We start from the raw sequence: 57,671 nt of genomic DNA on the forward strand, positions 1-57,671 counted from the left end.
CCGCTCCTCACTCGTCCCTCGCTGCGGTGCCCACGCCCCTGTCCGCTCAGTGCCCCCCGTTCGCTCCCGCGGGGCGCTCCGCTCCTCACTCGTCCCTCGCTGCGGTGCCCACGCCCCTGTCCGCTCAGTGCCCCCCGTTCGCTCCCGCGGGGCGCTCCGCTCCTCACTCGTCCCTCGCTGCGGTGCCCACGCCCCTGTCCGCTCACTGGCCTGCCAGCCGCTGGAGGACGCCGAACACGCACGCGGTGTCCTGGGTGAGCCGGTCCTGGGCGATCGCGGCCTCGTAGAGCACGCGGGTGGCCGAGAACAGCGGCGTGGGGCTGGCGACGCCGTGCGCGAACTCGGCGATGAGCCCGTTGTCCTTCTGCATGGTGGCGACGGTGGCCGTGGCGGGCTCGTACCGGCCGGCGGCCATGAGCGGGCCGCGGACCTGCAGCATGCGCGAGCCGCCGGCGCCGTCCCCGACCGCGGTGAGGACCTGCTCCAGGTCCAGACCGGCGCGCTGGGCGAGCAGCAGCGCCTCCGCGGCGGCCGCGTTGTGCACCGCCACCAGCAGGTTGGCGACGAGCTTCATCGCGGTGCCCTGCCCGAAGGCGCCCAGGTCGTACTGGGCCCGGGTGAAGGCCTCGAGCACGGGTGTCGCCCGCCGCTTGGCCTCCTCCTCCCCGCTGAGGTAGGCGATCAGGTCGCCGTCGCGGGCCTGCTGGCCGGTGCCGCTCATCGGGCAGTCCAGCAGCGTGGCGCCGAAGGCCCGCGCGCGCTCGGCACCCGCGCGCTTGGTCTCCGGGGAGAGCGTGCTGGTCTCGACCACCACCAGGCCCGGGCTCGCGCCGGCCCCCAGCCCGTCGTCCCCGTCGAGGACGGCGAGCAGCGCGTCGGCGCTCGGCAGCGAGGTGACCACGATCCGCGCTCCGCGGGCCACCTCGGCCGGGCTGGCGCACGCCGTGCCCCCGCGCTGCTCGTGCTCGGCCCGGCGGCCCGGGTCGACGTCGAAGCCCGGCACCGGGTACCCGGCGGCGAGAACGTGGGTGCTCATCGCCGAGCCCATGACGCCCAGGCCGACGAACCCGACCGGTTCGCGGGTCACCGGGCGGTCCCGTCCCCCAGGAAGCCGGTCAGGGCCTCGACGAACTGGTCCCGCTGCTCCAGGACGCCGGCGTGCCGGGCCGGCGAGAGCCACACCAGCCGGGCATCGGGCAGCGTGGCGGCCAGCTCGCGGGCGGCCGCGGTGAACGGCGGGGCGTCGTCCTCCCCGCACACCAGCAGCGTGGGTGCGGTGATCCGGCCGACGACGCCGGTGAGGTCGACCTCCTCCAGCGCCGTGCAGGCGTAGGCGTAGCCCTGCGGGTCGGCGTCGGCGACGGTGCGCCGGACCCGTTCGACGACCGGCCCACCGGCCGCCAGCGTGTCCGCGGTGAACCACAGCGACAGCGTCGGGTCGACGAACGGCGCCATGCCCTGCTCGGGGGCGGCCGCCGCCCGGTCCCGCCACTGCTGCTTGAGCGGCGGCGGGTAGACCGACACGGCGTCGACCACCACGAGCCTGCGCACCAGCTCCGGGTGGCAGGCGGCCAGCCGCTGGGCGACCAGGCCGCCGAGGGAGACGCCGACGACGTCGGCGGGGACGGCGCCGGCCTCGGTGAGCAGCGCCGCCGCCTGGTCGGTGAGGTCCTCGATCGTGTAGGGCTGCGGGGGCACCGGCGTCGACCCGTGGCCGGGGAAGTCGTAGGTGAGCACCTCCGCTCCACCGAGCGCGGGGACGACGTCGTCCCAGAAGGACGCGTCGACCCCCAGCGGGTGCAGGAGGAGCACCGGCCGGCCCTCCCCCGTGCGGTGCAGCACCGGGGTGGGCAGCGTCGCGCCGGTCACCGGAGGGCTCCGTCGCTCGCGGCGCTCCGGTCGGGCAGCGTGGAGCCGCCGGGCACCGGGGTACGGGCCACGTTCATGACCATGGCCAGCGTCGTGTAGTAGCCGGCCGCGCCGACCACCTCGACCACCCCGGCGTCCCCGAGCTGCTCGAGCGCGCGGGCGTAGGTGTCGTCGCCGACCCGGCGGGTGCGGTGCAGCTCGTCGAGCAGGTCCCACACCGCTGCCGCGGCCGGGTCCATCCCCTCGGGCCGCCGTCCCTCGCCGAGGGCGTCGGCCACCGCCGGGTCGAGCCCGGCCTCCAGCGCCAGCGGGTGGTGGTAGCTCCACTCGAAGTCCTGGTCCCACCAGCGGGAGACGAACAGGATCGTCATCTCGAACAGCCGGCGGTCCAGCGGGCTGGACCAGCGCAGGTGCTCGCCGACCTTCTGCAGCCGGGTCATCAGCTCGGGGCTGCGCAGCAGCGGCGCGAACGGGCCGATGACCGCGCCGCGCGGGCCCGAGCTGATCTCGGCGACCGCGGCCCGCTGGGCGTCGGTCAGCTCGCCCTCCGGGGGCAGGGGCAGCCGGTCCTCCCCCATCGTCAGCGCCCCCCGTCGGCGGGGACGGGGCCGTCGTCGGCGCCCAGCGCGTCGTTGACCCGGGGCATGACCTCGGTCGCCATGAGCTCCATCGAGCGGCGGGCCAGGCCGGGGTCGACCCAGTCCAGGCCGGCGTAGACCAGCTCGCCGAACTCCCCGGTCTGCTCGCGCAGCGCCAGGATCTGGTCGGCCACCGAGTCCGGCGTCCCGCAGATCACCAGGTCGCGCAGGACGCCCTCGAGGGAGACCTCCTCGTCGGGTTGCTCGCGGGAGGTCTTGAACAGCGCGAGGCGGCCCAGCGACCGCATCTTGCCGAGCATCTTCCCGTAGTAGTAGCGGTACGGGCTGCCCGCGTCGGCCCGCCCGTAGGCCTCGGCCACGTCGGCGTCGTCCGCGACGAAGACCGTGCGGGCCACCCGCCAGTCCGCCGGCGACGCGGTGGCGCCGACCGACTCCCGGCCCTCGACGTAGTTCGGCCAGTGCGTGGCCACCCACTGCGGCAGCAGGAAGTTCGCCGACAGCGGGTGGAAGTCCTTGGCGCCCATGGCGATGACGCCCTTGGAGAACGGCGCGACGACGGTGCCGACGACCTCCGGCCGGGGCTGCTGCAGCGGCTTGCCGACGATCCCGACGCCGACGTCGCCGTCGTAGGTGTTCGCGGTGCTGACGGTGAACCGGTTGTCGGGGAAGTCGATGTCGTAGGGCGGCTCGCGCTCCCACAGCGCGGTGATGACGTCGATCGCCTCGGCGAAGATCTGGTTGCGGTCCTCCTTGAGCAGGCCCAGCAGCTCCGCGTCCGAGGGCAGCGCGCCGGGGCTGACGCCCAGGATGAACCGGCCACCGGAGAGGTGGTCGAACATCGCGCTGTTGACCGCGACCAGCGCGGGGTGCATGTGGGACAGGTTCGTCGTCCCGGTGGCCAGCCGGATCCGCTGCGTCTCCGGGATCAGCGTGGCCAGGAAGACCAGGCTGTTGGTGATGTTCTCGTGGCGGTCGGTGAGGTGCTCGCCGATGAACGCGTCGTGGAAGCCGAGCCGGTCGGCCAGGACGACCGCCTCGCGGTCCTCCTGGAGGGTCTCGGCCCAGGCCCGTCCCTGCGGGTGCATCGGCATGGCGAAGTAGCCCAGTCTCACGACGTCCTCCTCAGGGGTCGGCCGGTGGACGCCGCCCAGTCAAGGCCCCGGACCGGTCCCCGGGCAGTGTCGGGAGCCGACAAGTTGACCGCCGGGCGATGACGGCGGACGTGAGTCGGGACGGCGGGGTGACGGGCCCCGGCATCCCGACCGCGCCGGGGTGACGCGCTCCGCCATGTGCCGGGGACCGCCGCGCGGTTTCACTCGACCGCAGGTCCGCGCCCGCTCGGGGCGCGGCACGGCCCCCGAGGAGGGTCCCCCGTGAGCACTCCCGAGCCGGCAGCTCCCGCCCCGGTCGACGCCGGGACGTTCCGGCACGTCGTCGGCCACCTCGCCAGTGGCGTGACCCTGGTGACCACGCGCACCGCGGACGGCGCGTTCGGCATGACGGCGAGCTCGGTGACCTCCCTGTCGCTGGACCCGCCGATGATGCTCGCCTGCCTGAACACCTCCTCGGCGACCTGCGCCGCGGTCGCCGAGGCCGGCGCCTACGGCGTCAACGTGCTCGGGCAGGGCCAGGGGCACCTCGCCCAGCAGTTCGCGACGCCGACGGCGGACAAGTTCGCCGGGGTGCAGGTCGCCGAGGGCGTCACGGGGGTGCCCCTGCTGACCGAGGCACTGGCGCGCATCGAGTGCGAGGTGGTCGAGCAGGTCAACGCGGCGACCCACACGATCTTCCTCGGCCGGGTCCGCCAGGCCGAGGCCGACGAGGGCGCTCCGCTGACCTACTTCCGCGGCGGCTTCGGCCGCTTCGAGTTCGCCCGCGACGACGCCGTCTACCAGCGGGCCCGCCAGCAGGTGCTGGAGCGTCGCTACGCCGCCGACACCGTGCTGCTGCTGGACGACCTGGCCTACTCCCTGGACGTGGACAAGCCGGCGGCGTTCTACGCGCTCACCCGGCTGGCGGCCGAGGGCCTGGTGCGCCGCGACCCGGAGCGCGGCTACGTCGTCGTCCCGTTCACCACGCGGACCTCCGACGAGACCTTCGACGCCCGCTGCGCCATCGAGCTGGGGGTCATCGACATGGTCTGCGGACGGGTGCCCGAGGCGGAGCTGGCCGAGCTGCGCACCCGGTTCGAGGCCATGGCCGCGCTCCTGGTCGGCGAGCGGTTCGTCGACTTCGACGGCTACCTCGACGCGAACTACGCCTACCACGAGACGCTGGTGGCCCTGGCCCACAGCGCACCGCTGACCACGGCGTTCGCGCAGCTGCACATCAAGTCGGTGATGACCCGCAGCTTCGGCGCGACGCCGGTGACCTCGCAGAGCTTCATCGAGGCCCAGCGCGGGATCACCGAGGGCCTGGAGCGCGGCGACGCCGAGACGGCGCGGGCGGCGGTGTACCGCTACACCGACCTGGCCAAGCAACGGGTCCGGGAGATCCTCGAGCAGACCGGCGGGCGGCTCTGAGCCGCGCCGGTTCAGGCGGGCCCACCCGGCGCCGCACCCCGGGCGGCGACGGTCGCCCGGACGGTCTCGGCGTCCGCGCCGCCGGCCAGGAGGGTCCACAGCAGCAGGCGCGCCTTGCGCGCGTCGAGCCACCCGGCCCGCAGCACACCGCGGCCGAGCAGGTCCTGCTCGCTGCCGACGAACCCGTAGGTGCCCTCCAGCACCGGTCCTCCGCCGGTGCGGGTCGCCAGCACCACGGGGCAGCGCCGCACCACCGCGCCGACCACCTCCGCCGCGGCGGCCGACACGTGCCCGGCGCCGAACCCCGCGACGACGACCCCGTCCCACCCCGCCTCGGCGACGAGGGCGAGCAGGTGCCCCTCGTCCCCGAGGGAGGTCTCGAGCAGGGCCACCCGCGGGTCGCGCCCCCCGGCCGGTCGGGGCAGCACCGGCCAGCGCGCCGTCCGGCCCGCGAAGGTCACCGTGCCCTCGTGCACCCGGCCCACGGGCCCGAACGCCCCGGAGGTGAAGGCCTGCAGCGCGACGCTGTCGGTCTTGCGGACCCGGCTCGCGGCGTGCACCTCGTCGTTGAGCACGACGAGCACGCCCCGGTCGCGGGCGCCCGGGTCGGCCGCGACGCGGACGGCGGCGAGCAGGTTGGCCGGTCCGTCGGCTCCCGGCGACGACGGGTGCCGCATCGCACCGGTGACGACGACCGGTTCGGGACGGTCCCACAGCAGGTCGACCAGGTAGGCGGTCTCCTCGATCGTGTCGGTGCCCTGGACGAGGACGACGCCGGCGGCCCCCGCGGTCACCTGCGCGGCGGCCCAGTCCGCGGCGGCGAGGACGTCGGCCGGGGTGAGCCAGGCGCTCGGCACGGTCTGCAGGGTCGTGGCCGCGATGTCGGCGACCTCGCCCAGGCCCGGCACGCCGCGCAGCAGGTCGGCCGCGTCCAGCGCCGGCTGCACCCCGCCACCCCCCGCGGGCGCGGTCATCGTGATCGTGCCGCCGAGCGACCCCACGGCCACCCGCGGCCGGCCCACCTGCGTCCCCATGCCCCTGACCTCCCGTTCCCGGCCGCGAGCCCGGTCGGCACCCGGCCGGCCCACCGTAGGGCCCCACTCCCCCGAGAGGACCGTCCATGACCGACCTGGACCTGCTCGTCGCGGGCGGCACCGTCGTCACGCCCACCGGCCGCCGTCGCGCACACGTCGGTGTGCGGGACGGCGTCGTCGTGCACGTCGGCCCGCCGGTGGCCGACGGCGCGCCGACCGCCGCGCGCACGGTGGACGCCGCCGGCCTGGTCGTGCTGCCCGGCGGGATCGACACGCACGTGCACCTGATGGACCCCGGCAGCCCCGAGCGGGAGGACTTCCCCACCGGGACGGCAGCCGCCGCCGCGGCGGGGGTCACCACGATCGTCGAGCACACCCACGGGGCACCGGTGCGGACCGTCGACGACCTGCGCGACAAGACCGCGTACCTGCGGGAGCGCTCCGAGGTCGACTTCGGGCTGGCCGCGCACGCCTGGCCCGGCGCCGCGGGTGAGGTCGCCGCGCTGTGGGCGGCCGGGGTGACCTTCTTCAAGGTCTTCACCTGCACCACCCACGGCGTCCCCGGGCACGACCCGGCCCGGCTCAAGGAGCACCTGGAGGCGACCGCCCGGGCCGGCGCGGTGAGCCTGCTGCACTGCGAGGACGAGTCCCTGACCGAGGCCGCCGAGGCCCTGCTGCGGGCCGAGGGCCGCACCGACGGCGGGCTGGTCCCCGAGTGGCGCAACCGGGACGCCGAGCTCGTCGCCGCCGCCGTCGCGGCGCTGCTGGTCCGGCGGACCGGGGCCCGGGCGACGGTCGCCCACGTGAGCTCCCCGGAGGTCGCCGCGTACCTGTCGGCCGAGCGTGCCCGCGGGGCGGGCCTGGCCGTCGAGGGCTGCCCGCAGTACTTCCTGCTGCGCGAGGACGAGGTGCTCGACGCCGGCGCCCTGCGGAAGTTCACCCCGCCGGCCCGGGCGCGCACCGACGAGGACGAGGCCGAGATGTGGCGGCTGCTGCGGGCCGGCGTCCTCACGCACATGTCCAGCGACCACGCGCCCTCCACGCTGGAGCAGAAGCGCGCCGGTGACATCTGGAACGTGCACTTCGGCCTGCCGGGTCTGGACAGCACGATGCAGCTGCTCCTGGACGCCGTGGCCCGGGGCCACCTGGCCTACGAGGACGTCGCCCGGGTCTACGCCGAGCAGCCCGCCCGGACCTATGGCCTGTGGCCGCGGAAGGGGCGGGTCGCCCCGGGCGCCGACGCCGACCTGGTGCTCGTCGACCCCGGCGGCAGGCGGACGCTGCGCGACGCCGACGTGCTGTCCAAGGCGGGGTGGACGCCCTACGACGGGCGCGCGGTGCAGGGCCGGGTGGTGCAGACGTGGCTGCGCGGCGAGCTGGTCGCCGAGGAGGGCCGCCCGGTGCGCGCTCGCGGCGGGCGCTTCCTCCCCGGACCGGGGACCCGACCGGCACCCGCCTGAGGACACCCTTGCCCTGCCACGGGTCCGCGGCCTATCGTCGGACAACCCCGTATACAGGCAGCCGTGCTGCGCATACGACCGATCCTGGAGTGCCCGTGACCCTGTCCAACCCCGTCCCCGACGTCGTGGACCTGCCGGTCGCCTCGCTGCCGACCGGACTGCGCATCGGCGGGGAGCTCTCCCCCGGCGGCGCCGAGCCGATCGAGGTCCTCAACCCCGCCACCGGTGAGGTCATCGCCGCCGTGGCCGCCGCCGACGCCGAGGACGTCGACCGGGCCGTGCGGGTGGCCGACGAGACGTTCCGCTCCGGCGTGTGGAGCCGGATGCCCATCCACGACCGCGCCCGGGTCATGCACGCGTTCGCCGACGGCATCGAGGCCCGCATGGAGGACCTCTACAAGCTGGAGACGATGAACAACGGCCGGCCGATCACCGAGACCAAGGCGCAGATCACCCGCCTGTCGGAGTGGTATCGGTACAACGCCTCGCTCCTGCTGGCCGACCGGGACGCCGTCGTCCCGCTGCGCGGCGACTACCACGCGTACACCAGCCGCTTCCCGCTCGGCGTCGTCGGCATCCTGGCGCCGTTCAACCACCCGATGATGATCGCCTCGAAGAGCCTCGCGCCGGCCCTCGCGACCGGGAACAGCGTGGTCCTCAAGCCCTCGGAGCAGACACCGCTCACGGCGATGCTGCTCGGGGACATCGCCGCCGACGCCGGCATCCCCCCGGGCGTGCTGAACGTGGTGAACGGCCTCGGGCACACCGCGGGCGCGGCACTCACCGAGCACCCGCTGGTCAAGAAGGTCGTCTTCACCGGCGGCACGGAGGTGGGCCGGGCGATCTCGCTGGCCACCGCCCGCCGCTTCGCCAAGGCCACCCTGGAGCTGGGCGGCAAGTCCCCGGTCCTCGTCTTCGACGACACACCGGTGGACACCGCCGCGCGCGGCGCGGCCTTCGCCGGGTTCATCGGAGCCGGGCAGACCTGCATCGCCGGCAGCCGTCTGCTGGTCCAGCGCGGCATCTACGACGACGTCGTCGACGCGCTCGCCGCGCAGGCGCGGCAGATCCGCATCGGGGACCCGACGCTGCCCGAGACCCAGCTCGGGCCGGTCATCTCCGAGCGCGCCCGCACCCGCATCCTGCGGCACGTCGAGAGCGGGATCGCCGAGGGCGCCCGGCTGGTCACCGGCGGCCGGGCCGCCGAGGTGCCGGACCTGCCGGGTGGCTTCTTCGTCGAGCCGACCGTCCTGGCCGACGTCCGCAACGACATGCGGATCGCGCAGGAGGAGATCTTCGGGCCGGTGGTCGTCGTCATCCCGTTCGACGACGAGGACGACGCGATCCGCCAGGCCAACGACTCGCCGTTCGCGCTGGGCTCGGCGATCTGGACCCGCGACGTCGCCCGCGCCCACCGGGTGGCCGCGCAGCTGGAGATGGGGATGGTCTGGGTCAACGACCACCACCGCCTCGACCCCTCCTCGCCGTGGGGCGGGCTCAAGGAGAGCGGCACCGGCCGCGAGGGCGGCTGGGAGTCCTTCCACGACTTCACGCACGTCCGCGCGGTCACCGTCCGGACCGCGGCCGACGACGTCGACTGGTACGGCGGCCGCGCGACGGGACGGCTGAACTGATGACCGGCCTGTCGATCTCCCCGGTCACCGACGGCGTCGTCGTCGCCGAGGTGGACCGGCCCGACGGCCTCTGGGCCCTCGCCGACGTGCGCGCGCTGACCACCCTGCTGGAGGACCCGCCCGAGGGGGCGCACGTGCTCCGGATCCGCTCGGCCGGCGAGACGTTCTGCCTCGGCCGCGAGCGCGGCGGCACCAACGCCGCACCGGGCGTGGTCCGTGGCGAGGCCGAGACGCTGGTCGCCGCCACCCGCGCCTTCCGTCGGACCCGCCTGGTCACCGTCGCCGAGGTGACCGGCGACGCCGCCGGCTTCGGCGTCGGGGTGCTGGCCGCCTGCGACGTGGCCGTCGCCGTGGCCGACGCCCGCTTCTCCTTCCCCGAGGTCGGCATCGGCCTGGCCCCCGCGCTGGTGCTGGCCTGGCTGCCGCGGAAGGTCGGCGAACGACAGGCCTTCTGGCTGACCGCGACCGGCGAGCAGGTGACCGCGTCGCGGGCACTCGAGCTCGGCCTGCTCAACGCGGTCGTCGCCTCCGGCGAGGAGCTGCGCAAGGACGTCGACGAGCGGGTCGCCGCGCTGCGGGCCCGCAGCCCGCGGGTGCACGCCGACATCAAGGACATGCTGCGCGCGTTCGGGGCGGTCGGCGACGACGCCGCCCTGGACATGAGCGTCGACCGGCTGGTCGTCGGCTCGCTGCGCCGCGGTGAGGCGTGAGGGACGGCGGTGCGACGATGTCCCGACGTCCGGGGAACGGCACCGAGGTGAGCTGAGATGAGCGACGAGTCAGCGGGCAGCCGCGTCGCGCGCGGGCTGCGCGACCGGCTCCGGACCGGGGCCATCCCCCCGGGGACGGTGCTCTCGCAGTCCGACATCGCCGCGGAGTACGGGGTCAGCCGCATCCCGGTGCGCGACGCGCTGCACGTGCTGTCCACCGAGGGCCTGGTCGACCTCGCGGTGACCGGTGCGGTGGTCACCGGGCTGTCCATCCCGGAGCTGCAGGAGCTCTACGAGATGCGGGAGGCCGTCGAGCCGGTGGTCACCGCCATCGCGGTGCCCAACGTCGGCCGCGCGGAGATCGCCCAGATGTCCGCGCTCGCCGCCCGGATGGAGTCCGGGGAGATGACCCCCGGGGAGTGGCTGGAGGCCAACGCCCGGTTCCACGCGCTGGTCTACGAGCGCGCCGACCGTCCGCGCATGGTGGCCCTCACCGAGCAGCTGCGCCGGCTGACCGACCGCTACGTGTACCTGCACCTCGACGTCATCGGCGACGTCGAGCACCTGCACGACGAGCACCGGCAGATCCTGGCCGCGGTGCGCCGCGGGGACCCGCGGGAGGTCGCCGAGCTGACCCGCCTGCACCTGGCGACGTCGCACGACTTCATCCTGCGGTACCTGCTCCGCACCGCCGCCATGGGCGAGGACGCGGCCACGGGGTGACCGGCCCCGGACGGTGGTGACCCCGCGGCGGGTCACCGCCGTTCCGGGCCCACCCCCGCCGTGCGGAGCGCCGCGCGAAGCCGGTCGGGGGTCATCGGCAGCTCGGTGACCCGCACCCCGAGCGGGGCCAGGGCGTCGTTGACCGCCGCGTTGAGCGCGGCCGGCGCCATCATCCGGCCACCCTCACCACCGCCCTTGATCCCGTGCGGGGTGTACGGGGACGGTGTCTCGACGTGCCCGATCCGCAGCTCCGGGACCTCCATCGCCGTCGGGATCGAGTAGTCCAGGAAGCTGCCGGTGGTCAGCTGCCCCTGCTCGTCGTAGACGAACTCCTCGTAGAACGCGGTGCCGATCCCCTGGGCGGTGCCGCCGACGATGTGCCCGGCCAGCGAGCGCGGGTTGACCAGCGTCCCGCAGTCGTGGACCGCGGCGTAGGCGAGGATGCCGACCCGCCCGGTCTCGACGTCGACCTCGACCACGGGCACGTGGCAGGCGTTGCCCATGAACGGGTAGAAGACGCCGAGGTCGCTGCGGTCGGCCGAGGGCATCGTGGTGTACGGGTGGTCGAAGACCTTGGACTCCTCGAGGCCGGACTCGACGTCCTCGGGGAAGCTGTGCTTGAACATGTGCAGCATGGCCGCGATCTCGTCGAGGCCCTTGCGCTGGTCGGGCACGCCCCGGACGTGGAAGCCGCCGTCGGCCCACTCGAGGTCCTCCGGGTCGACCTCCATGAGGTGCGCCGCGGCCCGCCGCGCCTTGGCCTTGATCTTGGCCGAGGCCCCCTCGACGGCACCGGCGAGCATGACCGTCGTCCGCGAGCCACCCGGCCCGGTCGCCGGCAGCCCGCCGGAGGTCCCGTGGTAGATGATCGACACGTCGTGCGGGTCGCAGTCGAACTCCTCGGCGACCAGCTGGGCGACCATCGTCTCCGGGCTGTTGCCCCAGAAGGCGCACGAGTACAGCGTCGCGGTGATGGTGCCGGTGGCGTCGACCCCCAGCGTCACGCTCTCCGGGCTGCTGGTGACCGGCGCGTTGGGTTCGTCGAACCAGAACCAGAACTCGGTCGCGGAGAAGACGCTGCGCTCCTGGGCGGAGATCACCCCGATGCCGATGTAGCGGCCCTGCTCGCGGAGCCGGGCCTGCTCGGCGCGCCAGCGGTCGTACTCCCCGAGCCGCAGCGCCTCGTCGAGGACGGCCGTGTAGTTGCCGCTGTCGTAGACGTTGCCGCTGGGGATGAAGTACGGGAACTGCTCGGGCCGGATGAAGTTCCGCCGCCGGATCTCGACCGGGTCCATCCCGATCTCCCGGGCGGCCTTGTCCACCATCTGCTCCAGCATCCAGTTGTTGACCTCGGAGCCGAAGCCCCGGTAGGCGCCCTGCTGGTTCTTGTTGGTCAGCGCCGCGCGGACCCGGTAGCGCACGCTGCCGATGGTGTACGGGCCGGTGACCTGGGCCAGGGCGTTGCCGTGGTGGCCGACGCCGAACTGGATGTAGGCGCCGTAGTCGTCGACGCAGTCGATCCTGATGCTGCGCATCGTGCCGTCGCGCATCACGGCCAGCTCGACGTCGTACACCCGGTCGGAGCCGTGGTGGTCGGCGTTGGACATGTTGTCGACGCGGTCCTCGAGGTAGGCCACGGGCCGGCCGAGGACCTTCGAGCACATGCCCGCGATGACGGTCGGCTTGGTGACGAACAGCTTCGAGCCGAAGCTGCCGCCGGCCGGGACCTGGTGGACGTCGAACTTGTTCATGGGGACCCCGAGGGACCCGGCCGCCATGAACATGTAGCTGGTGAAGCTCAGCGAGTTGGTGTGCACGGTGAGCTTGCCGGTGCTGGGGTCGAAGTCCGCGATCGCGCCGACCGTCTCCAGCGGCTGCCCGCCCGAGCGGTGCCAGCGCAGCCGGTCGCGGACGACGACGTCGGCCGCGGCGAAGTCCGCGTCGACGTCGCCGAAGGTGAACTCGCGGTCGTAGGCGACGTTGCTGCCCAGCGCCTCGTGCACCACCGCGGCATCGGCGTCGAGCGCGCGCACCGGGTCCACGACCGGGGGCAGTGGCTCGTACTCGACGTCGATCAGCCCGAGGGCGTCCTCGGCGAGGTAGCGGTCGTCGGCGACGACGACGGCCACCCCCTCCCCGGCGTAGCGCACCTTGTCGACGGCCAGGCAGCGCCAGGCGTGCTTGCTCGGGTCGGGACCGAAGTCGGGCAGCGGGCCGGTCAGCTCCGCGGCCCGGGCGCCGGTGACGACCAGGTGCACCCCCGGAGCGGCCTCCGCCGCCGAGGTGTCCATGCTGACGATCCGGGCGTGCGCCATCGGGCTGCGCAGCACGGCGGCGTGCAGCGTGCCCGGCCGGACCAGGTCGGCGATGTAGCCGCCGCGGCCGCGCAGGAACTTGGGGTCCTCGACCTTGCGGATGCTCTTGCCGACCCACCGGCGCTCGTCCTTGTGGACCCGGACCGGTGGCGGCGCCGGACGGTCGATGGCGGTCATGCCTGGGCTCCCGTCCTGGGCTCGGAGGTGGCGGCATCGGCCTGCCGCATGCGCTCGCCGGCGGACACCACGGCCTCGACGATGAACTGGTAGCCGGTGCAACGGCACAGGTTGCTGGCGATCTCCTCCCGCACCCGTTCGGGGCTGGGGTCGGGGTCGGTCTCGAGGATCTCGACGGCGCGCATCAGCATCCCCGGGGTGCAGTACCCGCACTGCAGCCCCTGCTTGTCCCAGAACTCCTCCTGGAGCGGGTGCAGGTCCGCGCCGTCACCGAGCCCCTCGACCGTGCGGACCGTCCGCCCGTCGGCCTGCACGGCCAGCGTCGTGCACGACCGGATGCTCGCACCGTCGAGGAGCACGGTGCAGGTGCCGCAGACGCCGTGCTCACAGCCGATGTGCGTGCCCACCAGGCCGAGGTCGTCGCGCAGCACGTCGACGAGCAGTCGCCGGGGCTCCACGGCGAGGGTGTGCCGGCGGCCGTTGACCGTCAGCGTGATCTCCTGCAGGTGCCTCACCTGTTCACCTCCGGTCACGGGCGCGGCCGACCGCGCGCTGGATCGCCTCGCGCAGGACCGCACGGGTGATGTCGATGCGGGTGGCGGCGCTGGCGTGCACGTCGCCGGCCGGGGCGAGAGCGGCGGTGCCGGCGTCGACCGCGGTCGCCACGGCGGCCTCGTCGCCCGCCGTGCCCACGAGTGCTTCCTCGGCGGCGGTCAGCCGCACCGGCGTCGGCGCCACACCGCTGGCCGCGAGCGCCGCCCGCGCGATCCGGCCGTCGTCGAAGCCGACGAGGGCAGCCACCCCGACGACGGCGAAGTTGCCGTGCGTCTGCGCGAACTCGGCGAAGGCGTGCCCGCCGGGGAACGCGGAGAACCGGACCTCGGTGAGGATCTCGTCCGGGGCGAGCGCGGTGGTGAACGGTCCCTGGAAGAAGTCGGCCGCGGGGATGCGCCGCTCCCCCTGCGGTCCCACGGCGGTCATCTCGGCGTCCAGGGCGAGCGCGACCGCCGGCAGTTCGGCCGCCGGGTCGGCGTGGGCGATGCTGCCGACGACGGTGCCGCTGTGCCGGACCGGCGGGTGGGCGACGTGGCCGAGCGCCTCGGCCAGCAGCGGCGCGACGAGGGCCACCTCGGGGCTCCGCTCGGCCGTGGACTGCCGCACCATGGCGCCGACGACGAGGGAGTCCCCGTCGAGCCGGAGGGTGTCGAGGCCCACCACCTGCCGCAGATCGACCAGGTGCCCCGGCTGGGCCAGCCGGAAGTTCATCAGCGGCACCAGGCTCTGCCCGCCGGCGAGGACCCGCGGGTCCTCCTCGGCGTGCTCGACGAGCAGCGCCACGGCGTCAGGGACGGTGGTGGGGATCGAGTACGTGAACGGCGGCGGTTTCACCGGCGGCTCCTCGCGTCGGGCTCGGCGAGCGTGCCGCGATCCTGTCGGTGGACCCCCGGGGGCACCATGTGCCCGGCCCCAGGATGTGCGCCGTTCCTTGGTGGCCGGCCACAGGTGGACCGGCCCCCGGACGGGGTACCGGGGGCCGCCGACCGGCGGCCCCCGTAGCCAGGCTCAGCCCCCCGCGAGCGCGGCGAGCCGGTCGCCGACCTCCGCGGTGCGCAGCGAGCCCTGCTTCTCGCGGGTGGACAGGTCGAACGCGACGGCCGCGTTGACCTTCTTCGCCTGGTCGGCGCGCCCGAGGTGCTCGAGGAGCAGGCCGACGGAGAGGACCGTGGCGGTCGGGTCGGCGATCCCCTGACCGGCGATGTCGGGCGCCGAGCCGTGCACCGGCTCGAACATGCTCGGGTGGGTGCCGGAGGTGTCCAGGTTGCCGCTGGCGGCCATCCCGATGCCCCCGGTCACCGCCGCGGCGACGTCGGTGACGATGTCGCCGAAGAGGTTGTCGGTGACGATGACGTCGTAGCGCCCGGGGTCGGTGATGAAGAACATCGACGCGGCGTCGACGTGCTGGTAGGCGACGGTGACCTCGGGGAACTCGGCCGAGACCTCCTCCACCGTCCGTGACCACAGCCCGCCGGCGTGGGTGAGCACGTTGGTCTTGTGGATGAGGGTCAGGTGCCGGCGCGGGCGGGTGAGCGCCCGCTCGAAGGCGTACCGCACGACCCGCTCGACGCCGAAGGCGGTGTTGAGGCTGACCTCGGTGGCGATCTCCTGGGGCGTGTCCCGGCGGATCACCCCACCGTTGCCGGCGTAGAGGCCCTCGGTGCCCTCCCGGACGCAGAGCATGTCGATGTCACCGGGCTCGGCCAGCGGGCTGCGGACGCCGTCGTAGAGCCGCGCGGGCCGCAGGTTGACGTGGTGGTCGAGCTCGAAGCGCAGGCGCAGCAGCAGGCCGCGCTCGAGGATGCCACTGGGGACCCCCGGGTCGCCGATGGCACCGAGCAGGATCGCGTCGTGCTGGCGCAGCTCGTCGAGCACGGTGTCGGGCAGCAGCTCGCCGGTCCGCTGCCACCGTGCGGCCCCGAGGTCGTAGGGGGTGGGCTCCACGTCGGGGGCCACCTCACGGAGGACCTTGAGGCCCTCGGCCACCACCTCCGGACCGATGCCGTCTCCAGGGATCACTGCCAGGCGCATGGGACCAGACCCTAGGTCAGCGGGGGCTGAGGTCCGCCGAGCGGGCCTCACGCGCGCCGATCCGGCCGGCGATGTCGCTCAGCAGCTCCGGGGGGACCGGGCTGTCCACGGTGACGGCCATCAGCGCCTCGCCGCCGCGGTTGGTGCGGCTCACCTGTGCCCCGGCGATGTTGACGGCCGCCTCGCCCAGCGCCGCGCCGACGGTGCCGACGACGCCCGGCCGGTCGGTGTAGACGAAGAAGAGCAGGTAGCCCGACAGGTCCAGGTCCATGTCGAAGCCGCCGATCTCGACCAGCTTGGGCACCTGGTTCTTGCCGAAGAGCGTGCCGGAGACGGTGACCTCGCTGCCGTCGGCCATCGCGCCGCGGACGCTGATCAGGTTGCGGTAGTCGGGGCTCTCCACGTCGCTGGTCATGGCGACGTCCAGACCGCGCTGCTCGGCGAACAGCGGGGCGTTGACGTAGGTGACCTGCTCCTCGACGACGTCGGAGAAGACGCCCTTGAGGACGGCCAGCTGCACGACCGAGACGTCGTACTCAGCGATCTTGCCGCGCACCTCGACGTTGACCGACTGGGCCAGCCCGCCGGCGACCGCGGTGAAGACCCGGCCGAGCTTCTCGGCCAGCGGCAGGCCGGGCCGGACGTCCTCGGCGACCACGCCGCCGGCCTGGACGTTGACCGCGTCGGGCACGAACTCCCCCTGCAGCGCCAGCCGCACCGAGCGGGCCACGGCCGTGCCCGCCTTGTCCTGCGCCTCGGTCGTCGAGGCGCCCAGGTGCGGCGTGACCACGGTGTTCGCCAGCTGGAACAGCGGGCTGTCGGTGCACGGCTCCTTGGCGTAGACGTCGATGCCCGCCGCCCCGACCTGGCCGGACTTCAGCGCGTCGGCGAGCGCCGCCTCGTCGACGAGCCCGCCGCGTGCGGCGTTGACGATGATCACGCCGCGCTTGGTGGTGGCCAGCTCGGCGGCCCCGATGAGACCGAGGGTCTCGGGCGTCTTGGGCAGGTGGATGGTGATGAAGTCCGCCTCGCGGAGCAGCTCCTCCAGCGACACCATGCGGACGCCGAGCTGGGCGGCCCGGCCGGGCTGGATGTAGGGGTCGTAGGCGATGAGCGTGACCCCGAAGGCTGCCAGCCGCTGGGCGACGAGCTGGCCGATCCGGCCCAGGCCCACCACGCCGACGACCTTGTCGGTGACCTCGACCCCGGTGAACTTCGACCGCTTCCAGGCTCCCTCGCGCAGCGACGCGTCCGCGGCGGGGATGTGCCGCGCGGCGGCCAGCAGCAGGGCGACGGCGTGCTCCGCGGCGCTGACGATGTTGGAGGTCGGCGCGTTGACGACCATGACGCCGCGCTCGGTGGCGGCGGCGACGTCGACGTTGTCCAGGCCGATCCCCGCCCGGGCGACCACCTTGAGCTCGGGCGCGGCGGCCAGCGCCTCGGCGTCGATCTGCGTGGCGCTGCGGATCATGACCGCCGAGGCCTCGGCCAGGGCGGGCAGGAGCGCGGCACGGTCGGCGCCGTCGACGTGACGGATCTCCACCTCGCTCCCGAGCACCTCCAGCACGCTCGGGGCGAGTTCTTCGGCGATGAGGACGACGGGCACGGTCGTGGTCACGGGGAGCAAGCCTAGGGAACCCGGCCGCCCCACTCCCCCGCGAGCCCCTCTCCGCACCCACCGTCACGTCACGGATGCGCCACGACACCCCCGCCGGCGGGGGAGGTGTGCTTGCCCCTGCCGTGGCGCAGCGGACATCCTGGCCGCGCAGAGTCGGCGAGGGCCGGCGCCGACGGAGGAGACCATGAGCACCAACGACAACGAGCCCGGCTCGCCGCAGTACGGCCAGCAGGGCTCCGGTCAGCAGGGGTACGGCCAGCCGTACGGCCGGCCCCAGGACGCGGGCCAGGGGTACGGCCAGCAGTACGGCCAGCCCCAGGAGGCGGGCCAGGGGTACGGCCAGCAGTACGGCCAGCCCCAGCAGGCCTACGGTCAGCAGTACCAGCCCTCCCCGTACGGCCAGCCCTCCCCCTACGGCCAGCAGCCGGGCCACCCGCAGCAGTACGGCCAGCAGGGTGGCTACCCACAGCAGTACGGCCAGTACGGCCAGTCGGCGGTGCCGGCCAAGCCCGCCGGCGTCGTCACGGCGGCCGTGCTCGGGTTCGTGTTCGGCGCGATCGGCATCCTGTTCAGCCTCGCGCTCATCTTCGCGGGGGCGCTCTTCGGCGGCGCGGCCGGTGACACCGAGATCCCCGGCTTCGGGGAGGTCGCGGGCGCCGTGGCCGGCATCGCGCTGGTCTTCGGCCTCCTGGCGCTGGCCTGGACCGTCGTCATGATCTGGGGATCGGTGTGGGCCCTGACCGGGCGCAGCCGGGTGATGCTGCTGGTGGGCGGCTCGATCGCGGTGGCCTTCACCGCCCTCAACTTCTTCGCCAGCCTGGCCGATGCCGACACCAGCGGCGCCGGTGGCATCGTGACCAGCCTGCTGTTCTTCCTCGCGGCGCTGGCCATCGTCGTCCTGCTGTCGATGAAGCCCGCGGCGGCCTTCTTCGCCGCGCACCGCGCGCGCCGGGGTCGCTGACCCGGGCAGCCACACCCCCGAGCCGGCCCACCCAGCCCCTGTCCGCGCCACCGAGCGGCGCGGACAGGGGCTGTCGCACACCAGGAGGACCCCCGTGACCGACCCCAGCCCCGCCGAGCCCGACCCCCGGGACGCCCCCCACCCGCAGGACGGCGGGTCGTTGCCGGCCCCGCCCGGGCGGCGCCCGCCGCAGGTGCTGGCCGCGGCCGCCATCGGCTTCTTCCTGGCCTTCTACGTGCTCATGTACGCCCTGCTGCTGCTGGCGGCCACCCGGGTCCTCGGAGCGGCCAGCGCGGCCTTCGGCACCGTGTACCTGGCCGTCGCGGTCGCGAACACCTGGGGCGCGGTCATGGCGCTCAAGGGCAGGGGCAGCGCCGTCCTCAAGGTCGCCGGCCTGGTGACCGCCGGCCTGGCCGTGCTGGGGCTGGTCGTGTCGCTGGCCCAGGGCGGGTTCACCATCTGGTCGGTGCTGCTGATCGCCGCCGGGGCGGGGATCGTCCTCCTGCTCAACCAGCCGTCGTCCCGGCAGTACTTCGCCGCCCGCGGCACCCGCTGACCGCAGGACGGACAGAGGCCCCCGCTGCCGTCCGGCAGCGGGGGCCTCTGTCCGTCGGGGTTCAGCCGCGGGCGGCGGTCCCGGTGTAGTCGTCCGACGCCGACACCCAGCTCATCAGCCCGCGCAGCCGGCGGCCGGTCTCCTCGATCGGGTGCGCCTCGGCCTCGGCCCGGCGCCGCGTGAAGTCCGGCGCGCCGGCGTCCTGGTCGGCGATGAACTCCGCCGCCCAGGAGCCGTCCTTGATCCGCGCGAGGACGTCCTTCATGGTGTCCTTCACGTGCTGGTCGATCACCTTCGGACCGGTGGTGTAGTCGCCGTACTCGGCGGTGTCCGACACCGACCAGCGCTGCTTGGCGATGCCGCCCTCGTACATGAGGTCGACGATCAGCTTCAGCTCGTGGAGACACTCGAAGTAGGCGATCTCCGGCTGGTACCCGGCCTCGGTGAGGGTCTCGAAGCCCGCGGTCACGAGCGCCGACATGCCACCGCAGAGCACCGCCTGCTCACCGAACAGGTCGGTCTCGGTCTCCTCGGCGAAGGTCGTCTTGATCACGCCGGCGCGGGCGCCGCCGATGGCCTTGGCGTAGGACAGCGCGAGCTGCAGCGCCTGCCCGCTGGCGTCCTGCTCGACCGCGACCAGGCAGGGCACGCCCTTGCCGTTCTCGAACTCGCGGCGCACCAGGTGGCCGGGGCCCTTGGGGGCGACCATCGCGACGTCGACGCCCGCCGGGGGCTTGATGTAGCCGAACCGAATGTTGAAGCCGTGGCCGAAGAACAGCGCGTCGCCGTCCTGCAGGTTGGGCTCCACCGACTCCTTGTACAGGTTCCGCTGCACGTGGTCCGGCGCGAGGATCATGATCAGGTCGGCCTCGGCGGCGGCCTCGGCGGGGGTCACGACCCGCAGACCCTCGGCCTCGGCCTTGGCGCGGCTCTTGCTGCCCTCGGGCAGCCCGACGCGGACGTCGACGCCCGAGTCGCGCAGCGACAGCGCGTGCGCGTGTCCCTGACTGCCGTAGCCCAGGACGGCGACGGTGCGCCCCTGGATGATCGACAGGTCGGCGTCGTCGTCGTAGAAGATCTCGGCGGCCATGTGCTGTGCGGTTCCCTTCGGTTGGTGCTGGTAGGTGGTGCGCGTGGCCCCGTCCGGGGTCCCGCTCCGAGCCTGCGAGGAGCGGGGAGGACGGGGTCCGCTCAGGCGGTGCGCTCGACCGGGCGCAACGTACCGGCGCCCGACATCGAGCGCGGGCCCCGCCCCAGGGCGACGGTGCCCGACTGCGCCATCTCCTTGATGCCGAGCGGGGCGAGGACGGCGAGCAGCGCCTGGAGCTTGTCCGGCGTGCCGGTGGCCTCCAGGGTCACGGTGTCGGTGTTGACGTCGACCACGCGGGCCCGGAACAGCTCCGCGGTCTGCAGCACCTGGGTGCGGTCGGCCATCGGCGCGCGGACCTTGACCAGCAGCAGCTCGCGCTGGACGGCGGCGGCGGAGTCCAGCTCGACGATCTTGATGACCTCGATCAGCTTGTTCAGCTGCTTGGTGATCTGCTCCAGCGGCGCGGTGTCGGCGTCCACGACGATCGTCATCCGGGAGAGCTCGGGGTTCTCCGTCGGCCCGACGGCCAGGGACTCGATGTTGAAGCCGCGCCGGCTGAACAGCGCCGAGACCCGGGCGAGGACGCCGGACTTGTTCTCGACGAGGACCGACAGGGTGTGGCGGGTCATCTGAGGGGAACCTGCTTCCGATTCGTCGTTCGGCCCCGTTCCAGGGGTCCGCCGCGAGCGTGCGAGTGGTGGGGAGGAACGGGGTCCTCCATCAGACCTGGCCGTCGCCGAAGACCGGGCGGACGTCGCGCGCGGCCATGATGTCGTCGTTGCTGGCGCCCGCAGCGACCATCGGCCACACCTGGGCGTCGTGGCCGACGACGAAGTCGATGACCACCGGGGCGTCGTCGATCGCCATGGCCTTCTCGATCACCGCGTCGACGTCGTCCTTGCTCTCGCAGCGCAGCCCGACGCAGCCCAGCGCCTCGGCCAGGGCGACGAAGTCGGGGATGCGCACCGGCTTGGGCGTCCCGTTCTCGTCGACCGGGTGCAGCTTGGTGTTGGAGTAGCGGCCCTCGTAGAAGAGGGTCTGCCACTGCCGGACCATCCCCAGGTTGCCGTTGTTGATGATCGCGACCTTGACCGGGATGCCCTCGATGGCGCAGGTGGCCAGCTCCTGGTTGGTCATCTGGAAGCAGCCGTCGCCGTCGATCGCCCACACGGTGGTGTCGGGGCGGCCGTACTTGGCGCCCATCGCGGCCGGGACGGCGTAGCCCATCGTCCCGAGCCCACCGGAGTTGAGCCAGGTGCCCGGCTTCTCGTACCGGATGAACTGGGCGGCCCACATCTGGTGCTGACCGACGCCGGCGGCGTAGATCGCGTCGGGGCCGGCGATGGCGCCCAGCCGCTCGATGACGTACTGCGGGGACAGCGCGCCGTCCTCGGGCCAGTCGTAGCCCAGCGGGTACTTCTCCCGCCAGGTGTCCAGCTGCGCCCACCAGGCCGACAGGTCCGGGGTGCGGCCGACCTCGTGCTCGGCGCGCAGGGCGGTGACCAGCTCGGCGATCGTCTCCCGGGCGTCGCCGACGATCGGGACGTCGGCCCGGCGGTTCTTGCCGATCTCCGCCGGGTCGATGTCGGCGTGGACGACGAGCGCACCGGGCGCGAAGGAGGACAGCTGTCCGGTCACCCGGTCGTCGAAGCGCGCGCCCAGGGCGACGATGACGTCGGCCTTCTGCAGCGCGGTGACCGCGGCGACGGTGCCGTGCATGCCGGGCATGCCCAGGTGCTGCGGGCTGCTGTCGGGGAACGCGCCGCGCGCCATGAGGGTGGTGACGACGGGCGCGCCGGTGAGCTCGGCGAGCTCGGCGAGCTCCGCGGTGGCCCGCGCCTTGAGCACCCCGCCGCCGACGTAGAGGACCGGCCTAGCGGCCCGGGCGATCAGCGCCGCGGCCTCGCGGACCTGCTTGCCGTGCGGGCGGGTGGTCGGCTTGTAGCCGGGCAGGTCCAGCCGCGGCGGCCAGGCGAAGTCCGTGGTGGCCTGCAGCGCGTCCTTGGAGATGTCGACCAGCACCGGGCCGGGGCGACCGGTCGCGGCCAGGTGGAACGCCTCGGCGATCTTCTGCGGGATCTCGTCGGCGTCGGTGACCAGGAAGTTGTGCTTGGTGATCGGCATCGTGATGCCGCGGATGTCGGCCTCCTGGAAGGCGTCGGTGCCGATCGAGGCGCTGGGCACCTGACCGGTGATCGCGACGACCGGGACCGAGTCCATGTGCGCGTCGGCCAGCGGGGTCACCAGGTTGGTCGCACCGGGACCGGAGGTGGCCATGCAGACGCCGACCCGGCCCGTGGCCTGGGCGTACCCGGTGGCCGCGTGACCGGCGCCCTGCTCGTGCCGGACCAGCACGTGGCGCACCGTGGAGTCGAACAGCGGGTCGTAGGCTGGGAGGATCGCCCCGCCGGGGATCCCGAAGACGACCTCCACACCGACGGCCTCGAGCGACCGGACGAGGCTCTGCGCCCCGGTGATGCCGGTGAGCGGCTCGGGGGCGGCCGTCTCGACCGAGCGGGCGGTCGTCTCGACACCGGTGAGCGACGCGGCCGCCTCGCGGCTGGCGGACTCGCCCGGGGTGGTGCTGTTCATGGCGTCTCCTGGCAGTGCCCCGGTCTGGGGGCCGTCGGTTCGGGGGCCGTGCGGTGTGCGGCCCGGCTGCCTGCGGGCGCGGGCCGGCCGCTGTCCGGGACGGTCAGGGGGCCCGCAAACGAAAAACCCCTCGTGCCGCTGGCACAGAGGGGTGAGCGCGTCGGTCGGGCGACCGACGCGCTAGGCGACTACGAGGAGCAGGCTGGCCGGGCGCACCCGCTCACTGTGCGCCTCGACGAGCGGCCCGTCAACCATCCTGTCCCACCAGGTGGACACCGGCGTCCTCATGTGTGGGACGGACGCCCACGCCCGCGGCGGCGAGGACCGCCGGGTCGAAGCCGACGACCACCTCCGGCACCGTCTCGGCGGGCACCGGCCGACCGAGCAGGTAGCCCTGCAGGAAGCGGCAGCCCAGCCCGGCCAGCGCGGCCAGCTGCCCCGGCGTCTCGACCCCCTCGGCGACGACGTCCATGCCCAGGGTCCGGCCGAGCTCGACGACACTGCCGACGAGGGCGGCGGTGCGGGGGTCCTCCTCGATGTGCGCGACGAACGCGCGGTCCATCTTGAGGACGTCGACCGGCAGCCGGGCCAGCCGGGCCAGCGTCGAGTGGCCCTTGCCGAAGTCGTCCAGCGAGAGCACGCAGCCCATGTCGCGCAGCGCGGTCAGGTCGCCGTCCACCCGGTCCTCGGCGCCGAGCAGGACCGACTCGGTGATCTCGAGCATCAGCCGGTGCGCCGGCACCCCGGACTCGGCCAGGGCCCGGGTGACGTCGGGCACCAGGCAGCCGGCCTGCAGGTGCCGGACGGAGACGTTGACGCCGAGCTGCAGGTCCAGCCCGCGGGCCAGCAGCGGCGCGAGGGCCGCCGTGGCGGCGCCGAGCACCCACCGCTGCAGCGGCACGACCAGGCCGTCGTCCTCGGCGAGGGCGACGAACTCGTCCGGCGGCACCGAGCCGAACTCCGGGTGCTGCCACCGCACCAGGGCCTCCAGCCCGAGGACGCGGCCCTCGTCCACCCCGACGACCGGCTGGAACACCAGGGACAGGCCGCCGCCGGCGATCGCGGCCGGCAGGTCGCGCGCCAGCCGGGCGCGCCGGTCCACCACGCGGTCCAGCGCCTCCCCCGAGGTCCGGACGCAGTTCTTGCCGGCCGCCTTGGCCGTCCGCAGCGCCAGGTCGGCGCGGCGGACGGTCTCGGCGGCGTCGTCTGCCGACCGCAGCTCGGCCACGCCGACGCTGCCGGAGACGGCGAAGACCGGTCCGCTGCCGGCACTGCCGTCGGGCGCCACCGGCCGGTGGTCCCGGTCGAGCACCTCGACCAGCCGCCCGGCCAGCGCCGTGGCCTCCGCCCGGCCGGCGCGCACCAGGACGGCGAACTCGTCGCCGCCCAGCCGCGCGACGAGGTCCTCCTCGCGGGCGGCGGTGCGCAGCTGCTCGGCGACCTCGCACAGCAGCCGGTCGCCCGCGTCGTGGCCGGCGACGTCGTTGACCGCCTTGAACCCGTCGAGGTCGACCAGCAGCACGCTCCCCGGCCGGCCGGTGGCCAGCGCCTCGTCGAGGGCGGCCATGAAGCGGGCCCGGTTGGGCAGGCCGGTGAGGAAGTCGGTGTAGGCCAGCCGCTCCAGCTCGCGCTGGCTGCTGCGCCGGTCGGTGACGTCGCGCAGGTGCAGCACCAGCCCGTCGCGGCTGCGGGTGCCTGCCCCGGCCCGCGCGGCACCGGAGACCTCGACGTCGCGCCACGCGCCCTCCCGCGTCCGCAGCCGCACCGTCGCGGGCAGCCCGTCGGTGCCGGTCCGGTTGCCGACCGCCGCGCGCACCCGGTCGACGAGGTCGCGGTCGTCGGGGTGCAGCAGCGGGGCGAGCGGGGTGCCGGCGAGCTCGGCCTCGGGCCAGCCCAGCTGGGTCTGGACCGGTCCCGAGGCCCAGCCGATCCGCCCGGAGGCGTCGAGGACGACGGTGACGGCGTCGCCGCTGTGCACCAGCGCGCGGAAGTAGCCCTCGGCGCGCTGCAGCCGCCCGGTGAGCCGGTGCCCGTCCCGGGTCAGCAGGACGGTGCGGACGGCGGTCAGGACGACGAGCACCGCTCCCCCGCCGGCCTCGGCCACGGGCAGGGGGCGCCCGTCGAGGGCCCCGGCGAGGAGCATGAGCAGGACGCCGGAGGACGCGGCGTAGGCCAGCGCGATGCCGCGCACCGGCAGGCCCAGGCCGTCGTCGTCCGGGGTGACCGGGTCCCCGGGGTCGGCGCCGACCCCGAGCACGCCGGCGGCGAGCATGGCCAGCCAGGCCAGCTCGGTGACGACCGCGGGCCCCGTTCCGCCGTCCGTGCGGCCGAGGGCACCGCCGACGGCGACGACCGCCATCGCGGCGAAGCACAGCAGCAGCCACGTGGCCGCCCGCCGCCGGGGACCGGGCACGCCCGTCACGGTGACCAGCCCGATGCCACACAGCAGCGCACCGACGGCCGGGTAGCCCACCGAGATCAGCCCGTCGGCCGCACCCTGCACGTCATCCAGCAGCGGGCCCAGGAGCACGTGGCCGAGCACGGCGACGGCGAGGGTGACGACCGCGCCGTCGAGCAGCACCCGGGAGCCCAGCCGGCGGCCCTCGCGGGGCGGCAGCAGCCAGCTCGCGGCGGCCATCGCGACGGGCACCGCGACGAGCATCGGGAGGTCCTCCACGCCACCGGAGGACAGGTCACCGCCCGCGGCGCGCAGCACGGCCAGGCACTGCCCGAGGGCCAGCAGCCCGGCGGCGAGGGCCAGGCCCCGCCAGGGCCGGCCCGCCCGTCCGGGCAGCCGGGCGGCGCCGCGGTCGACGGCGACCGCGGCCGCGGCGGACCCCAGCGCCAGGCACACCGGGACCAGCCGGGAGGCGTGCGGGGAGCCGGTCCCCTCGAGGACGGCGGTGACCGCCGCCAGCACCCCGAGCAGGGCCAGCGTGAGCACCCGGGCGCGGCGGCCGGCACGAGCGCTCGGCACGGTGGCCATCAGCGCGACCCGACCAGCCCCGGCCACAGCAGGCCGGTGCCGTCGGCCAGGAGCTCGGTGAGCTCGCCCAGCCGCATCGGACGGGACAGCAGGAAGCCCTGCGCGAAGCCGCAGCCCAGGGCGCGCAGCGCACCGAGCTGCGCCGGCGTCTCCACGCCCTCGGCGACCACGTCCAGGCCCAGCGCCCGGCCGATGGTGACCACCGACTCGCAGAGGGCCCGGCTCTTCGGGTCGCGGTCGACGCGACCGACCAGCGGGCGGTCGAGCTTGAGCACGTCGATCGGCAGCCGGGTCAGGTCGGCCAGCGACGAGCGGCCGGCACCGAAGTCGTCCAGGGCCACGTGCACGCCCATCAGGCGCAGCGCCTCGATGTCCACGGCCACGTGGTCGCCCTCGGCCAGCACTGTGGCCTCGGTGATCTCCAGGACCAGCCGCTCCGGTGCCAGCCCCGTGCTGTGCAGCACCGAGGCGACGTCGCCGACCAGCGTGCGGGCCGCGACGTGGGAGGCGGAGATGTTCACGCCCAGGCGCAGCGGGGCGCCGGTCTGCGGCAGCCCGACGACGACGGTCGCCGCGTGCTCGAGCGCCCACCGCTGCAGGTCACCGATGACACCGGCGCGCTCGGCGATCGGCACGAACTCCGCGGGCGGGACCTCCCCCAGCTCGGGGTGCCGCCACCGCAGCAGCGCCTCGACGCCGGTGACCCGCTGCTCCTCCAGGGAGACCACCGGCTGGAAGAGCACGGAGAACTCCCCGCGGGTCCAGGCGCCGGGCAGGTCGTCGCGCAGCCGGCCGCGCCGGGCGGCGGCGCTGCCCAGCGCCGGCCGGTAGCGCAGCGCGCTCCCCGGGCCGGAGGCCGCGGCCGCCCGGACGGCGAGCTCGGCGCGGGCCAGCAGGTCGGCGACCGACTGGCAGGGCTCCAGCTCGACGGTGCCGATGCTGGCGGTGAGGTCGAAGATCCCGGCCGGGGTGTCGACGGGCTGCTCGATGACCGACAGGCACCGGTCGGCGAGCAGGTCGACGGTGTGCGGCGCGCCCTCGGCGAGGACGGCGAACGACCCGCCGCTCACGCGGGCGACCACGTCGGTGTCCCGGACCGTGGCCCGCAACCGCCGGCCGACCTCGACCAGCACCGTGGTGGCCACGTCCAGCCCGGCGGTCTCGCGCACCGCGTCGACGCCGTCGAGCTCGATGAGCAGCAGGCTGCGGCACGGCGCCTCGGGCCGGGCGAGGGCCTCCAGCACCACCCGCTCGCAGCCGGCCCGGTTGGGCAGCCCGGTGAGCGGGTCGGTGAACGCCACCTGCTCCAGGTCGCGCTCGCGCTCGACGCGCTCGGTGGTGTCCCGGCAGTGCAGCACGACCGCGCCCACGTCCGCGTCGCGCCGCAGGTCGGAGACGCTGGCCTCCAGGTGCCGCCAGGTGCCGTCGGCGTGCCGCAGCCGCATCGGGAGCAGGCCGCTCACCGGCGTGCCGTCGGCCTCGGGCTGCAGGGCGCGGGCCACCGGCAGCGCGTCCTCGGGGTGGACCAGCTCCAGGAGGTCCCGGCCGGCCACGACCCGATCGGGGTCCCCCAGCGTCGTCGCGACGGTCGGCGAGGCCCAGGTGACCCGCAGGTCGCCGTCGAGGATGAGCACGGCGTCGCCGCTGGCGGAGACCAGGGAACGGAAGTAGGCCTCGCTGCGCCGCAGCCGGGCGCCCAGGCGCTGCTCGTCGCGGGCGGTGACCCAGCGGTGCACCGCGGCGAGGACGGCGCACGCCATGACCCCGACGACCACGACGGGGTTGGACCGGCCGGTGAGCAGCGCGTCCCCGGCGCCGACGAGCAGGGCCGCGACCATCGCCACGTGCGGGAGCAGCTCGCCCAGGCGGGTGGACCGGCCGCCGCGCGGGCGGGGCCGGGCGCCGGCGTCCGGGCTCGGGCCGGGGTCGGCGAGCGCGGCGGCGGCGAGCAGGCCCAGGCCGCCGACGACGAGGAAGCGGCTGAGGTCGGTCGCCGCGGAACCGCCGGAGAGCATCGCCGAGGTGCTCAGCGCCCGGCCGGCGGTGGTGAGCAGCGCGCCGGCGAGCAGCACGAGCGCCATGCGCTGGCGCGAGCTCTCCACCACGCCGAGCAGGACCAGGGCGGAGGTCACCGTGGCCGAGGTGACCAGGACGGCGGCGACCAGCACGGCCGCCTGCGCCGGACGCAGCTCCAGCCAGCTCCGGCCGGGGCCGAGGACGAGCAACTGGACCGCGAGAACGCAGGCGGTGCCGAACAGGGCGACCTCGACGCCCGAGCGCAGCCCGCGGCGCACCCGGCCCCGGTCGACCAGGCTGAGGCAGCCGAGCACGACGAGCAGGTAGCCGGGGACCGTGGGGCCCCAGCGGAGCAGCACGGACTGCATCGGGTCGGCCGGAGCGGCCGCGACCACGGCGACCTGGCCGGCGACGGGGAGCAGGGGCGCGACGGCGATCAGCCGCCACCCGCGCGCCCCGCAGCCGCGGGACCCGGCGGCACGCCACATCACCCCGGCCGCGGCCAGGCCCATCGCCGCCACAGCGACGTCGGCGGCGACGCCGGGACCGGGCGTGACGGCGGCCACCGCACAGGTGACCACCCCGAGCAGGGCGCTCCCCAGGAGCACCCATCGCAGCCTGTCCACACGTGCTGTCTCGGCACGAGGACGGAGCCGCAACAGCGCAGCGGGGCGGGCCTCACCCCAAGGGGGGGGCCCGCCCCGACCCGGCGCCGTCCAGCCGGGCTCAGCCGCAGATGGCCCCCTGCGCGGCGGACCCGACCAGCTTGGCGTACTTGCCGAGGACGCCGGTGGTGTAGCGCGGCGGCAGCGGCGTCCACCCCTCCCGGCGGCGGGCCAGCTCGTCCTCGTCGACCAGCAGGTCGAGGGTGCGGGAGCGCAGGTCCAGCCGGATCCGGTCGCCGTCCCGGACGAACGCGATCGGGCCGTCGTCGGTGGCCTCGGGGGCGACGTGACCGACGCACAGGCCCGTCGTCCCGCCGGAGAACCGGCCGTCGGTGAGCAGCAGGACGTCCTTGCCCAGGCCCGCGCCCTTGATCGCGCCGGTGACGGCGAGCATCTCGCGCATGCCCGGCCCGCCCCGGGGGCCCTCGTACCGGATCACCACGACGTCGCCGGCCTGCAGGGTGCCCTCGGTGACGGCGTCCATCGCGCCCTGCTCGCCGTCGAAGACGCGGGCGGTGCCCTCGAAGACGTCGGCGTCGAAGCCGGCGGACTTCACGACCGCGCCGTCCGGGGACAGCGAGCCGCGCAGGATGGTGAGCCCGCCGGTCTTGTGGATCGGGTCGTCCATCGCGTGGACGATCGTGCCGTCCAGGTCCGGCGGGGCGATCTCGGCGAGGTTCTCGGCCATCGTCTTGCCGGTCACGGTGAGGACGTCGCCGTGCAGCAGCCCGGCGTCGAGCAGCGCGCGCAGCACGACCGGCACGCCGCCGACGCGGTCGATGTCGGTCATGACGAACCGGCCGAAGGGCTTGACGTCGGCCAGGTGCGGGGTGCGGTCGCCGATCCGGTTGAAGTCCTCGAGGGTCAGGTCGACCCCGGCCTCGTGCGCGATGGCCAGCAGGTGCAGCACGGCGTTGGTCGAGCCACCGAGCGCCATGACCACGGTGATCGCGTTCTCGAACGCCTCGCGGGTCATGATCTGGCGGGCGGTGATGCCCTGGCGCAGCAGGTTCACCACGGCCTCGCCGGAGGCGATGGCGACCGCGTCGCGACGGCTGTCGGGGGCCGGCGGGGCGGCGCTGCCGGGCAGGGCCATCCCGAGGGCCTCGGCGACGCTGGCCATCGTGTTGGCGGTGTACATGCCGCCGCAGGAGCCCTCACTGGGGCAGGCCGCCTTCTCGATGGCGTCGAGCTCCTCGCGGCTGATGAGCCCGCGGGCACAGGCGCCGACGCCCTCGAAGACGTCGATGATCGTCAGGTTGTCCCGGTCACCGAGCCGCCCGGGCAGGATCGAGCCGGAGTAGACGAACACACTGGCGAGGTCGAGCCGGGCGGCGGCCATGAGCATGCCGGGCAGGGACTTGTCGCAGCCGGCCAGCAGGACCGTGCCGTCGAGGCGCTCGGCGAACACGACCGTCTCCACCGAGTCGGCGATCACCTCGCGGGAGACCAGCGACGCGCGCATGCCCTCGTGGCCCATCGAGATGCCGTCGGAGACCGAGATCGTGCCGAACTCCAGCGGGTAGCCGCCGGCGGCGTGCACGCCCTCCTTGGCCCGCTTGGCCAGCCGGTCCAGGGAGAGGTTGCAGGGGGTGATCTCGTTCCACGACGACGCGACGCCGATCTGCGGCTTGTCCCAGTCGTCGTCGCCCATGCCCACCGCGCGGAGCATCGCCCGCGCCGGGGCCTTGGCGATGCCGTCGGTCACCTCGTAGCTGCGCGGCTTCAAGGGGCTGTGGGTCCCGCTGTGGGACTCGTGTCCGGGGATGAGGTCCTCGCCGATGCTCACGTCCGCAGAGCGTAGGCCGGTCGCGGGCCGCCGCCGAGAGAGCGCCGATACTGGTACCGACACCACCACCGACGTCCCGGGGAGCCGCCGTGCCGCCGTCCGCGCGCCGGGAGCTGGCCGACTTCCTCCGCTCCCGCCGCCGCCAGGTCGACCCCCGCCAGGCCGGGCTGCCGACCGGCGGCGCCCGCCGCACGCCGGGCCTGCGGCGCGAGGAGGTCGCGCTGCTGTCGGGGGTGAGCCACACCTGGTACACGTGGCTGGAGCAGGGCCGCGACATCCGGCCCTCCCGCCAGGTCGTCGACGCCCTGGCCCGCACCCTGCGGATGTCGCCGGCCGAGCACGAGTACGTCCGCCGGCTGACCGGGCACGGCAGCACGCCCGTGGCGGCCGCGCCGGAGGGGATGCCGGCCCACGTGCAGCGACTGCTGGACGCCCTCGGCTCCTCCCCCGCCTACGTCATCACCCCGAGCTGGTCGATCGTCGGCTGGAACCGGGCCTACGAGCGGCTCTACCCCGGGGTGGCCGCCGTCCCGCCCGCCGACCGCAACCTGCTCTGGCTGGTCTTCACCGACCCGGCGGTGCGCGAGCTGCTCGGCGACTGGACGACCGACAGCCGGCGGTTCCTCACCCAGTTCCGCGCCGAGGTGGGGCCGCGGCTGGCCGACCGGGACGTGGTCGACCTCGTCGCCCGCCTCGAGGCGGCCAGTCCCCACTTCCGCGCCGGCTGGGCCAGTCACGACGTCGACCGGTTCAGTTCCTCCGAGCGGCGCTTCGAGCACCCCGAGGTCGGCACGCTGCTGCTCGAGCACCACCAGCTCACGCCCGCGGACGCGCCCGGCCTGCAGATGGTCGTCTACACCGCCGCGGAGGGCAGCGACGCCGCGGCCCGGCTCGCGCGGCTGGCCGACGGCGGCCGTCTGGGAGGATGAGCAGCCGTGGTCGCTCCCGCCCGGTTGCGGATGAGCCGGACGGCGTTGCTCCCGGTCGGCTTCCTGTTCATCTGCGCCGTCCCACTCGCCTTCGCCGCGTCCTGGACGCCGGTGTTCCTGCTCGTGCCCGTCCTCGTCGCGCTGTGGGTCCTCCGCGTCGGGGTGGACGTCGGGGACGACGGCATCACGGTGCGCTCCCTCGCCGGCCGGCGCCGGGTGCCCTGGGCCGAGCTGGCCGGCATCCGGGTCGCCGAGCGCGGTGACCTGTGGCTGGTCACGACCGGCGGCACGCAGGTGCGGCTGCCGGTGCTGAGGGCCCGGGACCTGCCCCGGCTGGCGGCGCTCTCCGGCGGCCGGATCCCCGACCCCGCCTGACCTCCGCCGCCCGGCCGAGCGGGCATTTTGCATGACCATTCACCGCCATGCATACTCTTACCCGTGTCCAAGGTGCTCACGTCCCTGCCCGTCGGCGAGCGCGTCGGGATCGCCTTCTCCGGCGGCCTCGACACCTCCGTAGCGGTCGCGTGGATGCGCGACAAGGGGGCGGTCCCCTGCACCTACACCGCCGACATCGGCCAGTACGACGAGCCCGACATCGCCTCGGTGCCCGGGCGCGCCAGCGCCTACGGCGCGGAGATCGCCCGGTTGGTCGACTGCCGGGCGGCCCTCGTGGAGGAGGGCCTGGCCGCCCTGACCTGCGGCGCGTTCCACATCCGCTCCGGTGGCCGGGCCTACTTCAACACCACCCCGCTCGGCCGGGCGGTGACCGGCACCCTCCTGGTGCGCGCCATGCTCGAGGACGACGTCCAGATCTGGGGCGACGGGTCGACCTTCAAGGGCAACGACATCGAGCGCTTCTACCGCTACGGCCTGCTGGCCAACCCGTCGTTGCGGATCTACAAGCCGTGGCTGGACGCCGACTTCGTCACCGAGCTCGGCGGCCGCAAGGAGATGTCGGAGTGGCTGCTGGCCCACGACCTCCCCTACCGGGACAGCACGGAGAAGGCCTACTCCACCGACGCCAACATCTGGGGCGCGACCCACGAGGCCAAGGCGCTCGAGCACCTCGAGGCGGGCATCGAGATCGTCGAGCCGATCATGGGCGTGCGGTTCTGGGACCCCGACGTCGACATCGCCCCTGAGGACGTCACGATCGGCTTCGCCCAGGGCCGGCCGGTGACGATCAACGGCAAGGAGTTCGCCTCGGCGGTCGACCTGGTGCTCGAGGCCAACGCCATCGGCGGCCGGCACGGCCTGGGCATGTCCGACCAGATCGAGAACCGCATCATCGAGGCCAAGAGCCGGGGCATCTACGAGGCGCCGGGGATGGCGCTGCTGCACGCGGCCTACGAGCGGCTGGTCAACGCCATCCACAACGAGGACACCCTCGCCACCTACCACAGCGAGGGACGGCGGCTGGGCCGGCTGATGTACGAGGGCCGCTGGCTGGACCCGCAGGCGCTGATGCTGCGGGAGGCGCTCCAGCGCTGGGTGGGGACGGCGGTGACCGGCGAGGTGACGCTGCGGCTGCGGCGGGGCGAGGACTACTCGATCCTCGACACCACCGGACCCGCGTTCAGCTACCACCCGGACAAGCTGTCCATGGAGCGCACCGAGGACTCCGCCTTCGGGCCGGTGGACCGGATCGGCCAGCTCACCATGCGCAACCTGGACATCGCCGACTCCCGCGCCAAGCTCGAGCAGTACGCGGCGATCGGCATGGTCGGCGGCGCCCACCCCGCCCCCATCGGCGTCGCCCAGGCGGCCTCCACCGGGCTGATCGGCGCCATGGCGGAGGGCGGGGCCGAGGCGATCGCCTCGCGCGGCCGGGTCCCCACCGACGAGGAGCTGCTCGACCGCGCCGCGATGGAGTCCGGCACCGACTGAGCGCCCGGCGTCAGTAGACCCCGACCACGTTCGCCAGTGGCTCGCCGGCCAGCACGCGCGCCAGCTGGTCGGTGACCGCGGCCGCGGCGCGCTCGTTGGTGTCGGGCACGTTGCCCGCGACGTGCGGGGTGAGCAGCAGGCCGGGGGCCGACCAGAGCGGGTGGCCGGGCGGCAGGGGCTCGGGGTCGGTGACGTCCAGCGCCGCCCGCAGGCGCCCGGACCGCAGCTCGGCCAGCAGCGCACCGGTGTCCACCACGACCCCGCGGGCGGCGTTGACCAGCAGTGCGCCGTCCCGCATCGCGGCGAGGAACCGGGCGTCGACCAGGCCGGTCGTCTCCTCCGTCACCGGGACGATGACCACGACGACGTCGGCCTCCGGGAGCAGCCGTGGCAGCTCGTCGGTGCCGTGCACGCCCTCGCGTGGGGTGCGGGCCACGTAGGTCAGGTCGACGTCGAACCCGGCGAGCATCCGGCCGACGGCGCGGCCGATGTCCCCGGCGCCGACCACGAGCACGCGCGCGCCCACCACGGTGCCGAAAGCGGTCGGGGTCCAGCGGCCGGCGTCCTGCTCGCGGACGAACTCCGGGATCCCGCGCTGGGCGGCCAGCACGGCCGCCACCACCCACTCGGCCGTGGCCGGCGTGTGCGCCCCGCGGGCGTTGCAGAGGACCACTCCCTCGGGCAGCCGGCCGGCGAACCGCTCCGCATCGGCGCTGAGCAGCTGGACCAGCCGCAGCCGCGGGAGCGCGGCGAGGAAACCGTCGGGGACCCCGGTGCCGCCGCCGGGGACCCACACCTGCGCCTGCGCGGCCTCCCCGGACGGCGGTCCGCCCGTCGGCGGGACCCGGTGGGCGCGTACCCGTGGGGAGACCGCCTCCACGGCCGCGGCCAGGGCCGAGGAGGGGACGAGCACGTGCAGCGTCTCCTCCGGGCCGACGATCTGCGAACCGGGGATCTCGGGGGCCACGGACACCGACCCTAGGAGGACCCCGTCCTCCCCACCCTCCGCACGCTCAGGGCGGGACCCGGGACGGGGCCACCTGCCCCCCGCCGCTCGCACGCCCGCAGCAGGCCTGGGCGCGGCGCCGGGGCCCGGCACGGGGCCGCCGGGCGCACGTACTGTTCAGGTGTGGGCGGGCGGCGCGGCAGACGGGCGGGAGCCGCGGCAGGCGCCGCCGTGCTGACGCTGGTCCTGGCCGCGTGCGGCAGTGGCGGCTACGAGCCGTCCGGCCCGTTCCGGCCGCTGCCCGAGGGTCCGCCGCCGCAGGTGGGGCCGCCCACCGAGTCGACGCCGCCCCCCGCCCCCGGCGACCCCGCCGAGCCGAACTCCGGTGAGGAGGGCGGCGACCCCAACGTCGTCGCCTCGGGCCTGACCGTGCCCACCGGCCTGGTCGTGCTGCCCGACGGCAGCGCGATCGTCGGCGAGCGGGAGACCGGCCGGCTGCTGCAGGTCTTCCCGGACCGCTCCCCCGCCGAGGAGCTGATGACCGTCGGCGGCATCGACACCGCCGGGGACGGCGGGCTGCTCGGGCTGGCGCTGTCCCCCACCTTCGCCGAGGACGGCCTGCTCTACGCCTACGTGTCCACCGCGACCGACAACCGCGTGGTCCGCTTCCCGATCGGCGGCACGCCCAACCCCGTCATCACCGGGATCCCGCGCGGCGAGACGCACAACGGCGGCGGACTGCTCTTCGGCCTCGACGGCACGCTCTACGTGGGCACCGGCGACACCGGCAACGCGGGCCTGGCCCAGGACCCCGCGTCGCTGGCCGGCAAGGTGCTGCACGTCGACGTCTTCGGCCAGCCGGTGGGCGGGGACGGCCCGGTGTTCAGCCAGGGCCACCGCGACGTCACGGCGCTGTGCCTCGGCGGGGACGAGACGGTCTTCGCCACCGACGACGCGGCGGAGGGCGCGGACGAGCTCAACGCGCTCACCGACGGCGGCGACTACGGCTCGCCGGAGGACCGGCCGGACAGCCTCGGCCCCGTCGTCGACGTCCCGGCGGTGGAGGGCGGCCTGGGCGGCTGCGCGGTCTCCGGCCGCACCGTCTTCCTCGGCGCCCTCGACGGTCGGCGGGTGCACACGGTCCAGCTCGACGCGACCGGGGTCGCCGTCGAGGAGCCCACCGCGTTCCTGACCGACCGCTACGGCCGGCTGCGGACCGTCGTCCTCGACACCGAGGGCGCCCTGTGGATCACCACGTCCAACCGCGACGGCATCGGCACCCCGGCCGAGGACGACGACAAGGTGCTGCGCATCCTCCCGCCGGGCGGCTCCTCCGACTCCCCGTTGTGAGCCCTCGTGCCCGAGCGGCCCGCGAGGGGCCCGCTCGGGCACGAGGACCAGGGCTGCGCGCGGCGGGGCGGCACCCGGCCGTGGTGTCAGAGCACGCGCTCCTCGAGCATGCGCTTCACCGTCGCCGCGTCGGCCTTGCCGCGGGTGGCCTTCATGACCGCCCCCACGAGCGCGCCGAGCGCCTGGACCTTGCCGCCCTTCACCTTGGCGACGACGTCCGGCGCGCCGGCGATCGCGGCCTCGACCGCGGCCACGAGCTCGTCGGACTCCCCCAGGACCGCCAGGCCGCGGGCCTCGACGACCTGCTCGGGGTCGCCCTCCCCGGCCAGCACGCCGTCGAGCGCCTGGCGGGCCAGCTGGTCGTTGACCGTGCCCGCGGCGACCAGCGCGGTGAGTTCGGCGACCTGCCGCGGGGTGACCGCCAGCTCGGAGAGCTCGACCCCGGCGTCGTTGGCCCGGCGGGCCAGCTCACCCAGCCACCACTTCCGGGCGTCGGCCGGGGTGGCGCCGGCCGCGACGGTGGCGTCGACCAGGTCGACGGCACCCGCGTTGGCGATCCAGGCCATCTCGGTGGCCGACAGACCCCACTCCTCCTGGAGGCGGGTGCGGCGCGCGGCGGGCAGCTCGGGCAACTCGGCGGCGAGCTTCTCCACCCACTCGGCGTCCGGCGCGACCGGGACGAGGTCGGGCTCGGGGAAGTACCGGTAGTCGGTGGCCTCCTCCTTGCTGCGCCCGGGCGAGGTGGTGCCGGTGTCCTCGTGGAAGTGCCGGGTCTCCTGCAGCACCCGCCCACCGGCGTCCAGGACCGCGGCCTGGCGGCGCATCTCGTAGCGCACCGCGCGCTCGACGCTGCGCAGCGAGTTGACGTTCTTGGTCTCGGTGCGGGTGCCCCACTCGAGGCTGCCGCTCGGCGCGAGCGAGGTGTTCACGTCGCAGCGCAGGCTGCCCTGCTCCATGCGGACGTCGGAGGCGCCGAGGGTCTGGATGATGTCGCGCAGCTCGGTGACGTAGGCGCGCGCCACCTCGGGGGCCTTGGCGCCCGCGCCCGGGATGGGCCGCGTGACGATCTCGACCAGCGGGATCCCCGCACGGTTGAAGTCGACCAGCGAGTAGTCGGCCCCGTGGATGCGGCCGGTGGCGCCACCCACGTGCAGGTTCTTGCCGGTGTCCTCCTCGAGGTGCACCCGCTCGATCTCCACGCGGTAGGTCTCGCCGTCCACCTCGACGTCGAGGTGCCCGGCGGTGCAGAGCGGCTCGTCGTACTGGCTGGTCTGGAAGCCCTTCGGGATGTCCGGGTAGAAGTAGTTCTTCCGGGCGAAGCGGCACCAGGTCGCGATCCGGCAGCCCAGGGCCAGCCCGATGCGGATGGTCGCCGCGATGGCGGCCGCGTTGGCCACCGGCAGCGAGCCGGGCAGGCCGAGGCAGACCGGGCAGGTGTGGGTGTTGGGCGGGGCGCCGAAGGTGGTCGCGCAGCCGCAGAACATCTTCGACGCGGTACCCAGCTCGACGTGGGTCTCCAGGCCGATGACCGGCTCGTAGCGGGTGAGGACCTCGTCGTAGTCGACGAGGTCCTCGCCGGTCCGGGTGGTGGTCATGAGGGGTTGCCCTCCTTCGGGCCGGTACGGCCGGAGAACCAGGCTCCGGCGGCGGTCAGCAGGCCCAGGACGATGAAGACGGCGAAGAAGACCTCGCCGGTCACGATCCAGCCGACCAGACCCACGACGACGACGAACGCGGTGAGGGCCCAGGCGGCCTTGAGCGGCCCGTTCACGCGCGGGTCGCCTGCGTCGTCCGCTGCGCGAGCTCGTCGAGCAGCCGGTGCCCGCGGGCGGAGTCCAGCGCGGCCTCCACGGCGGCGGCGACCCGGTAGCACCGGTCGTCGGCCAGCGCGGGGGCCATCACCTGGAAGCCGACCGGCAGCCCCTCGGAGAGCCCGCACGGGACGGAGATCGCCGGCAGCCCGGCGAGGCTGGCCGGCAGGGTGCACAGGTCGGCGGCGTACATCGCCAGCGGGTCGTCGACCCGGGCGCCGATCGGCCACGCCACCGTCGGGCTGGTCGGGCTCACCAGGACGTCGACGTCGGCGAAGGCGGCGGTGAAGTCCCGGGTGATCAGCGTCCGGACCTTCTGCGCCTGGCCGTAGTAGGCGTCGTAGTAGCCGGCCGAGAGCGCGTAGGTGCCGAGGATGATCCGGCGCTTCACCTCCGCGCCGAAGCCCTGCTCGCGGGTCAGGGACATGACCTCGTCGAGGGAGTGGCTCCCGTCGTCGCCGACCCGCAGCCCGAAGCGCATGCCCTCGAAGCGGGCCAGGTTGGACGACGCCTCGCTGGGCGCGATCAGGTAGTACGCGGGCAGCGCGAGGTCGAAGGACGGGCAGGAGACCTCACGGACCTCCGCGCCCATGCCCTCCAGCAGCGCCACCGTCTGCCGCACCCGGTCCAGGACACCGGGCTCGTAGCCGTCGGTGTGCCCGTCGCCGCCGAGCTCGCGGACGACACCCACGCGCAGACCGGCCAGTTCGCCGCGCGCGCCCTCCTGGGCGGCCTTCACCAGGACCGGCACGGGGGCGTCGATGCTCGTGGAGTCACGCGGGTCGTGCCCGCCGATCGCCTCGTGCAGGACGGCGGCGTCGAGGACGGTGCGCGCCATCGGCCCGGCCTGGTCGAGGCTGGACGAGAAGGCGATGAGCCCGAACCGGGAGACCGAGCCGTAGGTGGGCTTGTGCCCGACCAGCCCGGTGACCGCGGCCGGCTGCCGGATGGAGCCGCCGGTGTCGGTGCCGAGCGCCCACGGGGCCAGGCCACCGGCGACCGCCGCCGACGACCCGCCCGAGGACCCGCCCGGGATGCGGTCGGGGTCCCACGGGTTGCGGGTCGGCCGGTAGGCGGAGTTCTCCGTGGACGAGCCCATCGCGAACTCGTCCATGTTGGTCTTGCCCAGCAGCACCGTGCCGGCGTCCTTCAGCCGCTTGGCCACGGTGGCGTCGTAGGGCGGCCGCCAGCCCTCGAGGATCCTCGAGCCGCTGGTGGTGGGCACGCCCTCGGTGACGAAGACGTCCTTGAGCGCGACGGGCAGGCCGGCCAGCGGGCCGAGCTCCTCCCCCGCGGCGCGGGAGGCGTCGACCTCGCCGGCGCGGGCCAGCGCGGCCTCGGGGTCGACGTGCAGGTAGGCGCCGACGGCGCCGTCCTCGGCGGCGATCCGGTCGAGGTAGGCGCGGGTCAGCTCCACCGAGCTGACCTCGCCGGCGGCCAGCCGGCGGCCGAGCTCGGTGGCGTCGAGGTCGGTCAGCTCCACGGTCACTCGCCCTCCTCGCCGGCGCTCGTCGGCTTCGTGCCCGCCGGTGCTGTGTCCCTCTGGTGAGCTCGCACGCTCGCTCACTCCTCCTCCCCGAGGATCTGCGGCACCCGGAAGCGGTCGTCCTCCGCGGCCGGGGCCTGGGAGAGGACGACGTCGCGCGGCAGGCTCGGGGTGACGACGTCGGGACGCGTGACGTTGGTCAGCGGCACCGCGTGCGTCATCGGGGGCACGTCCTCGACGTCGGCCTTGCCGACCGCCGCCACGGCGTCGAGCACCGCGCTCAGCTGACCGGCGAAGTGGTCGAGCTCCTCGTCGCTCAGGGCCAGCCGGGACAGCCGCGCCAGGTGGGCGACGTCGTCCCGCCCGAGGCCGGCGGTGTCCGGCGCCGGGTCGGCGGCGTCCCGCGCGGCGGCGGTTTCCTTCGGGGAGGGGGTGCTCATGCTCTGGCGGAACTCCACTTCGGCGGGGCCTCCGCGGCCCTGCTGGGGACCGGGATCCAACCCCGCCACTGTACGTGGGCCGCTTCCCGGTCCGGCCGGCGCGGAGGTCTCCCGGCGACCGGCCGGGGGGCCTCTCGACCGCCGGCCGCCCCGTGCGGGAAGCTGACGGCGCCCGCGATCGACGGAGATCGGCCCGTACCCCGCGCCCCGGAGGAACCGTGTCCTATCTCCTGCGGCTGGTCGTCCCCGACCGTCCCGGCATCCTCGGTGCCGTGGCCACCGCGCTCGGCACGGCCGGGATCGACATCGTCTCGGTCGACGTGCTGGAGCGGGGCGGCGGCGTGGCCGTCGACGACGTCGTGGTCGACCTGCCGGCCGATCGGCTCCCTGACAGCCTGATCACCGCCGCACACTCCGTGGAGGGCGTGCAGGTCGAGTCGCTGCGGCCGTTCGCCGGGCCGCTGGACACCCACCGCGAGCTCGAGCTGCTCGAGTCGCTCGCCCGCGCCGCCACCGATCCCCCACCCACCCTCGCGGTGAAGCTGCTCGCCGCCGAGCTGCCCCGCGTGTTCCACAGCGGCTGGGCCGCGGTGCTGCACGGTGGGTCCGAGGGGGCGCCGTGCGAGGTGCTGGCCGCCTCCGATGCCGCACCCACCTTCGACGGGATGGTCCTGCCGTGGCTGCCCCTGGCCGCGCCGCGGCTGCTGCCCAGCGAGGACGACTGGCTGCCGGAGCGGTGGCGGGAGATGGCGATCGAGATGATGGTCGCCCCCTTCGGCGGCCCGGGGACGGCGGTGGTGCTGGGCCGGTCCGGCGGACCGGCCTACCGGCGGTCGGAGCTGCTGCGCCTGGTCCACCTCACCGGCATCGCCGCCAGCGTGGCGCACCTGCCCCCGGCCTGACGGAGGACCCTCCTGCCCCCCGCAGGAGGGCCGTCGGTGAGGACACCGCCGCTCGGCCGGCGGTCAGGGTCCGGCGGGCTCGCTGCCGTCGCCGATCGTGGCCACCGCGCGGGCGGCGTCCGGCCCCTCCTCCAGCAGCACCCGGAAACCGTCGTCGTCCAGGATCGGCGCCTTGACCTGCACGGCCTTGTCGTACTTGCTGCCCGGGTCGGCGCCCACGACGACGAAGCCGGTCTTCTTGCTGACCGAGCCGGTGACCTTGCCGCCGCGCTCCTGGATCGCCGCGATCGCCTGGTCGCGGCTGTGGTCACGCAGCGAGCCGGTGACGACGACGGTGACCCCGGTCAGCGGGCCCGGTCCGGCGTCCTCGCCCTCGTCGGCCATCCGCACCCCGGCCGCCCGCCACTTCTCCACGACCTCGCGGTGCCAGTCGACGGCGAACCAGTCCCGCACCGACCTCGCGATCGTGGGGCCCACCCCGTCGGCGGCCGCGAGCTCCTCCTCGGATGCCTCGGCGATCCGGTCCAGGGAGCGGAAGTCGCGGGCGAGCGCCTGGGCCGCGGTCGGGCCGACGTGCCGGATCGAGAGCGCGACGAGGACCCGCCACAGCGGGACGTCCTTGCGGGTCTGCAGGTTGGCCAGCAGCTTGCGGCCGTTCGCCGACAGCGCGCCGTCCTTCTTGGTGAAGAACGCCGTGCGGCGCAGCGCCTCCTCGTCGAGGGAGAAGATGTCGCCCTCGTCCTGCAGCAGGGAGCTCTCCAGCAGAGCGATCGCCGCCTCGTAGCCGAGCACCTCGATGTCGAAGGCGCCGCGCCCGGCGACGTGGAACACCCGCTCCCGCAGCTGCGCCGGGCAGGACCGGGCGTTCGGGCAGCGGATGTCGGCGTCGCCCTCCTTCTCCGGCCGCAGCTCCGTGCCGCACTCCGGGCAGTGCGTCGGCATGACGAACTCGCGCTCCTCGCCGGTGCGCGCGGCCGCCACCGGCCCCAGCACCTCGGGGATCACGTCGCCGGCCTTGCGGATGACGACGGTGTCCCCGATCAGCACGCCCTTGCGCTTGACCTCGCCGGCGTTGTGCAGCGTGGCCAGCTGGACGGTGGACCCGGCGACCTTGACCGGCTCCATGAACGCGAACGGGGTCACCCGGCCGGTGCGGCCGACGTTGACCCGGATGTCGAGCAGCTTGGTGGTCGCCTCCTCCGGCGGGTACTTGAAGGCGATCGCCCAGCGGGGCGCGCGGGAGGTCGAGCCGAGCCGGCGCTGCAGGGCGATCTGGTCGACCTTGACGACGACGCCGTCGATCTCGTGCTCCACCGAGTGCCGCTGCTCGCGGTAGCGCTCGATGAAGGCCCACACGCCCTCCAGGTCGTCGACCACCTCGTAGCGGCTGCTGACCGGCAGGCCGAGCGCCCGCAGCCGCTCGTAGGCGGCCGACTGGAACTCCGGGGCGAAGCCGTCTCGCGCGCCCAGCCCGTGCACGACCAGCCGCAGCGGCCGGGAGGCGGTGATGCGCGGGTCCTTCTGCCGCAGCGACCCGGCAGCGGCGTTGCGCGGGTTGGCGAAGGGCGCCTTGCCGGCCTCGACCATCCCCGCGTTCACGTCGGCGAAGGCGGCGACCGGGAAGTAGATCTCCCCGCGGACCTCGAGCAGCGCGGGCACGTCGTCGCCGGTCAGCTGCTGCGGGACGTCGTCCATCGTCCGGACGTTGGCCGTGACGTCCTCGCCCGTGACACCGTCGCCCCGGGTGGCCGCCCGCACCAGCCGGCCGCGCTCGTAGACCAGCGCCACCGCGACGCCGTCCACCTTGAGCTCGCACAGGTAGGTGGCGGCGCTGCCCACCTCCCGCTCGACGCGGGCGGCCCAGCCGGAGAGCTCGTCGCTGCTGAAGACGTTGTCCAGGCTCTGCATCCGCTCCAGGTGCGCGACCGGGGCGAAGGTGGCCGCGAAGCCGCCGTTGACCTTCTGGCTCGGCGAGTCCGGGGTGACCAGGGCCGGGTGCTGGGCCTCGATGCCCTTGAGCTCACCCATGAGCTCGTCGTACTGGGCGTCGCTGACCAGCGGCGCGTCCTGCACGTAGTAGGCGAAGGCGTACCGGTCGAGCTCCTCGGAGAGGTCCCGGTGGCGGGTGCGTGCCTCGTCGGGGACCTCGGTGAGGTCCTCCCGCTCGGTGGCGGCAGCCACCTCGGGCGCGTCGACCGACGACTCGTCCAGTTCGGCTTCGGTGGTCACGGCCGAACGGTATCCGGCGCCTGGGACAGCGAACCGGTCGTTCCCCCAGGCGTGTGCGTCACTCCGGCTGCAGGTACCGCGCCGCCTCGCGGACGTGGGTCATCGCCGTCCGCGCGTAGCCGGGGGTCGCGCCGGCCAGGCCGCAGGAGGGCGTGAGGGTGACGGCCGTGTGCAGCTGCTCGGCGGGGAAGCCGAGCTCGTTCCACCAGGCCTGCACCCGGGAGGCGGTCGCCTTCGGCGCCGGCAGGGTCGCGTCGGTGCCCGGGACGACGCCGGGCAGCAGGTGGGTGCCCGCGTCGACGGCGGTGCCGACGGCGTCGAGGTCCTGCACCAGCCCGAGGTCGAAGGACAGCGCCGCGGCACCGGCGGCCCGGAGCAGCTCCAGCGGGGCACGGTTCGCGCAGCAGTGCAGCACGACGGGCACCGGCAACGCCGCGACCACGGCGGCCAGCTCCTGCTCGACCACCGGGGCCGGGACGGCGGGCAGCTTGCCGAAGCCGCTCACGGTGGGCAGCGCCCCCTGCAGCACGGCGGGCACCGTGGGCTCGTCGAGCTGCACCACGATGCGGGCCCCCGGCACCCGGGCGGCGACGGCGGCCACGTGGGCGGCCAGCCCCTCGGCCAGTGACTGGCCGAGGTCCCGGCGCGCACCCGGGTCGACGACGGCCCGGTCGCCCCGGGTGCGCTCCAGCGCGGCGGCGAGCGTCCACGGCCCGGCCGCCTGCAGCTTGAACGGCCCGTCGTGGCCCTCGGCGACGTCGTGGAGGGCGTCGAGGTCGCGCGCCAGGAACTCCTGCGCCCGGCGCAGGTCGACGCCCGGCCGCGGGACCAGCCGCCAGCCGGCCGGCGTCAGCTCGACGGCGAGGTCGACCAGCAGCGCGGCGGTGCGCCCCACCATGTCGGCACCGGCGCCGCGGCCGGGCAGCTCCGGCAGGTGCGGGAACTCCGGCAGCTCACCGGTGACGATCCGCACCGCCTCGGCGGGGTCGGTGAAGGGGAGTGAGCCGACGCCCGAGGCCGGGCCCCACGTGGTCGGGGTCGCGGCGGCGTCGTCGGCGGTCGGGTCGCTGGGCGTGACGGGGTCGATCGGCGAGGCCACGACGGCGACGCTAGTCGCGCAGCCCCGGCCCAGGAGCCCCGGCCTCAGGCGAGGACGGGCCGCCCGGTGGCGACGACGGCGCCCTGGCCGAGCACGAGGTCGCCCCGCTCGGCGTCGGGCGCGTACAGCACGGCGGACTGTCCCGGCGCGACGCCCCGCTGCTCGGCGTCCAGCCGCAGCCGGAGGCCGCCGTCCTCGGCCGCGGTCACCTCGCAGGGCACCGGCGTCCCGTGGGCCCGCAGCTGCACCTCGGCCCGGAGGGGCAGCTCCGGCGCCGGGCCGGTCCAGGACGGCGCCGCCGTGCGCACCTCGGTCACGCCCGTGAGGTCGGCGGTGCCGATCGTCACCGCGCGGGTCACCGGCTCGATGCCGAGCACGTACCGCGGCCGGGAGTCCCCGACGGCCACGCCCAGCCCCCGTCGCTGCCCGACGGTGAAGCCGTGGGTGCCGGCGTGCTCCCCCACCGTGGCGCCGGTGGCCGCGTCCACGACCGGGCCGGGCCGCTCCCCCAGCCGGCGGGCGAGGAAGCCGCGGGTGTCGCCGTCAGGGATGAAGCAGATGTCGTGCGAGTCGGCCTTGGTCGCGACGGCGAAGCCCCGCTCGGCGGCGATCTCCCGCACCCGCTGCTTGGTCATCGACCCCAGCGGGAACACCGCGCCGGCCAGTTGGTCGGCCGTGAGGACGGCGAGCACGTAGGACTGGTCCTTGCCGGCGTCCACCGACCGCCGCAGCTGTCCGTCGGCCAGCCGTGCGTGGTGGCCGGTGACGACGGCGTCGAAGCCCAGCGCCCGCGCGCGGTCGAGCACCGCGGCGAACTTGATCCTCTCGTTGCAGCGCAGGCAGGGGTTGGGGGTCCGGCCGGCCGCGTACTCGGCGACGAAGTCCTCGACGACGTCCTCGGTGAACCGCTCGGCGAGGTCCCAGACGTAGAACGGGATGCCCAGCTCGTCGGCGACCCGGCGGGCATCGTGCGCGTCCTCCACGCTGCAGCAGCCGCGGGCGCCGCTGCGCAGGGTCTGCCGGTCCGTCGACAGCGCCAGGTGCACGCCGGTGACGTCGTGCCCGGCGTCCACGGCCAGGGCCGCGGCGACCGCCGAGTCCACGCCCCCGCTCATCGCGGCGAGGACCCTCACCGGCGACCCATCCCCGCCCGGCGCGCCCGCTCCACCACCGGCTCGATCACCCCGAGCACGGCGTCGACGTCGGCGTCGGTGGAGGTCGTGCCGAAGGAGAACCGCAGCGAGCTGCGCGCCCGGTCGGGGTCGGCGCCCACGGCGAGCAGCACGTGGCTGGGCCGGGCGACGCCGGCACTGCACGCCGACCCGGTCGAGCACTCCACCCCGCGGGCGTCGAGCAGCATGAGCAGCGCGTCGCCCTCCGCGCCGCGGAACGACAGGTGGGCGTTGCCCGGCAGCCGCCCCGGCCCCCCGGCGACGACGTCGTCCAGCGGAGCGCCGTTGAGCTGCACGTCGGGCACCTGCGCCATCACCCCGGCCACCAGCCGGTCGCGCAGCGCGGCCATCCGCGCGGTCCGCTCCACACGGGTGCCGACGGCGGTGGTCGTGGCCACCTGCAGCCCGACGATGGCAGCGACGTCGAGGGTCCCGGAGCGCACGTCCCGCTCCTGGCCCCCGCCGTGCAGCAGCGGCGTGCACTCGGCGTCGCGGCGCAGCAGCAGCACGCCGGCGCCCATCGGCCCGCCCAGCTTGTGCCCGGTCATGGTCAGGGCGTCGACCCCGCTGGCGGTGAAGTCGACCGGCACCTGCCCGACGGCCTGCACGGCGTCGGTGTGCAGCGGCACGCCCACCGTGTGGGCGACGTCGGCCAGCGCGGCCAGGTCGCTCACGGTGCCGATCTCGTTGTTGGCCCACATGACGCTGGCCAGCGCGACGTCCTCCCCGTCGCCGAGCGCCGCAGCCAGCGCCTCCGGGGTCACCCGGCCGGTGGGCTCGACCGGCAGCCAGGTGATGTCGGCGGCGTCGTGCTTGGCCAGCCACTCGACGCTGTCGAGGACGGCGTGGTGCTCCGCGGGGCTCACCACGATCCGGCGACGGCGCGAGTCGGCGTCGCGGCGCGCCCAGAACAGGCCCTTGACGGCCAGGTTGTCGCTCTCGGTGCCGCCGCCGGTGAAGAGCACCTCCGACGGCCGGGCGCCCAGGGCGTCGGCGAGCCGCTCGCGGGACTGCTCGGCGGCGCGGCGCGCGGCGCGGCCGCTGGCGTGCAGCGAGGAGGCGTTGCCCACGCGGCCGAGCTGCTCGGTCATCGCAGCCAGCACCTCGGGCAGCACCGGCGTGGTCGCCGCGTGGTCGAGGTAGGTCATGACGCAGCCAATGTAGTCGCGGACGCGGGAGTGCCCCCCTCGGCCGGGGCGGCCGCCCGTGGGGCCACGACGGCGCCGAGCACGGCCAGCCCGGCGAGCAGCGCCGCGGCGAGGGCCACGGCGCCCGGCAGCGGCAGCAGCGCAGCGGTGGCTGCGGCGACCAGGACCCCCACCAGCCCGACGCAGAGCGCCGAACCGCTGACGTCGGCGATCTGGAAGGCCGCCGAGTCCGCGCCGCGACGGTGCTCCGGCGACGAGGCGAGCAGCAGCACGCCGACGGTGGGCATCCCCAGGCCCATGCCGAACCCGGCCACCGCCCAGGTCAGGTACGCCGGCCACCCGCCGACCCCGGGGACGGCGACCAGCGCGCTGCCGCCGACGCCCAGGGCCAGGAGCACGAAGCCGGCCCGCAGCAGCCGGGCCCGGGACACCGCGGGACGGCGGCCCTGCAGCTGGGACGCGGTCGCCCAGCCCACCGCGCCGGCGGTCAGCGGGAGGCCGGCGGCGGTGGGGCTGGCGCCGTGCAGCTGGGTCAGCGCCAGCGGCAGGAGCACGTCCATGCCGAAGAACGCCCCGGCCAGCAGCCCGCGGGCGCCGACGACGGCCGGCAGCCCCGCCCGGGCGCGGACGACGCCGGCCGGCAGCAGCCGCCGCAGCCCCAGGACGAGCGCGACCAGGCCCGCGCCGGCCAGCACTCCCGCAGCGAGGTCCAGCCGCTGGCCGGCCACCTGCAGCGCGCCGACACCCACCCCCGCCAGGCCGGCCCACGCCGTCCGGGCGCGCCCGCCGGCAGCGCCGGGGTCCGCCGGCGCGGCGAGGTCGCGCAGCGCCGGGAGCACCAGCAGCAGGCTGACCGCGGCCAGCGGGAGCAGCCCGAGGAACACCGCCCGCCAGCTGACGTGGGTGGTGACCAGCCCGGCGACCAGCGGCCCCACCAGCGCGGGCAGCACCCAGGCCGCGGAGATCGCGCCGAACAGGCGGGGCCGCAGCGCGGCGTCGTAGGCCTGCCCCGCGACGACGTAGAGCGAGACGGCGATCAGCCCGCCGCCCAGCCCCTGGACGGCCCGCGCGGCCACGAGCAGGGCCATGTCCCCGGCCAGCCCGGCGGCCAGCAGGCCGGTGCCGAAGACGGCGACACCGGCCACCAGCGCCGTCCGGGGGCCGCGCCGGTCGCCGAGGTCGCCGCCCACGACCATCCCGACGACCGAGGCCACCAGGTAGGCGCTGAAGGGCCAGCCGTACCAGGCCAGCCCGTCGAGCTCGGCGACCACCGTCGGCATCGCCGTCCCCACGGCCATGGCCTCGAAGGCGACGAGGGTGACCAGCAGGAGCAGCCCGGAGGTCGGCAGGCGGTGCCGCCGGTCGAAGAGCCCGTCCCCCGGCGCCTGCACGTCCACCTCCCCGCCAACCGTCACGCGCGGCCACGGCTTCCCCGACACGCATCGAGCGCCGGCCCCGTCGGACGGGACCGGCGCTCGGTGTGGCCTCGCCGCAGGGGCCCGCGCCGAGCGTCAGCGAGGCGTGGGGCAGCGAGGTCCTCTCACCTGCGGGCGGTGATCAGCTCGGTGGCCTGCGGGACGACGGTGTTGAGGTCGCCCACGACGCCGAAGTCGGCCAGCTCGAAGATCGGGGCCTCGGGGTCCTTGTTGACCGCGACGATCGTCTTCGACGTCTGCATGCCCGCCCGGTGCTGGATCGCGCCGGAGATGCCGACGGCGATGTACAGCTGCGGGGAGACGGTCTTGCCGGTCTGCCCCACCTGGAAGGTGTGCGGGTAGAAGCCGGAGTCCACCGCCGCGCGTGAGGCGCCCACCGCCGCGCCGAGGGAGTCGGCCAGGGCCTCGATGATCGAGAAGTTCTCGGCGCTGGCCACGCCGCGGCCGCCGGAGACGACGATCGAGGCCTCGGTCAGCTCCGGGCGCGAGGACTTCTGCTCGACCACGCGGTCGACCACGCGGGTGGCCTTGGCGGCCTCGGAGACGGTGACGGCCACCTGCTCCTCGGTCGCGGCGGCCGGGGCCGGCTCGGGGGTGACCGAGTTGCCGCGCACGGTGTAGATCGGCGTCCCGGTGGTGACCTTCGAGTGCACGATCGTCGCGCCGGCGAACGCCACCTGGGTCGCGGTGCCGTCGGGGGCGATCTCGGTGACGTCGGTGAGGAAGCCCGAGCCGGTCTTGACCGCCAGCCGCGCGGCGACCTCCTTGCCCTCCTGGGAGGAGGGGATGACCACCGCGGCCGGCGACGCGGAGGATACCAGCTGGGCGAGCACCTCGGCCTTGGGGGCGACGAGGAACTCGTCGACCTCCGGGGACTCGGCGACGTAGACCTTCGCCGCGCCGTACTCGGCCAGCTGCTCGCGGGCGGCGGCCGCCGAGCCGGGCGCGCCGACGACGACGGCGGCGGGCTCGCCGAGGGCGCGGGCGGCGGTCAGCGCCTCGAGCGTGGTCTTGCGGACGCCGTCGCCGGTCGGGTTGAGCTCGACGAGGACCAGGACCTCAGCCATGGGGGTTGCCTCTCTCCTTCGATTCGGTCCGGGTCAGACGATCTTCTGGGCGGCGAGGAAGTCGACCAGCTTCTGCGCGCCGTCGCCCTCGTCGGCGACCTTGACCCCGGCGCCCTTGGGCGGCCGGCCGGCGAAGTCGAGGACCTGGCTGGTGGCGGTGGCCAGGCCGACGGCCGAGGGGTCCAGGCCCAGGTCGGCCAGCGACTTCTTCTCCACCGGCTTCTTCTTCGCGGCCATGATCCCCCTGAAGGAGGGGTAGCGCGGCTCGTTGATGGTGTCCCAGGTGGACACGATCGCCGGCAGCGGCGCCTCCAGCGCCCAGTAGCCGCCGTCGGTCTGCCGCTCCACCTTCGCCACCCCGCCCTCGACGGTGAGCTTGCGGGCACCCGACAGCTGCGGGATGCCCAGCCGCTCGGCCAGCAGCGCCGGCATCACCGACATCTGGCCGTCGGTGGACTCCGCCCCGCACAGCACGATGTCGTAGGACAGCTGGGACAGCGCCGCCGCCAGCACCGCGGAGGTCTGCACCGCGCAGGAGCCGTGGATGGCCTCGTCGGTGACGTGCACCGCCTTGTCCGCGCCCATCGACAGCGCCTTGCGGATCGCGTCGGCGGCCGAGTCCGGCCCGACGGTCAGGACCGTGACCTCGCCACCGTGGGCCTCCTTGAGCTGGAGCGCCTCCTCGATCGCGTACTCGTCGATCTCGTTGACGACGTTGTCCGCGCTCCCCCGGGCGACGGTGTTGTCCGCCGCGTCCAGGGTGCGCTCGCTCCCGGAATCGGGGACCTGCTTGACCAGAACGACGATGTCCATCGCCAGACCCACCTCCGCGCTGGGGTCGGTGTCGCGGGTCGACGCCCGCCTGCTCGATACTGGAGGTTACCGCCGAGTAACGGGGCCGCCCGCCCGGGTCCGGGTGAGCCCGGTCACTCCCTCCGCGGACTACGCGCGGGGCTCCGCCGGCGCGACGAGGACCGGGCGCTCCGCGGGGGTCACGGTCACCGCGGCGCCGGGCACCAGGGCGGCGCTGTCGGCGCTGGCGACGTCCACGGCCACCTCGACCTCGCCGGGCAGCGCGACCGCCAGGCGGGTCACCGCGCCCGAGAAGGTGCGCGTGACCACCCGCCCGGCACCGTCCGGGTCGGCGGCGACCGTCAGCGACTCGGGCCGGACGAGGGCGACGACCGGACCGGCCGGCGGCACCGGCCCGGCGACCGGGCGGCGGACGCCGAGCAGCGCCACCTCGGAGCCGGCCCGCTCGGCGGGCAGCCGGTTCATCGTGCCGACGAACTCCGCGACGAACGCCGTCGCCGGGCGCTCGTAGAGGTCGTCGGGCGAGGCCACCTGCTCCAGCCGGCCCTGGCGCAGCACGCCGACCCGGTCGGCCACCGAGAGCGCCTCGGCCTGGTCGTGGGTGACGAAGACGGTGGTGATGCCCAGCTCCAGCTGGATCCGGCGGATCTCCTCCCGCAGCTGCACGCGGACCTGGGCGTCCAGCGCCGACAGCGGCTCGTCGAGGAGCAGCACCTGGGGGGCGACGGCGAGCGCGCGGGCCAGCGCGACGCGCTGCTGCTGGCCGCCGGAGAGCTGGTGCGGGTAGTGGCGGCCGCGGTCGGCGAGACCCACCACCTCCAGCAGCTCCGCGGCGCGGCGGCGCTGCTCGGCCTTCCCCTGGCGGCGGACCCGCAGCCCGAAGGCCACGTTGTCGGCGACGGTGAGGTTCGGGAACAGGCTGTAGGCCTGGAACACCATCCCCATGTCCCGCTTGCTGGCCGGCACGTCGGTGACGTCCCGCCCGTCGAGCAGCACCCGACCGGCGTCGGGCCGCTCGAAGCCGGCGATGGCCCGCAGCGCCGTCGTCTTGCCGCAGCCGGAGGGACCGAGCAGGGCCAGCAGCTCGCCACCGGCGATGTCGAGGTCGAGCCCGTCGAGGGCCAGCACGGAGCCGTAGCGGCGGCTGACGCCGGCCAGCCGGACGGCGACCCCCGGGCGCTCCCGGAGGTCGGCCGGCGCCGCGGCGACCCGGGCGGCGGGCAGCGGGGTGGTGGTCATGCGGACTCCTTCCCCGCCCGCCGGCGGTCCAGCGCGGAGATCAGCAGCAACAGCAGCCAGGTGAGGACGAGGGACAGCACCGAGACGGCCACCGACAGCTGCGGCCGCGACCCGGAGATCTCCAGGATCCAGGTCGGGAAGGTCCGGAACCCGAGGATCTGGGCGATGGTGAACTCCCCCAGCACCAGGGCCAGGGTCAGGAACGACGCGTTGAGCACCGACGTCCGCAGCAGCGGCAGCACCACCGAGACCAGCACCCGCGGCCAGGAGGCCCCCAGGTTGCGCGCGGCCTCGGTGAGGGTGCGCAGGTCGGTGCCCCGCAGGCCGGCGTCCAGGGCGCGGTAGACGAACGGCAGCGCCAGGACGACGTAGACCAGGACCAGGATCCACGGCAGCTCCGGGCGCTGGAGGGCGAAGAACGCCTCGGCCAGCGGGGTGCCGAAGAAGTGGTCGGGGGCCCAGGCCAGCACGCTGCGGACGCCGACGACCAGGGCGATCGGCGGCAGCACCAGCGGCAGCAGGGTGAGCAGCTCCACCGTCGTCCGCAGCCGGGGCAGGCGCAGCTCGACCAGGACGACGGTCGGCACCATGAGCAGCAGCGACAGCAGGACCGTGAGGACGGCGATGGTCAGCGACCGCCCGAAGGTCTCGGCGAACCCCTCGGCGGCCGGGATGGTCGTGTAGTTCTCGGCGGTCAGGCCGCCGGTGCCGCGGTCCCGGATGGTGAACCACACCGACGCCGCGATCGGCACGAGGAAGTACAGACCGGCCAGCACCAGCACGGCCCAGCGCCAGGCCCCGGCGCCGCGGCGGCCCGGCCGGACCGGGGTCTCGGGGGCGACGCTCCCGGCACCGGCGATGCCCGAGGTCGACAGCGCGGTCACGACAGCCACCGCTGGGTGCGCCGCTGGACCCAGGCGTAGAAGGCCATGACCACGCCGATGAGCGCCACCATGCCCAGGGCCAGCGCCTTGCCGAGGTTCTCCGACCCGACGACCACGTCGCTGGACAGCGCGTCGGCGATCTGCAGGGTCACCAGCGGGATGCTGCTGCCCACGAGCGCGCGGGCGGTGGCGTAGGCGGCGAACGCCGAGGCGAACAGCAGCATGGTGGCCCCGATGACCGGCGGGGCGAGTACCGGGCCGCCGACGTACCGCCAGTACTGCCAGCCGCTCGCGCCGAGGTTGTCCGCCGCCTCGCGCCACTGCGGGCGCAGCGCCTCCAGCGCCGGCGTGATGGTGAGGACCATGAGCGGGACGAGGAAGTACAGGTAGACCAGCGCCAGGCCGGCCATCGAGTACAGCGAGAAGCCCGACCACCCGAGGGTGTCGGTGAGCAGCGCGGTGACCACGCCGGCGTTGCCGATCGTGGCGATGAAGGCGAAGGCCAGCGGGATGCCACCGAAGTTGGCCAGCACGCCGGACGCGGTGAGCACCAGCCGGCGCAGCAACCGGCCGCGACGGGCGCGCAGCACGGCGACGGCCAGGGCCAGCCCGAGGGCGGCACCCAGGACGGCGGTGACCGCCGACAGCTGCAGGCTGCCGACGTAGGCCCGGCGGTAGGCGCCTTCGGTGATCGTGCCGAGGTTGGCCGCCGACCAGCTCTCCTCGAACGTGACCGGGTCGGTCACCCGGAACGCCTCGACCGCCAGGACCGCGACCGGCAGCACGAGGAAGACCGCGACGTAGAGGAAGAACGGCACCGCGCCGAGCCAGGTCAGCAGCCGGCCCCGGCCGCGACCGCGCGCACGCGCAGGGTCCGGGGCGGCGACCGCGGGGCCGCCGTCCCGGACCGGGGTGCTCGCCGTGGTGCTCAGCCGGAGATCTCCGCGTTCCACCGCTGGCCGACCGCCTGCTGGGCGGCGGTCTCCTGCTCCTGGGTCGGGAAGTCCGCGGTGCCCTCGACCGGCGGCAGGGCCGCCAGCGCGTCGGCGTCGGCCGTGCCCGCCTCCTGCATCGCCGGCAGCCGCACCGGCCGCGCGCCGCCGTTGAGCCAGAGGTTCTGCCCCTGGTCGCTGTAGAGGAACTCCTGCCAGAGCCGCGCGGCGGCCGGGTGCGGCGCGAACTTGCTGATCGCCTGGCTGTAGTAGCCGCCGAACAGCCCGTCGGTCGGGACGGCGACCTGCCACTCGGCGCCCTGGTCGGCGAGGTCGTCGGTCAGCGCGGCGTTGTTGTAGTCCCAGTCGATGGAGATGGGCGTCTCGCCGCTGAGGATCGTCGCCGGGGTGATCTCCACCGGGTTGAAGTTGCCGACGTCCTTCACCTGGCGGAAGAAGTCGATGCCGGGGCCGATGTCGTCGAGGCTGCCGCCGTTGGCCAGCGACGCCGCCCAGACCCCGGCGAAGGCCGCCGCCGCCTGGGTCGGGTTGCCGTTGAGCGCGACCTGGCCGGCGTACCGCGGGTCGAGCAGCTCGGCGAAGGTGGCCGGGCACTGGTCGACGACCGAGGCGTTGCAGCCGATGGAGACGTAGCCGCCGTAGTCGTTGTACCAGTGGCCCTCGGGGTCCTTCTGGTCCTCGGGGATCTCGTCCCAGGTCTGCACCCGGTAGGGCGCGAGCAGGTCCTGCGCCTGGGCCTGGCGGGCGAAGGTGGTCCCCAGGTCCAGGACGTCGGGGGCGCGGTCCTGCCCGCGCTGGCTGGTCACCGCGTTGAGCTCGTCCTGGCTGGAGCCGTCGGGGAGGGCGCTGTTGACGGTGATGCCGTACTCCTCCTCGAAGGTGGAGATCACCTCGCCGTAGTTGGCCCAGTCCGGCGGCAGCGCGATGACGTTGAGCTGCCCCTCGGCCTGCGCGGCCGCGACCAGGGCGTCGAGGTCCCCGAAGTCGGCCAGCGAGGTCGCGCTGGCCGCCTCACCGCCCGAGCCCCCGCCACCGGATCCGTCGTCCCCGCCGCCGCAGGCGGTCAGGGCCAGCGCCGCGGTGGCCAGCGCCGCCGCCGTCCGCACGGTGGGGCGTCTGCTCAGGGTCCTGCGCTGCACGTGTCTCCTCCAGGGGATGGGTCCGCCGCACCCGGTCGGGTGCCGGCGGGCGGGTTGCCGGGATGGTCGCAGAACGGAGGCGTCCGGAACGGGTCGCGCACGCCGACGGCAGGTGACGTCCCGGGGAACGGCTGGTGCGGTCAGCGCCCGGTGAACGTGGCCTTGCCCGGCCCGTTCTCGAGGAACGAGCGCATCCCGGCCTTCTGGTCCTCGGTGTCGAACAGCCCGGCGAACAGCTCGGTCTCCAGCGCGAGCCCCCGCTCCAGCGGCACGTCGAGCCCCTCCTCGATGGCCCGCTTGGCCGCCGCGAGCGCGAGCGGCGGGCCGGCGGCGAACTTGCGCGCCATCGCGACCGCCGTGTCGTAGACCTCGGCGTCGGGGACGACGGCATCGGCCAGCCCCATCTCCAGGGCCTCCTCCGCGCCGACGTGCCGGCCGGTGAAGACCAGGTCCTTGGCCTTGGCCGGCCCGACCAGGCGGGCCAGCCGCTGCGTCCCGCCCGCGCCGGGGATGACGCCCAGCAGGACCTCGGGCTGCCCGACCTTGGCGCCGGCGCCCATCACCCGGAAGTCCGCGCACAGCGCCAGCTCGTACCCGCCGCCGAGGGCGTACCCGGTGATGGCGGCGATGACCGGCTTCGGGATGTGCTGCACCGCGGTGAAGGAGTGGGTGAGCTCCCGGCCCCAGGCGACCATGCCGGCCCCGTCCAGCTGCGACATCGCCTTGATGTCGGCACCGGCGGCGAAGACCCGCTCCCCGCCGTAGAGGACCACCGCGCGGACGTCCTCGCGCTGCCCCGCCTCCAGGGCCGCGGCGCGCACCTCCATGTGCAACTGCTCGTCGATCGCGTTCATCTTCGGCCGGTCGAGGCGGATGGTCCCCACCCCGTCGGCAACCTGCAGGGTCACGAACTCCGGCGCTGCCATGGCGGTCCTCCACCGAGCTGGGACGACGTCGTCGCCGCACCCTAGCCATGGGCGGGGGCCCACCGCCCGACCACCCCGCCGTCCGACCGCTCTGCCGTCTGACCGCTCTGCCGTCAGCCGCCGCGCGCGGCCGGCAGGTGCTCCAGGCGCATGTTCTCCGGGACCGACCCGTTGGACCGCACGAGCACCTCCGGCTCCCCCCGGACCGCGGCCAGCGCGTCGACCAGGTCACCGCACCGCTCGGGGGACGGCACGGAGAAGCCGCGGCCGGTCACCACCCAGATCGATGCTCCCCCGGCGCGGTCGAGGACGTCCGCCGCGACGGTCGCCGACGGGGTCCCGGTGACCCGGTCGACGTAGTCGGTCCAGTCGACCCGGTCGGCCGGGGCCAGATCCGGGTGGACGACCAGGTCCAGCCCCCGTTCCGGTGGCACGAGCCGGTCGACCGACGGGCCGAGCTGGTCCGGGCAGAAGACGACCACGTCCCCGGGCCGGGCGTCGGCCAGGGCGCGGGCCACCTGCCCGGCCTGCGTCCGGGGGTCGGTGAGCTGCGGCAGCGCCGTGCCCAGGCCGAGGGCGGCCACCAGGGCGAGCCCGACCAGCCGGGAGCGGACGGTGGGCAGGGCGGCCAGCCCGAGTGCCGCCAGCGCCAGGAACGGCACCACGGCCACGCTGGTGTACCGGCCGTGCACCGCGGTGCCGGAGACCAGGCTGACCAGCCCGGCGAGGACGAGGGTGCCGATCGAGAGGGCCAGCAGGGCGGCCCGTGCGGGTCGCAGGCGCAGCGACAGCAGCACCGTGGCGTCCCCGGGGCTGCGCGCCGCCCGCACGGCGAGGGCCCCGAGCGCGACGAGCAGCACCAGCGCCGTCCCGAGGAGGTGGGCAGGGACCGCGAAGCCGCCGCGCCAGGCCTCCAGCGCGATGGGCAGGGCGGCCAGGCCCGGCGGCTGGGCCCACGGCGTGCCGGTGTGGGCCATCTGGAACAGCAGCGAGGGCAGCCACGGGAGGTACAGCAGGCCACCCAGGGCCAGGCCGGCCAGCACCCGGAGCGCGGTGCGCCGTCGCGTGCGCAGCCCCGCGAGGGCGAGCAGCCCGGTCACGGCGACCAGGTGGGAGGCCCAGACGTGGGTGAGCAGCAGGGCGCCGGTCACCCCGCCCAGCGCGAGCACCGGCCAGGGGCCCGGCCGGCGGACGACGGTGTGCACCGCGAGCCCGCCCAGCAGGACGAGGAGCACCAGCAGCGCGTACATCCGGGTCTCCGTCGCGTACCGGATGGCGAACGGCGAGGTGGCCAGCAGGACGACCAGTGCGACGGCCACGCGGCGGCCTGCCATCCGCCGCGCCACGGGCCAGGCCACCAGCAGGGTGAGCACGCTGATGAGCGCCGAGAGGCCCCGGACCGCGGCCGCGCCCTGGCCGAAGAGCCCGATCCAGCCGTGCAGCAGCAGGTAGTACAGCGGGGGCGAGCCGTCCACGCGCAGCGCGGCGAACAGCTCCGGCAGCGGCAGCCGCGCGATCGCGACGCTCTGCGCCTCGTCCAGCCACAGGTCCGGCGGGGCGACGAACCGCGTCACGACGCCAGCCGCGACGGCGGCCCCCACGAGGACGGCCAGCACCGCCGGGAGCACCGGCGTGCGCGACCGCTCCCCCGGCCGGGGCCCCGCGGCCGGCCGCGCCCCCGGTCGCGGCTCGTGCCGGTCGCGCGGCCCGGCCTCCGGCGCGGCGGCCGACGGCCCTGCGGCCCCCGGGCTAGGCGGCACGCGGGCGGCGGCGGGGCAGGACCGGGGCCTCCCGGCCGGTCCCTGCCCGCACGCTCCGCTCCCCGGCGGACGACTCCGACGCCGCGCCACCCTCGTGGTAGTCCTCCTCGACGTTGACCGCCCACACGTCGTGCGCGGTCCCGTCGGCGATGTTCTCGACGGTGAGCATCGCCGTCACCATCGAGTGGTCCTGGTTGTTGTACTTGTGCATGCCGTTGCGGCCGACCGGGTGCACGTTCGGCACCGCCTCGGCCAGCCAGGCGCGGATGACGTCGACCCGCTCGTCGTAGCCCGCGTCATAGACCGGGTAGGCCTTGGGCATCCGCACGACGAAGCCGCGCTCCACCCGGTCACCGTCCACCAGGCCGAGCGCGACCAGCTCACGGGTCGCCAGCTCGACCAGCGCGTCGTCGTCGCTCTCCCAGAGGTCGTCGCCCTCGTCGACGAAGTACTCCAGCCCCAGGCAGGTCCGCCCGTCCTTGACGAGGAACGGCGACCAGCTGCCGAAGTTCTGGATCCGGCCGACCCGGACCTCGGGCGAGTGGATGTAGATCCAGTTGTCGGGGAAGCCGGCCTCCTGGGGCACGACCAGGGCGACGGTGAGGAAGTCCCGGTGGGACAGCCCCTCGGCGGCCTCGCGGACGTGCGGCGGCGCCGGCGGGTCCATCGCGAGGACCAGCTCGGGCAGCGGCATGGAGGAGATCACGTGGTCGGCCGGGATGCGCCGGTCGGCCTCGGCGGGGTGCGGGCCGGGCCCGTCCGAGCGGGTCGTGACCGCCACCGCGCCCGTCTCGTCGCGGTGCACCGTGGTGCAGCGGGCGCCGAAGTGCACCAGGCCCCCGGCCTCCTGCACCTTCTCCAGCGTCCGCTCCCACATCAGCCCCGGGCCGGTCCGCGGGTACTGGAAGCGGTCGATGAGCGTGGTGATCTGCGGCCCCGAGTGGGGGCGCAGCGCGTGCACCACCGCCCGCCACAGGTCGAGGTCCTTGATCCGCTGCGCGGCCCAGTCCGCCTGGATCTCGGTGGCCGGGATGCCCCACACCTTCTCGGTGTAGGTCTTGAAGAAGATGCCGTACAGCCGCCGCCCGAAGCGCGCGGTCACCCAGCCCTCGAAGTGGCTCTGGTCGCGCGGGGGCCGCAGCCGCGCCGCCACGTAGGACGCCAGGCAGCGCACGGCCTCCACCGGGCCGAGGCCGCGCAGGGCGTTGAGCGGCCGCAGCGGGTAGTCGAACAGCCGGCCGGCATAGTGGATGCGCGACAGCCGGGGCCGGGAGAGGAACTCGTCGTCCTCGAGCATCTCGTGCCACCACCGCTCGACGGCCGGCACCTTCGTGAAGAAACGGTGGCCGCCGATGTCGAAGCGCCAGCCGTCCCGCTCCACCGTGCGGCTGATGCCCCCGACGACGGTGTCCGCCTCGAGCACGGTCACCGGCAGGCCGCGGCTGGTGAGCTCGTGCGCGGCGGTGAGGCCGGCCGGCCCCGCTCCGACGACGACGGTGTGTGGTCCGGTCTCCGCCTGTGGTCCGCGCACGCGTCCTCCGCCTCGTCCCTGCCCCGCAGGGCTCCGCTGCCAGCTCCCCCGGCAGCGACCGCACCGCCCTACCCCGGACCGATGCGGAGGAAAACCAGCTCAGCCGGTGCCCTCCACACCCGACGGGCGCCCGTCGCCCGCCGCACTCCCGACGGCCCGCCACACCGTCACCGACCCGGTCGGGACGGAGGTCGCGACGGGTCGGTAGTGGGCGGCGAGCTCGGCGAGGACGGCCCGGGTCCGCTCCGATCCTCGGACCTCCGGCGCCGCCCGGTCCAGCCCCAGGACGACGACGTAGTCGAGGTCACCGCGGACCGCGGGGAGGTCGACGGCCGGCGGGATGCGCTCCAGGCCACCCTGCTCGGGGTCCAGCCGGCCGCGCAGGGAGCCCTCCGGGAACTCCACCTGGAAGTACGCCTCGACGGCCTCGTAGTGGCCCAGGTCCACAGATCCGCTGCGCACGGCCAGCCGGCTCGACTCGTGGCGCAGCGGATCGGGGGTGCCGTGCTCGGGTGCGACCGCCGAGCGGCTGTACTGCAGGACGACCAGGGTCGACCCGGGCGCGATGGCGCCGGACACCGACAGGAGCTCGTCCACCTCGGCGGCCGCCGCGGCCTGCGCC

At 75.0% G+C, this 57,671-nt stretch carries 48 protein-coding genes (1 of these 48 running past the window's edge); 12 read left to right on the forward strand and 36 right to left on the reverse strand.

Annotation, left to right across the window (positions count from 1 at the left end; all coding sequences use genetic code 11):
• Window positions 1-202 precede the first annotated feature (202 nt).
• The 4 genes from ACI79I_RS20765 to ACI79I_RS20780 are packed head-to-tail and all read right to left on the reverse strand — an operon-like array spanning window position 203 to window position 3,580.
• Entirely contained in the window at window positions 203-1,087 is an 885-nt protein-coding gene (locus tag ACI79I_RS20765; RefSeq protein ID WP_456994212.1) for an NAD(P)-dependent oxidoreductase, read from the reverse strand.
• On the reverse strand, window positions 1,084-1,869 hold the full coding sequence (locus ACI79I_RS20770; RefSeq protein ID WP_456994213.1) for an alpha/beta fold hydrolase: 786 nt from the start codon (window positions 1,867-1,869) through the stop codon (window positions 1,084-1,086). Before ACI79I_RS20770 ends, ACI79I_RS20765 begins: the two co-directional genes overlap by 4 nt.
• Window positions 1,866-2,447 carry a carboxymuconolactone decarboxylase family protein gene (locus tag ACI79I_RS20775; RefSeq protein ID WP_456994214.1) on the reverse strand — a complete coding sequence of 194 codons (582 nt, stop codon included), beginning with the start codon at window positions 2,445-2,447 and terminating at the stop codon, window positions 1,866-1,868. The genes ACI79I_RS20770 and ACI79I_RS20775 overlap by 4 nt, the downstream gene beginning before the upstream one ends.
• Window positions 2,448-2,449: 2 nt before the next feature.
• Window positions 2,450-3,580 (reverse strand): LLM class flavin-dependent oxidoreductase, encoded by a 1,131-nt coding sequence (locus ACI79I_RS20780; RefSeq protein WP_456994215.1) that lies wholly within the window; start codon window positions 3,578-3,580, stop codon window positions 2,450-2,452.
• A 261-nt stretch (window positions 3,581-3,841) separates the two neighbouring features.
• Between ACI79I_RS20780 and ACI79I_RS20785 the strand changes: the two genes are divergently transcribed.
• Window positions 3,842-4,990 carry a flavin reductase gene (locus tag ACI79I_RS20785; protein ID WP_456994216.1) on the forward strand — a complete coding sequence of 383 codons (1,149 nt, stop codon included), beginning with the start codon at window positions 3,842-3,844 and terminating at the stop codon, window positions 4,988-4,990.
• Between the two features lie 11 nt (window positions 4,991-5,001).
• On the opposite strand, the gene ACI79I_RS20790 is transcribed toward ACI79I_RS20785, so the two are convergent.
• Window positions 5,002-6,024: an asparaginase gene (locus tag ACI79I_RS20790; RefSeq protein ID WP_456994217.1), complete on the reverse strand. Its 1,023-nt coding sequence runs from the start codon at window positions 6,022-6,024 to the stop codon at window positions 5,002-5,004.
• An 86-nt stretch (window positions 6,025-6,110) separates the two neighbouring features.
• On the opposite strand from ACI79I_RS20790, the gene ACI79I_RS20795 reads away from it, so the two are divergent.
• From ACI79I_RS20795 to ACI79I_RS20810, 4 genes are all read left to right on the forward strand, one after another.
• Window positions 6,111-7,484, forward strand: coding sequence for a dihydroorotase (locus tag ACI79I_RS20795; protein ID WP_456994218.1), 1,374 nt, complete (start codon window positions 6,111-6,113; stop codon window positions 7,482-7,484).
• A gap of 95 nt (window positions 7,485-7,579) precedes the next feature.
• The gene (locus tag ACI79I_RS20800) at window positions 7,580-9,118 is read left to right on the forward strand and encodes an aldehyde dehydrogenase (RefSeq protein ID WP_456994219.1); all 1,539 of its coding nucleotides are present in this window, start codon (window positions 7,580-7,582) and stop codon (window positions 9,116-9,118) included.
• Entirely contained in the window at window positions 9,118-9,828 is a 711-nt protein-coding gene (locus ACI79I_RS20805) for an enoyl-CoA hydratase/isomerase family protein (protein ID WP_456994220.1), read from the forward strand. Before ACI79I_RS20800 ends, ACI79I_RS20805 begins: the two co-directional genes overlap by 1 nt.
• A 57-nt stretch (window positions 9,829-9,885) precedes the next feature.
• Window positions 9,886-10,551, forward strand: a complete 666-nt coding sequence (locus ACI79I_RS20810; protein WP_456994221.1) for a GntR family transcriptional regulator — start codon at window positions 9,886-9,888, stop codon at window positions 10,549-10,551.
• Window positions 10,552-10,583: 32 nt separating this feature from the next.
• Here the strand turns inward: ACI79I_RS20810 and ACI79I_RS20815 are convergent, their stop codons facing one another.
• The 5 genes from ACI79I_RS20815 to serA form a co-directional block, all read right to left on the reverse strand.
• Window positions 10,584-13,043 (reverse strand): xanthine dehydrogenase family protein molybdopterin-binding subunit, encoded by a 2,460-nt coding sequence (locus ACI79I_RS20815; protein ID WP_456994222.1) that lies wholly within the window; start codon window positions 13,041-13,043, stop codon window positions 10,584-10,586.
• On the reverse strand, window positions 13,040-13,558 hold the full coding sequence (locus ACI79I_RS20820; protein WP_456994223.1) for a (2Fe-2S)-binding protein: 519 nt from the start codon (window positions 13,556-13,558) through the stop codon (window positions 13,040-13,042). The genes ACI79I_RS20815 and ACI79I_RS20820 overlap by 4 nt, the downstream gene beginning before the upstream one ends.
• 4 nt (window positions 13,559-13,562) lie before the next feature.
• Window positions 13,563-14,432: an FAD binding domain-containing protein gene (locus tag ACI79I_RS20825; RefSeq protein ID WP_456994224.1), complete on the reverse strand. Its 870-nt coding sequence runs from the start codon at window positions 14,430-14,432 to the stop codon at window positions 13,563-13,565.
• Between the two features lie 174 nt (window positions 14,433-14,606).
• Entirely contained in the window at window positions 14,607-15,629 is a 1,023-nt protein-coding gene (locus ACI79I_RS20830) for a 3-isopropylmalate dehydrogenase (protein ID WP_456994225.1), read from the reverse strand.
• 16 nt (window positions 15,630-15,645) lie between these two features.
• Window positions 15,646-17,247 (reverse strand): phosphoglycerate dehydrogenase, encoded by a 1,602-nt coding sequence (gene serA, locus ACI79I_RS20835; RefSeq protein ID WP_456994226.1) that lies wholly within the window; start codon window positions 17,245-17,247, stop codon window positions 15,646-15,648.
• Window positions 17,248-17,431: 184 nt separating this feature from the next.
• Between serA and ACI79I_RS20840 the strand changes: the two genes are divergently transcribed.
• Together ACI79I_RS20840 and ACI79I_RS20845 are read left to right on the forward strand one after the other, a co-directional pair.
• Window positions 17,432-18,208 carry a hypothetical protein gene (locus ACI79I_RS20840; protein WP_456994227.1) on the forward strand — a complete coding sequence of 259 codons (777 nt, stop codon included), beginning with the start codon at window positions 17,432-17,434 and terminating at the stop codon, window positions 18,206-18,208.
• A 94-nt stretch (window positions 18,209-18,302) separates the two neighbouring features.
• Window positions 18,303-18,764 carry a hypothetical protein gene (locus ACI79I_RS20845; protein WP_456994228.1) on the forward strand — a complete coding sequence of 154 codons (462 nt, stop codon included), beginning with the start codon at window positions 18,303-18,305 and terminating at the stop codon, window positions 18,762-18,764.
• A gap of 61 nt (window positions 18,765-18,825) precedes the next feature.
• Here the strand turns inward: ACI79I_RS20845 and ilvC are convergent, their stop codons facing one another.
• From ilvC to ilvD, 6 genes are all read right to left on the reverse strand, one after another.
• The gene (gene ilvC / locus ACI79I_RS20850) at window positions 18,826-19,854 is read right to left on the reverse strand and encodes a ketol-acid reductoisomerase (protein ID WP_456994229.1); all 1,029 of its coding nucleotides are present in this window, start codon (window positions 19,852-19,854) and stop codon (window positions 18,826-18,828) included.
• A 101-nt stretch (window positions 19,855-19,955) separates the two neighbouring features.
• Window positions 19,956-20,483, reverse strand: a complete 528-nt coding sequence (gene ilvN / locus ACI79I_RS20855; protein WP_456994230.1) for an acetolactate synthase small subunit — start codon at window positions 20,481-20,483, stop codon at window positions 19,956-19,958.
• A gap of 91 nt (window positions 20,484-20,574) precedes the next feature.
• Window positions 20,575-22,446 (reverse strand): acetolactate synthase large subunit, encoded by a 1,872-nt coding sequence (locus ACI79I_RS20860; RefSeq protein ID WP_456994231.1) that lies wholly within the window; start codon window positions 22,444-22,446, stop codon window positions 20,575-20,577.
• A 247-nt stretch (window positions 22,447-22,693) separates the two neighbouring features.
• The gene (locus tag ACI79I_RS20865) at window positions 22,694-25,432 is read right to left on the reverse strand and encodes a putative bifunctional diguanylate cyclase/phosphodiesterase (protein WP_456994232.1); all 2,739 of its coding nucleotides are present in this window, start codon (window positions 25,430-25,432) and stop codon (window positions 22,694-22,696) included.
• A complete protein-coding gene (locus ACI79I_RS20870) occupies window positions 25,432-28,056 on the reverse strand; it encodes a putative bifunctional diguanylate cyclase/phosphodiesterase (protein ID WP_456994233.1) in 2,625 nt (874 codons plus the stop codon). The genes ACI79I_RS20865 and ACI79I_RS20870 overlap by 1 nt, the downstream gene beginning before the upstream one ends.
• A 118-nt stretch (window positions 28,057-28,174) precedes the next feature.
• Window positions 28,175-29,902, reverse strand: coding sequence for a dihydroxy-acid dehydratase (gene ilvD, locus ACI79I_RS20875; protein WP_456994234.1), 1,728 nt, complete (start codon window positions 29,900-29,902; stop codon window positions 28,175-28,177).
• Window positions 29,903-29,991: 89 nt separating this feature from the next.
• Here ilvD and ACI79I_RS20880 point away from each other — a divergent pair, with 89 nt between their 5' ends.
• From ACI79I_RS20880 to argG, 3 genes are all read left to right on the forward strand, one after another.
• Window positions 29,992-30,831 (forward strand): helix-turn-helix transcriptional regulator, encoded by an 840-nt coding sequence (locus tag ACI79I_RS20880; RefSeq protein WP_456994235.1) that lies wholly within the window; start codon window positions 29,992-29,994, stop codon window positions 30,829-30,831.
• A gap of 6 nt (window positions 30,832-30,837) precedes the next feature.
• Window positions 30,838-31,206, forward strand: coding sequence for a PH domain-containing protein (locus tag ACI79I_RS20885; protein WP_456945708.1), 369 nt, complete (start codon window positions 30,838-30,840; stop codon window positions 31,204-31,206).
• Window positions 31,207-31,269: 63 nt separating this feature from the next.
• On the forward strand, window positions 31,270-32,718 hold the full coding sequence (argG, locus tag ACI79I_RS20890; RefSeq protein ID WP_456994236.1) for an argininosuccinate synthase: 1,449 nt from the start codon (window positions 31,270-31,272) through the stop codon (window positions 32,716-32,718).
• A 10-nt stretch (window positions 32,719-32,728) separates the two neighbouring features.
• On the opposite strand, the gene ACI79I_RS20895 is transcribed toward argG, so the two are convergent.
• Window positions 32,729-33,685 carry a 2-hydroxyacid dehydrogenase gene (locus ACI79I_RS20895; RefSeq protein ID WP_456994237.1) on the reverse strand — a complete coding sequence of 319 codons (957 nt, stop codon included), beginning with the start codon at window positions 33,683-33,685 and terminating at the stop codon, window positions 32,729-32,731.
• A gap of 210 nt (window positions 33,686-33,895) precedes the next feature.
• Between ACI79I_RS20895 and ACI79I_RS20900 the strand changes: the two genes are divergently transcribed.
• Window positions 33,896-35,014, forward strand: coding sequence for a PQQ-dependent sugar dehydrogenase (locus ACI79I_RS20900; RefSeq protein ID WP_456994238.1), 1,119 nt, complete (start codon window positions 33,896-33,898; stop codon window positions 35,012-35,014).
• Window positions 35,015-35,100: 86 nt separating this feature from the next.
• Here the strand turns inward: ACI79I_RS20900 and gatB are convergent, their stop codons facing one another.
• The 4 genes from gatB to gatC all read right to left on the reverse strand — a co-directional run bounded on the left by gatB (window position 35,101) and on the right by gatC (window position 38,751).
• Window positions 35,101-36,609, reverse strand: a complete 1,509-nt coding sequence (gene gatB, locus ACI79I_RS20905) for an Asp-tRNA(Asn)/Glu-tRNA(Gln) amidotransferase subunit GatB (RefSeq protein ID WP_456994239.1) — start codon at window positions 36,607-36,609, stop codon at window positions 35,101-35,103.
• A complete protein-coding gene (locus tag ACI79I_RS20910) occupies window positions 36,606-36,785 on the reverse strand; it encodes a hypothetical protein (protein ID WP_456994240.1) in 180 nt (59 codons plus the stop codon). Before ACI79I_RS20910 ends, gatB begins: the two co-directional genes overlap by 4 nt.
• The gene (gatA, locus tag ACI79I_RS20915; protein ID WP_456994241.1) at window positions 36,782-38,314 is read right to left on the reverse strand and encodes an Asp-tRNA(Asn)/Glu-tRNA(Gln) amidotransferase subunit GatA; all 1,533 of its coding nucleotides are present in this window, start codon (window positions 38,312-38,314) and stop codon (window positions 36,782-36,784) included. The genes ACI79I_RS20910 and gatA overlap by 4 nt, the downstream gene beginning before the upstream one ends.
• A gap of 74 nt (window positions 38,315-38,388) precedes the next feature.
• On the reverse strand, window positions 38,389-38,751 hold the full coding sequence (gene gatC / locus ACI79I_RS20920) for an Asp-tRNA(Asn)/Glu-tRNA(Gln) amidotransferase subunit GatC (protein ID WP_456994242.1): 363 nt from the start codon (window positions 38,749-38,751) through the stop codon (window positions 38,389-38,391).
• Between the two features lie 218 nt (window positions 38,752-38,969).
• Here gatC and ACI79I_RS20925 point away from each other — a divergent pair, with 218 nt between their 5' ends.
• Entirely contained in the window at window positions 38,970-39,653 is a 684-nt protein-coding gene (locus ACI79I_RS20925) for an ACT domain-containing protein (protein WP_456994243.1), read from the forward strand.
• Window positions 39,654-39,716: 63 nt separating this feature from the next.
• On the opposite strand, the gene ligA is transcribed toward ACI79I_RS20925, so the two are convergent.
• From ligA to ACI79I_RS21000, 15 genes are all read right to left on the reverse strand, one after another.
• Window positions 39,717-41,882, reverse strand: a complete 2,166-nt coding sequence (gene ligA, locus ACI79I_RS20930) for an NAD-dependent DNA ligase LigA (RefSeq protein WP_456994244.1) — start codon at window positions 41,880-41,882, stop codon at window positions 39,717-39,719.
• Window positions 41,883-41,940: 58 nt separating this feature from the next.
• Window positions 41,941-42,981 carry a methionine synthase gene (locus ACI79I_RS20935; RefSeq protein ID WP_456994245.1) on the reverse strand — a complete coding sequence of 347 codons (1,041 nt, stop codon included), beginning with the start codon at window positions 42,979-42,981 and terminating at the stop codon, window positions 41,941-41,943.
• Between the two features lie 44 nt (window positions 42,982-43,025).
• A complete protein-coding gene (gene mnmA / locus ACI79I_RS20940) occupies window positions 43,026-44,114 on the reverse strand; it encodes a tRNA 2-thiouridine(34) synthase MnmA (protein WP_456994246.1) in 1,089 nt (362 codons plus the stop codon).
• Window positions 44,111-45,301, reverse strand: a complete 1,191-nt coding sequence (locus ACI79I_RS20945) for a cysteine desulfurase family protein (RefSeq protein WP_456994247.1) — start codon at window positions 45,299-45,301, stop codon at window positions 44,111-44,113. The genes mnmA and ACI79I_RS20945 overlap by 4 nt, the downstream gene beginning before the upstream one ends.
• Entirely contained in the window at window positions 45,298-46,692 is a 1,395-nt protein-coding gene (locus tag ACI79I_RS20950) for an MFS transporter (RefSeq protein WP_456994248.1), read from the reverse strand. Before ACI79I_RS20950 ends, ACI79I_RS20945 begins: the two co-directional genes overlap by 4 nt.
• A 149-nt stretch (window positions 46,693-46,841) precedes the next feature.
• Window positions 46,842-47,804: an electron transfer flavoprotein subunit alpha/FixB family protein gene (locus ACI79I_RS20955; protein WP_456994249.1), complete on the reverse strand. Its 963-nt coding sequence runs from the start codon at window positions 47,802-47,804 to the stop codon at window positions 46,842-46,844.
• A 33-nt stretch (window positions 47,805-47,837) separates the two neighbouring features.
• Window positions 47,838-48,617, reverse strand: a complete 780-nt coding sequence (locus ACI79I_RS20960; protein ID WP_456994250.1) for an electron transfer flavoprotein subunit beta/FixA family protein — start codon at window positions 48,615-48,617, stop codon at window positions 47,838-47,840.
• 129 nt (window positions 48,618-48,746) lie between these two features.
• Complete coding sequence (locus ACI79I_RS20965; RefSeq protein ID WP_456994251.1) at window positions 48,747-49,856, reverse strand: ABC transporter ATP-binding protein; 1,110 nt, start codon at window positions 49,854-49,856, stop codon at window positions 48,747-48,749.
• Window positions 49,853-50,740, reverse strand: a complete 888-nt coding sequence (locus tag ACI79I_RS20970; protein WP_456994252.1) for an ABC transporter permease subunit — start codon at window positions 50,738-50,740, stop codon at window positions 49,853-49,855. The genes ACI79I_RS20965 and ACI79I_RS20970 overlap by 4 nt, the downstream gene beginning before the upstream one ends.
• The gene (locus ACI79I_RS20975) at window positions 50,737-51,693 is read right to left on the reverse strand and encodes an ABC transporter permease (RefSeq protein ID WP_456994253.1); all 957 of its coding nucleotides are present in this window, start codon (window positions 51,691-51,693) and stop codon (window positions 50,737-50,739) included. Before ACI79I_RS20975 ends, ACI79I_RS20970 begins: the two co-directional genes overlap by 4 nt.
• Window positions 51,669-52,832: an extracellular solute-binding protein gene (locus tag ACI79I_RS20980; RefSeq protein WP_456994254.1), complete on the reverse strand. Its 1,164-nt coding sequence runs from the start codon at window positions 52,830-52,832 to the stop codon at window positions 51,669-51,671. The genes ACI79I_RS20975 and ACI79I_RS20980 overlap by 25 nt, the downstream gene beginning before the upstream one ends.
• Before the next feature lie 140 nt (window positions 52,833-52,972).
• Window positions 52,973-53,758 carry an enoyl-CoA hydratase/isomerase family protein gene (locus tag ACI79I_RS20985; RefSeq protein WP_456994255.1) on the reverse strand — a complete coding sequence of 262 codons (786 nt, stop codon included), beginning with the start codon at window positions 53,756-53,758 and terminating at the stop codon, window positions 52,973-52,975.
• A 113-nt stretch (window positions 53,759-53,871) separates the two neighbouring features.
• On the reverse strand, window positions 53,872-55,386 hold the full coding sequence (locus tag ACI79I_RS20990) for a glycosyltransferase family 39 protein (RefSeq protein WP_456994256.1): 1,515 nt from the start codon (window positions 55,384-55,386) through the stop codon (window positions 53,872-53,874).
• Window positions 55,387-55,507: 121 nt separating this feature from the next.
• A complete protein-coding gene (locus ACI79I_RS20995; RefSeq protein ID WP_456994257.1) occupies window positions 55,508-57,049 on the reverse strand; it encodes an NAD(P)/FAD-dependent oxidoreductase in 1,542 nt (513 codons plus the stop codon).
• Window positions 57,050-57,148: 99 nt separating this feature from the next.
• On the reverse strand, window positions 57,149-57,671 hold the final stretch of the coding sequence (locus ACI79I_RS21000; protein WP_456994258.1) for a hypothetical protein. The gene runs 1,205 nt beyond the window's last position; only the last 523 of its 1,728 coding nucleotides appear in the window; its start codon lies beyond the right edge, outside the window — the gene reads right to left on this strand; the stop codon is at window positions 57,149-57,151.

Source organism: Geodermatophilus sp. SYSU D01105 (assembly GCF_054050095.1).

Coding starts and splice junctions, on each gene's coding strand:
- ACI79I_RS20775 (WP_456994214.1), bottom strand. CDS start 2,447: ATGGGGGAGGACCGGCTGCCCCTGCCCCCGGAGGGCGAGCTGACCGAC.
- ACI79I_RS20790 (WP_456994217.1), bottom strand. CDS start 6,024: ATGGGGACGCAGGTGGGCCGGCCGCGGGTGGCCGTGGGGTCGCTCGGC.
- ACI79I_RS20795 (WP_456994218.1), top strand. CDS start 6,111: ATGACCGACCTGGACCTGCTCGTCGCGGGCGGCACCGTCGTCACGCCC.
- ACI79I_RS20805 (WP_456994220.1), top strand. CDS start 9,118: ATGACCGGCCTGTCGATCTCCCCGGTCACCGACGGCGTCGTCGTCGCC.
- ACI79I_RS20810 (WP_456994221.1), top strand. CDS start 9,886: ATGAGCGACGAGTCAGCGGGCAGCCGCGTCGCGCGCGGGCTGCGCGAC.
- ACI79I_RS20815 (WP_456994222.1), bottom strand. CDS start 13,043: ATGACCGCCATCGACCGTCCGGCGCCGCCACCGGTCCGGGTCCACAAG.
- ACI79I_RS20830 (WP_456994225.1), bottom strand. CDS start 15,629: ATGCGCCTGGCAGTGATCCCTGGAGACGGCATCGGTCCGGAGGTGGTG.
- ACI79I_RS20840 (WP_456994227.1), top strand. CDS start 17,432: ATGAGCACCAACGACAACGAGCCCGGCTCGCCGCAGTACGGCCAGCAG.
- ilvC (WP_456994229.1), bottom strand. CDS start 19,854: ATGGCCGCCGAGATCTTCTACGACGACGACGCCGACCTGTCGATCATC.
- ilvN (WP_456994230.1), bottom strand. CDS start 20,483: ATGACCCGCCACACCCTGTCGGTCCTCGTCGAGAACAAGTCCGGCGTC.
- ACI79I_RS20860 (WP_456994231.1), bottom strand. CDS start 22,446: ATGAACAGCACCACCCCGGGCGAGTCCGCCAGCCGCGAGGCGGCCGCG.
- ACI79I_RS20865 (WP_456994232.1), bottom strand. CDS start 25,432: ATGGCCACCGTGCCGAGCGCTCGTGCCGGCCGCCGCGCCCGGGTGCTC.
- gatB (WP_456994239.1), bottom strand. CDS start 36,609: ATGACCACCACCCGGACCGGCGAGGACCTCGTCGACTACGACGAGGTC.
- gatC (WP_456994242.1), bottom strand. CDS start 38,751: ATGAGCACCCCCTCCCCGAAGGAAACCGCCGCCGCGCGGGACGCCGCC.
- ACI79I_RS20945 (WP_456994247.1), bottom strand. CDS start 45,301: ATGACCTACCTCGACCACGCGGCGACCACGCCGGTGCTGCCCGAGGTG.
- ACI79I_RS20955 (WP_456994249.1), bottom strand. CDS start 47,804: ATGGCTGAGGTCCTGGTCCTCGTCGAGCTCAACCCGACCGGCGACGGC.
- ACI79I_RS20960 (WP_456994250.1), bottom strand. CDS start 48,617: ATGGACATCGTCGTTCTGGTCAAGCAGGTCCCCGATTCCGGGAGCGAG.
- ACI79I_RS20965 (WP_456994251.1), bottom strand. CDS start 49,856: ATGACCACCACCCCGCTGCCCGCCGCCCGGGTCGCCGCGGCGCCGGCC.
- ACI79I_RS20985 (WP_456994255.1), bottom strand. CDS start 53,758: ATGGCAGCGCCGGAGTTCGTGACCCTGCAGGTTGCCGACGGGGTGGGG.